Origin of the sequence: Microbacterium sp. ZW T5_45 (genome assembly GCF_044987415.1) — a bacterium.
Taxonomy (GTDB): Bacteria; Actinomycetota; Actinomycetes; order Actinomycetales; family Microbacteriaceae; genus Microbacterium.
In genome coordinates this window covers 1-56,577 of record NZ_JBJDRJ010000026.1, presented here as the reverse complement: position 1 = coordinate 56,577, position 56,577 = coordinate 1, and the positions used below count along the sequence as shown (strand labels likewise).

Annotated in this window: 50 protein-coding genes (1 of these 50 only partly in view); 25 read left to right on the top strand and 25 right to left on the bottom strand. The window is 69.5% G+C overall.

The genetic code is table 11. The features are described from left to right. Positions 1–811 carry the 5' portion of an MFS transporter gene (locus ACI3KS_RS13580; protein WP_404919074.1) on the bottom strand. Its footprint begins 590 nt before the window's first position, so only the first 811 of its 1,401 coding nucleotides appear in the window; its start codon is at positions 809–811; its stop codon lies off the left edge, out of view. A gap of 138 nt (positions 812–949) precedes the next feature. Between ACI3KS_RS13580 and ACI3KS_RS13575 the strand changes: the two genes are divergently transcribed. Further along, positions 950–2,167, top strand: a complete 1,218-nt coding sequence (locus tag ACI3KS_RS13575; protein ID WP_404919073.1) for an MFS transporter — start codon at positions 950–952, stop codon at positions 2,165–2,167. A gap of 274 nt (positions 2,168–2,441) precedes the next feature. Here ACI3KS_RS13575 and ACI3KS_RS13570 read toward each other — a convergent pair whose 3' ends face one another. Continuing rightward, on the bottom strand, positions 2,442–3,347 hold the full coding sequence (locus ACI3KS_RS13570) for a helix-turn-helix transcriptional regulator (RefSeq protein WP_404919072.1): 906 nt from the start codon (positions 3,345–3,347) through the stop codon (positions 2,442–2,444). Positions 3,348–3,420: 73 nt separating this feature from the next. Between ACI3KS_RS13570 and ACI3KS_RS13565 the strand changes: the two genes are divergently transcribed. After that, a complete protein-coding gene (locus ACI3KS_RS13565) occupies positions 3,421–3,882 on the top strand; it encodes a DUF3817 domain-containing protein (protein WP_404919071.1) in 462 nt (153 codons plus the stop codon). A gap of 9 nt (positions 3,883–3,891) precedes the next feature. Here the strand turns inward: ACI3KS_RS13565 and ACI3KS_RS13560 are convergent, their stop codons facing one another. Together ACI3KS_RS13560 and ACI3KS_RS13555 are read right to left on the bottom strand one after the other, a co-directional pair. Next, a complete protein-coding gene (locus tag ACI3KS_RS13560; RefSeq protein WP_404919070.1) occupies positions 3,892–4,575 on the bottom strand; it encodes a hypothetical protein in 684 nt (227 codons plus the stop codon). 63 nt (positions 4,576–4,638) lie between these two features. Beyond that, entirely contained in the window at positions 4,639–5,571 is a 933-nt protein-coding gene (locus ACI3KS_RS13555; protein WP_404919069.1) for an NAD(P)/FAD-dependent oxidoreductase, read from the bottom strand. Positions 5,572–5,756: 185 nt separating this feature from the next. On the opposite strand from ACI3KS_RS13555, the gene ACI3KS_RS13550 reads away from it, so the two are divergent. Further along, on the top strand, positions 5,757–7,379 hold the full coding sequence (locus ACI3KS_RS13550; protein ID WP_404919068.1) for a DHA2 family efflux MFS transporter permease subunit: 1,623 nt from the start codon (positions 5,757–5,759) through the stop codon (positions 7,377–7,379). A gap of 245 nt (positions 7,380–7,624) precedes the next feature. Here the strand turns inward: ACI3KS_RS13550 and ACI3KS_RS13545 are convergent, their stop codons facing one another. Then, on the bottom strand, positions 7,625–8,479 hold the full coding sequence (locus tag ACI3KS_RS13545; RefSeq protein WP_404919067.1) for an alpha/beta fold hydrolase: 855 nt from the start codon (positions 8,477–8,479) through the stop codon (positions 7,625–7,627). Positions 8,480–8,646: 167 nt separating this feature from the next. Here ACI3KS_RS13545 and dnaK point away from each other — a divergent pair, with 167 nt between their 5' ends. From dnaK to ACI3KS_RS13525, 4 genes are all read left to right on the top strand, one after another. After that, entirely contained in the window at positions 8,647–10,509 is a 1,863-nt protein-coding gene (gene dnaK / locus ACI3KS_RS13540; protein ID WP_404919066.1) for a molecular chaperone DnaK, read from the top strand. Between the two features lie 2 nt (positions 10,510–10,511). Then, positions 10,512–11,132 (top strand): nucleotide exchange factor GrpE, encoded by a 621-nt coding sequence (locus tag ACI3KS_RS13535; RefSeq protein WP_404919065.1) that lies wholly within the window; start codon positions 10,512–10,514, stop codon positions 11,130–11,132. Positions 11,133–11,140: 8 nt separating this feature from the next. Beyond that, complete coding sequence (locus ACI3KS_RS13530) at positions 11,141–12,127, top strand: DnaJ C-terminal domain-containing protein (protein ID WP_404919064.1); 987 nt, start codon at positions 11,141–11,143, stop codon at positions 12,125–12,127. A gap of 135 nt (positions 12,128–12,262) precedes the next feature. Next, positions 12,263–12,679, top strand: a complete 417-nt coding sequence (locus ACI3KS_RS13525) for a heat shock protein transcriptional repressor HspR (protein WP_404919063.1) — start codon at positions 12,263–12,265, stop codon at positions 12,677–12,679. A 64-nt stretch (positions 12,680–12,743) separates the two neighbouring features. Here the strand turns inward: ACI3KS_RS13525 and ACI3KS_RS13520 are convergent, their stop codons facing one another. Further along, complete coding sequence (locus ACI3KS_RS13520) at positions 12,744–15,317, bottom strand: DUF2510 domain-containing protein (protein WP_404919062.1); 2,574 nt, start codon at positions 15,315–15,317, stop codon at positions 12,744–12,746. Between the two features lie 130 nt (positions 15,318–15,447). Here ACI3KS_RS13520 and ACI3KS_RS13515 point away from each other — a divergent pair, with 130 nt between their 5' ends. Next, the gene (locus ACI3KS_RS13515; protein ID WP_404919061.1) at positions 15,448–16,833 is read left to right on the top strand and encodes an FAD-dependent oxidoreductase; all 1,386 of its coding nucleotides are present in this window, start codon (positions 15,448–15,450) and stop codon (positions 16,831–16,833) included. On the opposite strand, the gene ACI3KS_RS13510 is transcribed toward ACI3KS_RS13515, so the two are convergent. After that, positions 16,727–17,434, bottom strand: coding sequence for a Pr6Pr family membrane protein (locus ACI3KS_RS13510; protein ID WP_404919060.1), 708 nt, complete (start codon positions 17,432–17,434; stop codon positions 16,727–16,729). The genes ACI3KS_RS13515 and ACI3KS_RS13510 overlap by 107 nt on opposite strands. Positions 17,435–17,629: 195 nt before the next feature. Between ACI3KS_RS13510 and ACI3KS_RS13505 the strand changes: the two genes are divergently transcribed. Together ACI3KS_RS13505 and ACI3KS_RS13500 are read left to right on the top strand one after the other, a co-directional pair. Further along, complete coding sequence (locus ACI3KS_RS13505; RefSeq protein WP_404919059.1) at positions 17,630–18,070, top strand: DoxX family protein; 441 nt, start codon at positions 17,630–17,632, stop codon at positions 18,068–18,070. Between the two features lie 75 nt (positions 18,071–18,145). Continuing rightward, positions 18,146–18,556, top strand: a complete 411-nt coding sequence (locus tag ACI3KS_RS13500) for an MmcQ/YjbR family DNA-binding protein (protein ID WP_404919058.1) — start codon at positions 18,146–18,148, stop codon at positions 18,554–18,556. A gap of 25 nt (positions 18,557–18,581) precedes the next feature. Here the strand turns inward: ACI3KS_RS13500 and ACI3KS_RS13495 are convergent, their stop codons facing one another. Further along, a complete protein-coding gene (locus ACI3KS_RS13495) occupies positions 18,582–19,946 on the bottom strand; it encodes a DUF2252 domain-containing protein (RefSeq protein WP_404919057.1) in 1,365 nt (454 codons plus the stop codon). Positions 19,947–19,982: 36 nt separating this feature from the next. Then, positions 19,983–20,750 (bottom strand): hypothetical protein, encoded by a 768-nt coding sequence (locus tag ACI3KS_RS13490; RefSeq protein WP_404919056.1) that lies wholly within the window; start codon positions 20,748–20,750, stop codon positions 19,983–19,985. A gap of 56 nt (positions 20,751–20,806) precedes the next feature. Between ACI3KS_RS13490 and ACI3KS_RS13485 the strand changes: the two genes are divergently transcribed. Then, complete coding sequence (locus ACI3KS_RS13485; protein ID WP_404919055.1) at positions 20,807–21,280, top strand: GNAT family N-acetyltransferase; 474 nt, start codon at positions 20,807–20,809, stop codon at positions 21,278–21,280. On the opposite strand, the gene ACI3KS_RS13480 is transcribed toward ACI3KS_RS13485, so the two are convergent. Continuing rightward, a complete protein-coding gene (locus tag ACI3KS_RS13480) occupies positions 21,277–21,864 on the bottom strand; it encodes a hypothetical protein (protein ID WP_404919054.1) in 588 nt (195 codons plus the stop codon). The two genes, ACI3KS_RS13485 and ACI3KS_RS13480, sit on opposite strands and share 4 nt — an antisense overlap. 97 nt (positions 21,865–21,961) lie before the next feature. Between ACI3KS_RS13480 and ACI3KS_RS13475 the strand changes: the two genes are divergently transcribed. From ACI3KS_RS13475 to ACI3KS_RS13465, 3 genes are all read left to right on the top strand, one after another. Further along, entirely contained in the window at positions 21,962–22,993 is a 1,032-nt protein-coding gene (locus tag ACI3KS_RS13475; protein WP_404919053.1) for a hypothetical protein, read from the top strand. Positions 22,994–23,119: 126 nt separating this feature from the next. Next, positions 23,120–24,334 (top strand): glycosyltransferase, encoded by a 1,215-nt coding sequence (locus ACI3KS_RS13470; RefSeq protein ID WP_404919052.1) that lies wholly within the window; start codon positions 23,120–23,122, stop codon positions 24,332–24,334. Positions 24,335–24,345: 11 nt separating this feature from the next. Beyond that, on the top strand, positions 24,346–25,527 hold the full coding sequence (locus tag ACI3KS_RS13465; RefSeq protein WP_404919051.1) for a glycosyltransferase family 4 protein: 1,182 nt from the start codon (positions 24,346–24,348) through the stop codon (positions 25,525–25,527). On the opposite strand, the gene ACI3KS_RS13460 is transcribed toward ACI3KS_RS13465, so the two are convergent. The 3 genes from ACI3KS_RS13460 to ACI3KS_RS13450 all read right to left on the bottom strand — a co-directional run bounded on the left by ACI3KS_RS13460 (position 25,515) and on the right by ACI3KS_RS13450 (position 27,011). Continuing rightward, positions 25,515–26,165 (bottom strand): hypothetical protein, encoded by a 651-nt coding sequence (locus ACI3KS_RS13460; RefSeq protein ID WP_404919050.1) that lies wholly within the window; start codon positions 26,163–26,165, stop codon positions 25,515–25,517. The genes ACI3KS_RS13465 and ACI3KS_RS13460 overlap by 13 nt on opposite strands. 13 nt (positions 26,166–26,178) lie before the next feature. Further along, complete coding sequence (locus ACI3KS_RS13455; RefSeq protein ID WP_404919049.1) at positions 26,179–26,802, bottom strand: hypothetical protein; 624 nt, start codon at positions 26,800–26,802, stop codon at positions 26,179–26,181. A gap of 68 nt (positions 26,803–26,870) precedes the next feature. Further along, positions 26,871–27,011 carry a hypothetical protein gene (locus tag ACI3KS_RS13450; RefSeq protein ID WP_404919048.1) on the bottom strand — a complete coding sequence of 47 codons (141 nt, stop codon included), beginning with the start codon at positions 27,009–27,011 and terminating at the stop codon, positions 26,871–26,873. Positions 27,012–27,098: 87 nt separating this feature from the next. Here ACI3KS_RS13450 and ACI3KS_RS13445 point away from each other — a divergent pair, with 87 nt between their 5' ends. Next, on the top strand, positions 27,099–28,064 hold the full coding sequence (locus tag ACI3KS_RS13445) for a GlxA family transcriptional regulator (RefSeq protein ID WP_404919047.1): 966 nt from the start codon (positions 27,099–27,101) through the stop codon (positions 28,062–28,064). A 124-nt stretch (positions 28,065–28,188) separates the two neighbouring features. Here ACI3KS_RS13445 and ACI3KS_RS13440 read toward each other — a convergent pair whose 3' ends face one another. After that, positions 28,189–28,890, bottom strand: a complete 702-nt coding sequence (locus ACI3KS_RS13440) for an NRDE family protein (RefSeq protein ID WP_404919046.1) — start codon at positions 28,888–28,890, stop codon at positions 28,189–28,191. Positions 28,891–28,944: 54 nt separating this feature from the next. Between ACI3KS_RS13440 and coaBC the strand changes: the two genes are divergently transcribed. From coaBC to ACI3KS_RS13425, 3 genes are all read left to right on the top strand, one after another. Continuing rightward, positions 28,945–30,162, top strand: a complete 1,218-nt coding sequence (gene coaBC / locus ACI3KS_RS13435; RefSeq protein WP_404919045.1) for a bifunctional phosphopantothenoylcysteine decarboxylase/phosphopantothenate--cysteine ligase CoaBC — start codon at positions 28,945–28,947, stop codon at positions 30,160–30,162. An 87-nt stretch (positions 30,163–30,249) separates the two neighbouring features. Then, the gene (locus ACI3KS_RS13430; RefSeq protein ID WP_404919044.1) at positions 30,250–32,394 is read left to right on the top strand and encodes an ATP-dependent Clp protease ATP-binding subunit; all 2,145 of its coding nucleotides are present in this window, start codon (positions 30,250–30,252) and stop codon (positions 32,392–32,394) included. A gap of 148 nt (positions 32,395–32,542) precedes the next feature. Then, a complete protein-coding gene (locus tag ACI3KS_RS13425) occupies positions 32,543–33,358 on the top strand; it encodes a 3-octaprenyl-4-hydroxybenzoate carboxy-lyase (protein ID WP_404919043.1) in 816 nt (271 codons plus the stop codon). Positions 33,359–33,441: 83 nt separating this feature from the next. On the opposite strand, the gene ACI3KS_RS13420 is transcribed toward ACI3KS_RS13425, so the two are convergent. Further along, entirely contained in the window at positions 33,442–34,806 is a 1,365-nt protein-coding gene (locus ACI3KS_RS13420; protein ID WP_404919042.1) for a glucose-6-phosphate dehydrogenase, read from the bottom strand. A 183-nt stretch (positions 34,807–34,989) separates the two neighbouring features. Between ACI3KS_RS13420 and ACI3KS_RS13415 the strand changes: the two genes are divergently transcribed. Then, positions 34,990–36,786 (top strand): glycoside hydrolase family 15 protein, encoded by a 1,797-nt coding sequence (locus ACI3KS_RS13415; protein ID WP_404919041.1) that lies wholly within the window; start codon positions 34,990–34,992, stop codon positions 36,784–36,786. Between the two features lie 197 nt (positions 36,787–36,983). Here ACI3KS_RS13415 and ACI3KS_RS13410 read toward each other — a convergent pair whose 3' ends face one another. Together ACI3KS_RS13410 and ACI3KS_RS13405 are read right to left on the bottom strand one after the other, a co-directional pair. Next, positions 36,984–37,571, bottom strand: coding sequence for a nitroreductase family protein (locus tag ACI3KS_RS13410; RefSeq protein ID WP_404919040.1), 588 nt, complete (start codon positions 37,569–37,571; stop codon positions 36,984–36,986). A 149-nt stretch (positions 37,572–37,720) separates the two neighbouring features. Further along, positions 37,721–38,623: a LysR family transcriptional regulator gene (locus tag ACI3KS_RS13405; RefSeq protein WP_404919039.1), complete on the bottom strand. Its 903-nt coding sequence runs from the start codon at positions 38,621–38,623 to the stop codon at positions 37,721–37,723. A gap of 133 nt (positions 38,624–38,756) precedes the next feature. Between ACI3KS_RS13405 and ACI3KS_RS13400 the strand changes: the two genes are divergently transcribed. Next, a complete protein-coding gene (locus tag ACI3KS_RS13400) occupies positions 38,757–42,266 on the top strand; it encodes a proline dehydrogenase family protein (protein ID WP_404919038.1) in 3,510 nt (1,169 codons plus the stop codon). Positions 42,267–42,504: 238 nt separating this feature from the next. Here the strand turns inward: ACI3KS_RS13400 and ACI3KS_RS13395 are convergent, their stop codons facing one another. From ACI3KS_RS13395 to ACI3KS_RS13370, 6 genes are all read right to left on the bottom strand, one after another. Next, a complete protein-coding gene (locus ACI3KS_RS13395; RefSeq protein ID WP_404919037.1) occupies positions 42,505–43,593 on the bottom strand; it encodes an ABC transporter permease in 1,089 nt (362 codons plus the stop codon). Further along, the gene (locus ACI3KS_RS13390; RefSeq protein WP_404919036.1) at positions 43,590–44,486 is read right to left on the bottom strand and encodes an ABC transporter ATP-binding protein; all 897 of its coding nucleotides are present in this window, start codon (positions 44,484–44,486) and stop codon (positions 43,590–43,592) included. The genes ACI3KS_RS13395 and ACI3KS_RS13390 overlap by 4 nt, the downstream gene beginning before the upstream one ends. Positions 44,487–44,638: 152 nt before the next feature. Then, a complete protein-coding gene (locus ACI3KS_RS13385; protein ID WP_404919035.1) occupies positions 44,639–45,808 on the bottom strand; it encodes a hypothetical protein in 1,170 nt (389 codons plus the stop codon). Positions 45,809–45,841: 33 nt separating this feature from the next. Continuing rightward, positions 45,842–47,014 carry a benzoate/H(+) symporter BenE family transporter gene (locus ACI3KS_RS13380; protein WP_404919034.1) on the bottom strand — a complete coding sequence of 391 codons (1,173 nt, stop codon included), beginning with the start codon at positions 47,012–47,014 and terminating at the stop codon, positions 45,842–45,844. A 204-nt stretch (positions 47,015–47,218) separates the two neighbouring features. Further along, positions 47,219–47,908, bottom strand: a complete 690-nt coding sequence (locus ACI3KS_RS13375) for a response regulator (protein WP_404919033.1) — start codon at positions 47,906–47,908, stop codon at positions 47,219–47,221. Beyond that, positions 47,905–49,155, bottom strand: coding sequence for a sensor histidine kinase (locus ACI3KS_RS13370; protein WP_404919032.1), 1,251 nt, complete (start codon positions 49,153–49,155; stop codon positions 47,905–47,907). The genes ACI3KS_RS13375 and ACI3KS_RS13370 overlap by 4 nt, the downstream gene beginning before the upstream one ends. 196 nt (positions 49,156–49,351) lie before the next feature. Between ACI3KS_RS13370 and ACI3KS_RS13365 the strand changes: the two genes are divergently transcribed. The 3 genes from ACI3KS_RS13365 (at position 49,352) to ACI3KS_RS13355 (ending at position 52,619) form a co-directional block, all read left to right on the top strand. Beyond that, complete coding sequence (locus ACI3KS_RS13365) at positions 49,352–49,786, top strand: VOC family protein (RefSeq protein ID WP_404919031.1); 435 nt, start codon at positions 49,352–49,354, stop codon at positions 49,784–49,786. A gap of 9 nt (positions 49,787–49,795) precedes the next feature. Further along, entirely contained in the window at positions 49,796–50,419 is a 624-nt protein-coding gene (locus ACI3KS_RS13360) for a dihydrofolate reductase family protein (protein ID WP_404919030.1), read from the top strand. Positions 50,420–50,576: 157 nt separating this feature from the next. Beyond that, complete coding sequence (locus ACI3KS_RS13355; protein WP_404919029.1) at positions 50,577–52,619, top strand: carboxypeptidase regulatory-like domain-containing protein; 2,043 nt, start codon at positions 50,577–50,579, stop codon at positions 52,617–52,619. Between the two features lie 138 nt (positions 52,620–52,757). Here the strand turns inward: ACI3KS_RS13355 and ACI3KS_RS13350 are convergent, their stop codons facing one another. Then, entirely contained in the window at positions 52,758–53,567 is an 810-nt protein-coding gene (locus ACI3KS_RS13350; RefSeq protein ID WP_404919028.1) for a Cof-type HAD-IIB family hydrolase, read from the bottom strand. Between the two features lie 170 nt (positions 53,568–53,737). Continuing rightward, positions 53,738–54,598, bottom strand: a complete 861-nt coding sequence (locus ACI3KS_RS13345) for an exodeoxyribonuclease III (RefSeq protein WP_404919027.1) — start codon at positions 54,596–54,598, stop codon at positions 53,738–53,740. Positions 54,599–54,655: 57 nt separating this feature from the next. Between ACI3KS_RS13345 and pyrE the strand changes: the two genes are divergently transcribed. Further along, on the top strand, positions 54,656–55,243 hold the full coding sequence (pyrE, locus tag ACI3KS_RS13340) for an orotate phosphoribosyltransferase (protein WP_404919026.1): 588 nt from the start codon (positions 54,656–54,658) through the stop codon (positions 55,241–55,243). After that, positions 55,240–56,142, top strand: a complete 903-nt coding sequence (locus ACI3KS_RS13335; protein WP_404919025.1) for an ROK family protein — start codon at positions 55,240–55,242, stop codon at positions 56,140–56,142. The genes pyrE and ACI3KS_RS13335 overlap by 4 nt, the downstream gene beginning before the upstream one ends. Positions 56,143–56,577 lie beyond the last annotated feature (435 nt).

Here is a 56,577-nt window from a genome sequence, read left to right as displayed (position 1 = left end):
CCAGCAGCACGTATGACCGGAAGAAGCCGACCTTGCGCTCGGGACGACCGAGAGACGGCTCCGGCACGTTGAGGAAGATCGGGATGCTGAACACGATCGCCCACACCGCGCAGCCCACCGCGATCAGGCGGTAGACGAGGCCGTCGTCGGTCGGCATCCCGAACCACTCGACCGCGTTCAGCGCGACGACGATGACGAGGGCGATGATGCCGCCGAGGTAGCCGAACCCCCAGCCGAGGCCGGAGATGCGTCCGACGTTCTTCGGGTTCGCGACGCCGATGAGCATCGCGTTCGAGTTCACGGCCGCGATCTCCTGGAACACGGTCGCCGCCGAGATCAGCGCCACACCGAGCCAGAACATCGTCGGTGTCGGCGTCACGAACCACAGGCCGAGCATGCAGAGGATGAGCGCGCCGGTGCCGATGCCGAGCCACAGCTTCTGCCGGCCGGCGGCATCCGCGCGCTGACCGAGGACGGGAGCGAGCAGCAGGATACCGAACGCGGCGATGGTCGAGCCGAGACCGAGGCCTGAGGTGAGGTCCGCCTCGGCGGCGAGACGCACGGGATCGTTCGCGTCGAGCGCGGCGATGTCGGCGGGCAGGAACCCTTCGCCGACGAGGTAGAGCGCGGTGAACACGAAGGTGAGGATCACCGTGTTGAACGGCTGGGTGGCCCAGTCCCAGAGCGCCCACGAGAACACCTGCTTCTTCGGCGCCGGGGTCTCACCGCGCAGATCGAGGCCGATCACGCCGACGGCTCCGCTGTTCGCGGCGGCGGGCGGCTCGGGGATGCCGGCGGAGGAATCGCTCATGCTCGCAGTCTGGCGTCGGCGGGTGAACGCGCGGTGACGGCGCGCCGTCGGATCTGCCGGGCCCCCGTCCGGACGAATGGTCGGATGCCGTGGACGACAGATCGGGCGGCGGCATCCGGATGCCGGAAGAGTGGAAGCATGACGATCACCGCCCCTGTTCCCACCGCCCCCGTGCCGCGCGCCGAGCGCATGCGCTACGGCGGGCTGATCGTGATCCTGCTGATGGGATTCCTGCTGGTGACCGCCGAGTTCCTGCCGAACGGCGTGCTCACTGAGATGGCCGAGACGCTGGGCGTCACGCCGGGGCAGGCCGGGCAGACCGTCACCGTCACCGCACTCGTCGGGCTCGTCGTCGCGCCGACCGTCGGGCTCATCTTCCCGCGGCTCGATCGGCGATCGCTGCTCGTGTGGATGGCGCTCGCCGCGGCCGCATCCAACCTCATCGTGGCGATCTCGCCGAACCTCATCATCGTGCTCGTCGCGCGCTTCCTGCTCGGCGCGGCGATCAGCGCGTTCTGGGCGATGTCGATCTCGGTCGCCGCGCGGCTCACGGGCCCGGAGCGGCTCGGCCGCGGCGTGATGTTCACCTCCGCTGGTGTCTCGCTCGCGACGGTCGCCGGCGTGCCGCTCGGAGTGATGCTGTCGGAGCTCGTCAGCTGGCAGGCGGCATTCGCGATCACCGGCGGGCTGATGGTCGCGCTCGCGGTCGCGCTGCGGTTCGCGCTGCCGTCGGTTCCCGCGGCCCAGGCGTCGAGCATCCGTCTGCTCGTCGACACCCTGCGGCGCCCGGGGATCGGGCTCGGCATGGTCGGGCACGTGCTCGTCGTGCTCGGGCACTTCATCTCGTACACCTACGTGCGTCTGGCGCTGGAGCGCATCCCCGATGTCGACGCGTCGACGATCGTCGTGCTGCTCGCGCTGTTCGGCGTCGGCGGACTCGCCGGCAACATCACGATCGGGCTCGTGATCGACAAGTCGTTCGCGTTCTTCGCGGTGTTCGCCCCGCTCGTGATCGCCGGGGCCGTGGTGTCGATGATCGTGTTCTCGGGGTCGATCGTGGGTGTGGGGATCGTGATCGTGCTGTGGGGCTTCTTCTTCTCGTCGTGGCTGATCGTCGCGAACACCTGGGTCGGGCACCGGATGCCGGACCGGCTCGAGGCCGGTGGCAGCCTGGTCGTCGTCGGATTCCAGGGCGCGATCACTCTCGCGGCCGGAGTGGGCGGACTGCTCGTCGACCTGCTGGACGTCGAGCTCGTCTACGTGGTCGGCGCGGTGTCGCTGCTGCTCGGAGCGGTGCTGTTCGGGCTCTCGGGGCGCGTGTCCGCGCGGGCCGCCGGGCACCAGCTGCGGGTGTGAGACCGACGATTCTGCATGAGACGGATGCTCTCGCCGTCGCTTTCGCGCAGGACCGTCGGTCTCATCGCGCCGGGCTGTCGGCCTCGCGCCGAACCTTCGGTCTCGCGACGCACGGTCGGTCTCGGGGAAAGCGACCCCGCCCCACACTCCGAGCGCGTGCGAAAAGTCGGAGCTTCTTCAGGACACGCCGTGTGCGAAGCCCGAAGGGCGGCGTGTCGTCGCGGAACTCCGACTTGTCGCACACGCATGACCGCGCCCGACGCGCGGGAACCGCCTACGCGGGAACCGCCTCGCGCTGCGCCATCCGCCAGGCCGACGGGGTCAGGCCGGTGCGGCGGCGGAACGCGCGGCTGAAGCCCTCGTCCGAGGCGTAGCCCAACTCGCGCGACGTCTCGGATACCGAGCGCCCGGCGCTGAGCATCCGCTTCGCCGCGTCGATCCGCACCTCGGTGACGTAGTCGGCGGGCGATCGGCCGATGACCGCGCGGAACCGCTCGGCGAACGCCGAACGCGACATCGCGCCCACACTCGCGAGCCGCTCGACGGTCCACTCGCGACCAGGCTCTTCGTGAATGGCCTCCACGACGCGGTCGAGGAAGGGATCCTTCGCGATCGACGGCCAGCCCTCCGGCGCGCATCCGTTCGCCGCCCACGCACGGATCACCGAAAGAAGCACGGTCGTCGCCATCATCCGGCAGATCAGTGGATCGCCCTGGCGCACGGGCGAGACCGGCTGCGCCGACACACCCATGTTCTCGGCGAGGGCGGCCGCGGCCGGCTCGAGCAGGTCGAAGCCCGTGACGGTGATCGTGCCGGGAAGTACGGCATCCAGCAGCGACGCCTCGTCGGCGAACGCGATATCGACGACGACGAGCCGGCTGTCGGCATCCGCCTCCAGCGCGATCGCGTCGCGCCCCAGCGAGACGAACGCGTCGCCGCTGACGAGGTGAGAGCGGATGCCGTCGACCGTCACGACCTGCGAGGCACCATCGAGCACGCATCCGGCGCCGATCGGCGGATGCCCGCTCACGCTGCCTTCGGCGACGTACACGAGCACGGCCGAACCGACCGCGAGGGGAAGGATCTCGCCGGCGGAGAGCGCCCGGCCTCGTCCGATGCCGACTCGCAGATCGACGGTGCCGAGCACCTGCTCGAGCGCGTAGGGGTCGACGTTCGCCATGCCTTCGGCAACGCCGTTTCGGCATCCGCTATTCCCTTCGCATAGCGTGGAGTCATCCGACCCTAGGAGCATCGTGTTCACCCGCCCCTCCCGTCTGTTCCGCGTCCTCGCGATCGCCGAGGCGATCACCTGGACCCTGCTGATCTCCGCTATGATCGCCCGAGCGCTCGGCGTGCCCGGCATCGTCGTCACGATCGGCGGCGGCATCCACGGCTTCGTGTTCCTCGCCTACGGTGCAACCGCGATCCTCGTGGCGCTCAACAACCGCTGGCACCTCGGCACCGCGCTGGTCGCGGTCGTCAGCGCGGTGATCCCGTACGCGACGATCCCCGTCGAGATCTGGCTGCAGCGCACCGGCCGCCTCGAGGGTGAATGGCGGCTCGAGCAGAGCGACGACCCCCGCGACGCCCGCTGGTACGACCGGCTGATGCGCCGGTTCCTGCGCCGGCCGTGGATCCTCGGCGGACTCATCGCGGTCGCGGTGGTCGGGCTCTACGTCGTTCTCCTCATCGCCGGCCCTCCCGGCGGGAAGTGAGCCGCGCGCTCACGGCATGATCATGATCGAGTTGTGGGCGTTGACGTCGTCGAACGTCGCATCGACGTCTCCTCCAGTGCAGTCGATGATCACGTAGACACCTGATCCCGCCGACGCGAAGGCGCGTGCCACGATCGTCCAGGTGCGCCCATCCGGCTCCTCGCCGTAGACCTGCCGGGCATCGACGGCGGGGTTGTCGCCGAACTGGTAGCTGAGCTGCGTCGTCGATGCGAGCGGGGTGACGGTCGCTGCGGTCTCGCCGAGCACGTACCCGAGCAGGGCGTCGGAGCTCACGCTGTCGTCGCCGGGAACGGTCTCCAGGCCCGAGGTGTAGCCCTGCCAGAACTGGGCCGTGCACGTGCCGTCGACGGTTCCGTCGGTCCAGCTGCCGTTGCCGTTGTCGGGCGTCACCGACTGCCATCCGTCGGCGGCGATCAGGCCGTCGCCCCACTGGATGTACGACGTCGACGACAGGGTGGTGCCGTCGGCGAACGTCATGGTCGTCGGCAGGCCGTCGGTGGGAGTGTCGTCGGAGGGCGTGTCCTCGGACGGTGTCTCCTCCGGCGCCGCGCTCGGCTCAGCGAGCGTGCCCTGCTCGGGGATCTGCGAGTACAGGCATCCGCTCAGCGGCAGCATCGCCGTGGCGAGAACGGCGACGGCGGCGAGGCGGATCGTCCGAGGAGAGCGCGTCATGGCGGTCAGCCTAGTCGGCTCCGACGACCCCGGGAACGGTCGATGCCTTCGAAGCGGATGCCGTCAGTGCGCGGTCGACACGCCGACGGCGTCGTGCACCATCACGGCGGCGACCCGTGCTCCGGCACCGGCCGCCACGATGAGCTGCTGCGGTCCCGGTGTCGCGGCGTCGCCTGCAGCATAGAGCCCCGGCACGTCGGTGCGCCCGTCGCGGTCGGTCACGAGGTGTCCGTCGGCGTCGACCGTCGCCCTGAAGCCGTCGAGGAACGACAGATCGGTCTCCCAGTGCGGTCGCACGAACCCTCCGTCGATCGTGACGACTTCGCCGTCGGCGAGGCGCAGGGCCTCGATCCGGCCGTGATCGCCGACCAGTTCGACGATCGGATGCCGTCGCACGGCGACCCCCGCGGCGATCAACTCCGCCTCCTCGGCGGCGTCGACAGCCACGGATCCGTGAGTGAACACCGTCAGATCGTCGGTCCACCGTGCGATCAACCGGGCGCGGTCGGCGAGATCGGCGGACTCCCCGATCAGCGCGAGTCGTCGGTCGCGCAGCTCCCATGCATCGCAGGCCGCGCAGCTGAACAGGCTCATGCCGTAGAAGCCGCGCAGGTTCGGCACGTCGGGAAGCGTCTCGCGCAGACCTGTGGCCAGTAGTACGGCGCGCGCCTCGACCGTGTCGGTCGGTTCGCGGCGGCCGATCGATGCGGAGAATCCCGACTCCGTGCGCTGCAGCGAGAACACCCGCATCCGTGTGCGCACGTCGACGTCGGGATAGGCGTGGAGTTCCTCCCGGGCGAGCTTGCGGAGTTCGTGCGGAGGAACCCCGTCGCGGGTCAGGAAGCCATGCGAGTTCACGGTCGCGGCGTTGCGGGGGCGGTCGGCGTCGATCACGACGACCCGCATGAGCGAGCGTCCGAGGTTCAGTGCGGCCGACAGCCCCGCGGGGCCGCCGCCGATGACGAGCACGTCGTGGGGCACGGCATCCGCAGTCATATCGGTCCTCCTCCGGAGAAGAGCGGTGTTCCGCGGATCGAGCGATCGCCGATCCGGCGGCGCCGCCCGGCGAGTAAGGCTCGCCTCACTTCCATCCTGCCACGGTGCGGAATCGGCGGATGCGACGCGGGCGTACTCACAGCTGACTCTTCTAGTTCAGATTGTATCTAGCTAAGCTAGAAGTCATGAACCGCTACGAACGTCTTCGGTGGGTCGGTCTCGTCTTCATCAGCATCGCCGTGTCGTTGATCATCATCGACTCGACGATCGTCAACGTCGCGATCCCCGCGATCGTCGACGATCTGGGGATCTCGTCGACCGAGGTGCAATGGGTGCAAGAGGCGTACACGCTCGTCTTCGCCGCCCTCCTGCTCGTCTTCGGCAGCATCGCCGACCGCGTCGGGCGACGACGCATCATGATCATCGGCGTCGCGGTGTTCGCGGCATCGTCGGTGCTCGCCTCGCTCGCGCCCGACGGGGTGCTGCTGATCGCCGCGCGGCTCGCGCAGGGCGTCGGGGGCGCGATGATCCTGCCGACGACGCTGTCGCTCATCAACGCCACCTTCCGAGGTCGAGAGCGAGGCATCGCGTTCGCGGTGTGGGGGTCTACGATCGGCGGCATGGCCGCGGTCGGTCCGCTTCTCGGCGGCTGGCTGACGACGGAGTTCTCGTGGCGCTGGGCGTTCGGCATCAACATCCCGCTCGGGCTGCTCATCATCGTGGGCGTGCTGCTGACGGTCGGCGAGTCGCGCAGCGACCAGGTGCGCGGCATCGACGGCGTCGGAGCGGCGCTGTCGGTCGTCACGATGGGCGGCCTCGTCTTCGGCCTGATCGAGGGGCGCACCTACGGGTGGTGGGCGGTCGAGCAGAGGCTGCAGGTCGGCGAGTGGACCTGGCCGCTCGATGTCTCGCCCATCCCGTTCGCCTTCGGCTTGTTCCTCATCGGGCTCGCGGCGTTCCTCGTGTGGAGCATCCGTCGTCAGCGCGCGGGTCGGCCGACGCTCCTGGAGCTGCGCCTCTTCTCCATCGCGTCGTTCCGCAACGGCAACATCGCCGCCGCCGTCGTAGCGCTCGGCGAGTTCGGGGTGATCCTCGCGCTGCCGCTCTGGCTGCAGTTCGTCCTCGGCTTCGACGCCCTGCAGACGGGGCTGCTGCTGCTCGCGCTCGCCGGCGGTTCGTTCCTCGCCAGCGGGATCGCGGGTGCGTCGAGCGGCAAGGTCGCGCCGGTGTGGGTGGTGCGGGCGGGACTTCTCGCTGAGATCATCGGCGTCGCAGGGGTCGGATTCGCGATCGGACCGGATGCGTCGTGGGGTCCGCTGATCCCGTTCCTCTTCGTCTACGGACTCGGGGTTGGGCTCGCCACCGCGCAGCTGACCGGTGTGGTGCTCGCCGATGTGCCGGTCGCCGACAGCGGCGCGGCATCCGGCACTCAGTCGACGTCTCGCCAACTGGGGGCGGCGCTGGGCGTCGCGATCCTCGGAACGGTGCTGTTCTCGAGCACGGCGGGTCTGCTCTCGTCGGCGCTCGACGACCGCGGTGTGTCGGGCGAGCAGCGGGATCAGATCGTGTCGGCGGTCGTCGACAGTGCGGGAGGGGCGATCAGTGGCCTCGAGGCATCGCCCGACACCGCCGCGATCGCGGATGACGCGAAGGCTGCGTTCTCGGACGGCACCCGCTACGCGACCTGGACGGCCGCCGGCTTCCTCACGCTCGGACTCCTGTCGACCATCGCGCTCGGGTCGGGGCGGGCGCGGAGGAACGACGAAGCGGGGGAGTCGGCGGAGGCGGATGCCGCAGAGGCTCGGTGAGCGCGGGGCGTCGCGGCTTCTGAGGGGCTGCGGAACCGTCGGTCTCGCGGGGCTGGAGTGGGGGTCTCGCGCGGAACCGTCGGTCTCGCGAGCCCGCTGCGCTCGGCCACGGCCGCGACCCCCGCGGCATCCGCCCCCGCGCATGCGAAAAGTCGGAGTCTCGCGACGACGCGCCGCGAGCTCGCCCGGCGCAACGGCGTGTCGCGCCGAGACTCCGACTTTTGACACGCGCGCGAAACCCCGACTCACCCCGCCGCGCGACTCCGCCGCCGCAACCAGTCCGACACGACCTCGCGGAACGCCGCCGGCTGCTCGACCCACGGGTAGTGGCCGCAGTCCTTGAGCACACGCAGCTCGGCGTCGAGAGCGTCCGCGTAGTCGATCACCGGTCGCAGGCCCGTGAGAAGGTCGCGGTCGCCCGCGACCACGAGCGTCGGCACGCGCCGCGCCGCCCGTACCTGCGCGACCGCATCATCCGGGATGCCGTCGAACCACGCGTGCGCGGCGGCGAGACCCACCGCGCCGATCGGGGCGTGCTCCTGCTCGGCCTCTCCCCAGTGCGCGTAGCTCGCCGGCGCCTGCCGCAGGAACTGCGCCCGGAACTCGGCCCCGGTGCGAGCATCCGGCTCCTCCAGCGCCCTGATCGCGGCGGCGACTGCGGGGTCGTGCCGATCCGCCGGAAGCTCCTCGCCGTCGTATGCCGTGCCGCTCAGCCAGGTCGCCGGCGGCGTCACGAGCACCATCGACTCCACCCGCTCGGGGTATCGCGTCGCCACGGCGAGAGCGAGCCGGGTTCCGGCCGAGTGCGCGACGAGCCGGAGTCGGTCCACGCCGAGGGCATCGGCCGCGGCGATCACGTCGTCGGCATCGGTCCACCATCCCCGTGACAGCCCGCCGCTTCGAGGCGTGCCGCGCGGATGCAGCACCACGAACGGATGCTCGTCGCCGAGCCCCGAGAACGCCCCGAGGTACTCCGGTCCGCGGCAGGGCCCACCGGGCAGGATCAGCACCGGGTCAGACCCGGCCGACGACGCCGGCAGCATCGACGACCCGTCGAGATGCGCGAGCAGCACGGGCAGGGCAGCGGAGCGCGAAGGCATGCGACCACCCTCTCAGATGCTCTCCGCGACAAAGTTGAGCCAACTCATATCAAGTTTGTTTGACAGCATCCGCCGGGAGTCGTATCCTTGAGTCATCGCGACTCAGGTTTTCCTGATCGCCCCAGGTTTTCAGACCGATCAACGTAAGCAACAAGAAGGAGAGCAACATGGCACGTGCTGTGGGTATCGACCTCGGAACGACGAACTCCGTCGTCAGCGTCCTCGAGGGTGGCGAGCCGAAGGTCATCGCCAACGCCGAGGGCTTCCGCACGACCCCGTCGGTCGTCGCGTTCACCAAGGACGGCGAGGTGCTCGTCGGCGAGACCGCCAAGCGCCAGGCCGTCACCAACGTCGACCGCACCATCGCGTCGGTCAAGCGCCACATCGGCACGAACTGGACGTTCGACGTCGACGGCAAGAAGTGGACGCCGCAGGAGATCTCCGCGCGCATCCTCCAGAAGCTCAAGCGCGACGCCGAGTCGTACCTGGGCGACACCGTGACGGATGCCGTCATCACCGTTCCCGCGTACTTCAACGACGCCGAGCGCCAGGCCACCAAGGAGGCGGGCGAGATCGCGGGCCTCAACGTCCTGCGCATCATCAACGAGCCCACCGCAGCGGCCCTCGCGTACGGCCTCGACAAGGGCAAGGAGGACGAGCTCATCCTCGTCTTCGACCTCGGTGGTGGAACCTTCGACGTCTCGCTCCTCGAGGTGGGCAAGGACGATGACTTCTCGACCATCCAGGTGCGCGCGACCGCCGGTGACAACCGCCTCGGTGGCGACGACTGGGACCAGCGCCTCGTCGACTTCCTCATCACGCAGTTCAAGTCGACCAGCGGCGTCGACGTCTCGGGTGACAAGATCGCTCTGCAGCGTCTGAAGGAGGCCGCGGAGCAGGCCAAGAAGGAGCTGTCGTCCTCGACGAGCACCTCCATCAACCTGCCCTACCTCTCGCTCACCGAGTCGGGCCCCGTGTCCCTCTCCGAGACGATCACCCGCGCGAAGTTCGAGGACCTCACGAAGGACCTGCTCGACCGCACCAAGAAGCCGTTCGAGGACGTCATCCGCGAGGCGAACATCAAGGTCGCCGACATCGACCACATCGTCCTCGTCGGTGGATCGACCCGTATGCCCGCCGTCGCCGAGCTCGTCAAGCGCGAGACCGGCAAGGACGCGAACAAGGGCGTCAACCCGGATGAGGTCGTCGCCGTCGGCGCTGCTCTGCAGGCAGGTGTCCTAAAGGGCGAGCGCAAGGACGTCCTTCTCATCGACGTCACCCCGCTGAGCCTCGGCATCGAGACCAAGGGCGGCATGATGACCAAGCTCATCGAGCGCAACACGGCCATCCCGACCAAGCGCAGCGAGACCTTCACCACGGCGGACGACAACCAGCCGTCCGTCGCGATCCAGGTCTTCCAGGGCGAGCGCGACTTCACGCGCGACAACAAGCCGCTCGGCACCTTCGAGCTGACCGGCATCGCCCCGGCTCCCCGCGGCATCCCGCAGATCGAGGTCACGTTCGACATCGACGCCAACGGCATCGTGCACGTGTCCGCGAAGGACAAGGGAACCGGCACCGAGAAGTCGATCGTCATCTCCGGCGGCTCGTCGCTGTCGAAGGAGGACATCGAGCGCATGGTGCGCGAGGCCGAGGAGCACGCGGCCGAAGACAAGGCGCGTCGCGAGGCCGCCGAGGTCCGCAACCAGGCCGAGACCCTGTCGTACTCGATCGAGAAGCTCATCTCCGAGAACGAGGACAAGCTGCCCGAGGACGTGAAGACCGAGGTCAAGGCCGACGTCGACGCGCTCAAGACGGCGCTGGCCGGCGAGGACGACGAGGCCGTGAAGACCGCGTTCGACAAGCTGAACCAGTCGCAGTCCAAGCTCGGCGAGGCGATCTACGCCCAGTCGCAGGCGGATGCCGCGGCCGGCGCCTCGGCCGAGGGTGACGCGCCCGCCGGTGACGGCGCCTCCGAGGAGGACGTCATCGACGCCGAGGTCGTCGACGATGAGGACGAGAAGAAGTAATCATGACGGACAAGAACTTCGACAACAGCGAGGTTCCTGACAGCGAGGGGTCGGATGCTCAGGCATCCGGCCCCGCGCCGCAGAACCCCGACTCCGACGAGGCGCGCGCCGCTGAGGGTTCGGACGACGCCGACTTCACGGTCGACGACATCCTGAACGCCGACCAGACGGCGGATGCCGCCGCCGGGGACGCCGCGATCGCCGACGCCGAGAACGCGCTGCTCACCGACCTCAAGCGGCTGCAGGCCGAATACGCCAACTACCGTCGTCGCACCGAGGAGCAGCGCCAGGTCGAGATCGAGCGGGCGAAGGGTGAGGCCGCCAAGGGCCTCATCCCCGTGCTCGACGACCTCACCCGCGCCGCCCAGCACGGTGATCTCGTCGAGGGCACGCCCTTCTTCGTGATCGCCGAGAAGGTCCGCGCGGTCGTCGAGCGTCTCGGCGTCGTCTCGTACGGTGCGGCGGGCGAGGACTTCGACCCGCAGCAGCACGAGGCGATCTTCCAGCAGCCGACGCCCGGCGCTGAGAGGACCACGATCCTCGAGGTCGTCGAGGTCGGATACCGCCTCGGAGACATCGAGCTGCGTCCCGCGAAGGTCGTCGTCGCTGTTCCTGCCGAATAGGAGAGTGCATGGCTAGCCAGGACTGGTTCGACAAGGACTTCTACAAGACCCTCGGGGTCTCGAAGGACGTCAGCGACGCCGATCTCAAGAAGACGTATCGCAAGCTCGCCCGCAAGTACCACCCGGATTCCAATCAGGGCGATGCCGCGGCCGAGGCGAAGTTCAAGGAGATCAGCGAGGCGTACTCGGTGCTGTCGGATGCCGAACAGCGCAAGGAGTACGACGAGATCCGCGCCATGGGCTCGGGCGCCCGCTTCACGGCGGGCGGCCAGGGTGCCGGCGGCTTCGAGGACGTGTTCAGCCGGTTCAGCCAGCAGGGTCAGGGGCGAAGCCAGACCGCCGACTTCGAGGACATCTTCTCGATGTTCAACCAGGGCGGCGGGGGCTTCGGCTCCGGCCGGTTCGGCCAGACGTCGGGCGGTTTCCGTGGCTTCGGCGGCCCGCAGAAGGGTGCCGACGTCACGGCCCGCACGACTCTGGACTTCGCCACCGCCGTGCAGGGGGAGACCATCACCCTGCAGGGCGAGGACGGCAAGCCGTTCAAGGTGAAGATCCCGGCCGGCGTCGCCGACGGACAGAAGATCCGGCTCAAAGGACGTGGTCGCCCGTCACCCGACGGCGGCGAGAACGGCGACATCGTGGTGCAGATCACGGTGCGCCCGCACCCCGTCTTCACGCGTGACGGCCTCAACCTGCGTGTCACCGTTCCGGTGACCTTCACCGAGGCCGCGCTCGGCGCGACGATCGAGGTGCCCACTCTCGGTGGCGACACGGTCAAGCTGCGGGTGGCTCCCGGCACGCCCTCCGGACGCGTGCTGCGCGTCAAGGGGCGCGGGGTCACCACCTCGAAGGGCACGGGAGACCTGCTCGCCGAGCTGCAGATCGCGGTGCCGTCGCATCTCGACGACGACGCTCGGGAGGCGCTGGAGAAGTTCCAGTCGCTCGAGCCGAACGAGAACCCCCGCGCCGACCTCATGGCCAAGGCCCGGCGATGAGTGCGTTCCGGTCGTTGAGCGAGGAGCGCAGCGACGAGACGAAACGTCAGACGGCGGCCCTGCCCGTCTCGTCCATGCGTTTCGTCTCGCCTGCGGCTCGCTCAACGACCGGCGTCCGGGGAGGAGGGGCTCTTCATGGACAATGACACCCCGGTGTTCGCGATCGCCGTCGCGGCCGAGCTGGCGGGCATGCACCCGCAGACCCTCCGGCAGTACGACCGCATCGGACTCGTGGTGCCGGGCCGCACGTCCGGCGGATCCCGCCGGTATTCGGCGCGCAACATCGAGCAGCTCCGCGAGGTCGCCCAGCTCTCCTCCGAGGGGATGAGCCTGCCGGCGATCGCTCGGCTGCTCGACCTCGAGGACGAGAACCGGATGCTGCGACGCCGTGTCGCCGAGCTCGACGCCGCACTGCGCGCCGAGCGGGAGAACCGCCCAGGCGCTCGCGTGTTCGCGGCAGGATCGGCGGGCGTCATCCCCGTTCCCGGAGGACGGCGTCTTCGTCGCTCCACGGACATCGTGCTGTGGCACCCAGGACGCAACCGGGGCTGAGCAGACGAAAGAACGAGAGGGCTGATCCGATTCCGGATCAGCCCTCTCGTCTGTCGCAGAGAACTCAGGGCGTCGCGAAGGCGTCGACCAGGTCGTCGCGCATCCAGTACACGTCCTGCGTGCGCGTCGCATCGCCCGTGAACTGGCTGTCGCCGATCAGCAGATAGCGGTTCGGATCGGGCGAGTCGTTCCAGGTGACATCGATCGAGAGCCACGCCCCGTCGATGAGCGCCTTGTTCCACGCGTGGCGACCCCCGCTCAGCACGTCGCCGGTGACGACGACGGTCTCGATGCCGGCCGCGTTCATCAGGGCGGAGTACGTGATCGCGTAGCCGCCGCAGACCACGCTGCCTCGTTCGAACACGCCGTCGGCCCGCCACGCGTACTCGTACTCTGGCGGCACCGTCGAGCTCTGCGACACCTCTGCCGCGGGGTAGTCGTACTGGGTCGCTCCGGCGACCCAGTCGTTCAGGGCGACGGCGATGTCGCGGTCGCTCATCCCGTCGCCGACCACCTGCGACACCACCGAATCCACCGAATCCCGGATGCTCTCCTGCAGACGGCTGCGCTCGTCGGCGTCGATCGAATAGGCGACCTGGATCAGGTGCCGGTTCGTGCTGCTGCTCTCGCGGAAGTTGGCCCGATCCAGGCCCACGACGTAGGGGTTCTGGTAATACGCCTCGTTGATAGCGTCCCACAGGGGCTGGGCGCCCGGCGCCTCGGTGAACTTCGTCACATCGATGAGCTCGGTACCGGCGATGAAGTGCCCGGCGAGGAACTCGACGAAGTCGTTCGATCCGTAGACCGGATACGACACCTCCGCCGGCTCTCCGAGAGCCTCGCTCGTCGACTCGACCTCCTCCAGGGTTCCAGAGAGGACCTCGAAGTCGTTCAGTCCGGTCGTGGGAGAGTACGCCGCTTCGGCAAACGCGTTGTACGCGCTGATGAACTCCTCGGGAGAGGGGGCGGTCGCCTCGTTGCTCGAGGTGATCGACCAGTAGGCATCCGCCTTCAGGGTGGTGCCGACACCGCTGATGAGAATTTCCCAGACGCTCCCGTCGACGGTGACGTCGCCGTCGGCGATGTAGGCCTGGGTCGCGCGGGTGCGTCCGTCGAGTCCCGTGAACGCGAAGCGCGACGGCAGTCGTGTGGCATCCACTTCTCCGGTGTACATGTCGAGCTGCATCTCGAACGCCGCCACCTCGTAGGGCAGCGATCCGACCACGCCCGCGGCGTCGATCGTGCCCAGCTTCGAGAAGTCGGTGCCGTTCGTCGCGATGACGCTCCAGCGGAACTCGCCCTTCTCGTACACGAACTGGTCGGAGTCGTCGGTCTTGCCCTCGGCCATCAGCTCGTCGGCACTCTGCCCGTCGTACAGCGCCATACTGGCGTTCTGGCGGCTGTTCGGATCGTAGGGGTCGACGTCCTTCTCGGACGACCAGGTCGTGTCGGAGACCGTCTCGTACGTGAAGTACCAGCGGTAGTCGTCGTCCTCGGTCGTGACGTTGTGGCTTCCGATGACGATGTACTCGGTCGCACCCGGCACGGCCTCCCAGTTCAGCAGCACGCTGCCCGTCTCGGGCTCCTTTTCCGCCGTCAGCGTCGGTGTGTCGAGCGTCGCTTCCTCGGTGGTGATCCGCGTGACGACCGGGGTGTCGAGCTGTTCGCCGTCGGCGTCGATGTGCCGGACGAGGTAGTACTCCTCCTCGATTCCCCAGGCTCCATAGGAGCCCCATGACTCGGGCATCACCTGCACCGAGTCTCCGCCGCTGTTCGATGACATCGTCTGCGACTCGTTGGGCTGGATGGTCACCTCGCCGCCGGACTCCATCTGCTGCAGGAAGAGGCTGGAGCGCACCGTGAGGGAGGCATCGAGGAACAGTTCGAATGCCTCGCTCTGGCGCTGTTGCCCCTCGCGGAGTCCCTCCTCGCCCAGCAGGAGGCTGTCGGGGAACCGTTGCGCGAAGTCGTAATCCGCGGGGAAGGTGAACTCCGTGTCGTGGCGCACCCCGAGCCGGGGTTCGGTCATGAGGTAGTCGCGGCCATCGACGGGGGATGCCTCATCGGACAGGGCGATCACGTTCTCACCGAGCAGACCGGGCAGGAAGGTGCGCACCGCGACAACGGAGACGGTGACGACGAGCGCGACGACGGCGGCGACCGCCAGACCGACGATGAGACCGGTGCGGCGGCGCTTCGGGGGACCGGCCGGCGCGGGCTGGACGGATGCCGCGGGGAAACCCTGTGCCGCCGAGTAGCCCTGTCCCGCGGGGTAGCCCTGTCCCGCGGGGTAGCCCTGTCCCGCGGGGAAGCCCTGTGCTGCCGAGTACCCCGGTGCACCGGAGCCCCCTGGCGCGGAGGAGAACCCCGGCGCGCCGTTGTGCGCGGAAGCCGATGAGAATCCGGATGTCGGCGCGGCCGAGAAGCCCTGTGCGGATGCCGGCGCGAAGGGGAATCCGGACGTCGGTGCCGCCGAGAACCCCTGTGCGGCTTGCGGCGCCGCGGAGGATCCGGGCGAGGACGAGGGGCCCGCTCCGGGGCCCGGTTGCGTGCGATCGGTCCACTGCCGGCCGTCCCACCACCTCAGCTGGGGAGCTCCCGACGGATCGGGGTACCAGTTCGGGGGGAACGACGTCACGGTGGGCCTCCAACGGCAGAACTCGCGGAGGCGATCGCGGCCCCCCGGACACAATGCCACCATTCTACCGAGGCTGGGCGCCGTTCCCCTGGGGCGATCCGTCGAGGAGCGCCGGGTAGAGTGGCCAACCGTGAGGATCACGCGTCGCACACTCCTGATCGGCACCGGGGCCGGAGTCCTCGGAATGCTGCTCGCCTCGTGCACGCCCGAGCCCGCCCCCACGCCCGCACCCGACCGATCCCCGTCTCCCGCGCCCACCGTGCCCACGCTCGCGCCCGCGGCCTTCGCTCGCAGCAGCTGGACGACCGATCCCTTCTCCCTCGGCTCCGCGAGCTTCACACCGGCCGGCGTGCCGCAGAGCACCCGTGAGGCGCTCGCCGCGCCGATCGACGACCGCCTCTTCCTCGCCGGTGAAGCGACGGATGCCGAGGCGCCCGGCACGGTGACCGGCGCGCTGAGGTCCGGCCTCGCTGCCGCCGAGGCGTTGATCGATGTCGGCGAGTACGGCGAGCGCGTCGCGATCGTCGGCGCCGGTCTGGCAGGCGCAGCCGCCGCCCAGAGGCTCGCATCCACCGGTTTCCAGCTCACGATCTTCGAGGCCCGTGACCGTATCGGCGGTCGGCTGCAGTCGGTCGTCGACGAGAAGACGTGGCCCGTCCCCGCCCAGCTCGGAGCCTGGCTGCTCGGCGAGCAGGACGCGGACTTCCACGCGCAGCTCGAGGCCCTCGGCATCCGTCTGGCGACTCTGCAGACTCCGCTGTGGCGATCGGCTGCGGGCGAGGGTGCCGCGGCGGACGTCGAGCCGGTGGGCGATCAGGTCCTTCCGGATGCGATCGCGGCAGCACAGGCCCTCGACGCGGACGTGTCGATCAGCGAGGCGCTCACGAATGCCGGTGCCGACGTGGAGGACCCTGCACTGTCGGCCCTGCTGGCCTACCTCGAGGCGTCGACGGGTATCGCCGTCGACTCCGCATCGTCGTGGTTCGCGCCCGCGGCGCCCGCGGCGGAGCGCACGGCGGTCCTGGGTGATCTCGATGCGGTCCTCGAGTCGATGTTCGAGGGGGCCGAGGTCAGTCTGTCGTCGCCGGTCTCGCGCGTCGCCTACGACGATGCGGGAGTCAGCCTCGGCGTCGCGACGGGGGAGTCGTTGTCGTTCGACCGGGTGCTGGTGACCGTGCCGCTCGGGGTGCTCCAGAGCGACGGCATCGAGTTCGCGCCACCGCTGCCGTTCGGTCAGCGCGGTGCGATCGCGGCGCTCGACGCCGGTGCGATCGAGACCGTGTGGCTGCGGTTCGACGAGCCGATCGTCTCGACCGATGCGACCCTGCTGCACGTGGTCGGCGGTGACGTCGGCATCCGCACCTGGATCAACCTCGCACCCGTCACCGGCGACGCGATCCTCGTCGGGATCATCGGCGGGGCCGCTGCGGCCGATCTCGCCGAGCTCGACGATTCCGCCGTGCTCGCCGCGGCTGCGGCATCGCTCGCTCCGTTCCTGGACGACGTACCCGGCTGAGGCCGACGAGACCGGTCGCGATCAGGGCGAAGATCGCCAGGGCGATCGCGCTCGTGAGCAGGAACTCACCCGGCCCCGACACCTGCCGCGGGTCGAGGAAGTAGTACGGGTACCAGCCGATGAGCGGTCCGCGCCACAGCGTGACGCCACCCCACGCGAGCGGGAACGCGAGAGACGAGGGCACGATCCACCAGCTCACGCGGCTGTGCCCTGGGGTGAGCGCCCAGGCCAGAGCAGTGCAGGCGGGCAGCCAGAAGTGCAGCAGCAGGTCGGACCAGGGGACGTCGACACGGATGCCGCGCAGCCCCGCCTGCCAGACGATCAGCGCGAAGGCCAGACCCGCGGTGATGGTCCAGGTGAGCACGAGAGCCAGGGCGACACTGAACCAGCGCGGATCGACGGGCCGCCGTACGGCGAGCACGGCACCGATCGAGAGGACGACGACGAGCGCGCAGTTCGACTGCACGGTGAGATAGGCGAAGAAGTTGTCACCCGCCGTGGTGTGCGAGCTCAGCCCCCAGAACAGCCGATGCACGAGAGCGACCGTGCAGGCGATCGCCGCGGCGAGCCGAAGCCCGCCGAAGACCAGCCGCGCTCGCACCGACGTTCCGTTCCTCTCCCGGGCGCGTTCGGGTCGCGCCCCACCCGGCGAGTCTACGTAGTCGGTCCCGACGCGACGGCCGGGGCGCTCGGACACAGGAAACGGAAAGTCGCGCTTCCTAGCGTGGGAGCAGGGATCGTCCCTGCTCCGCGCCTGGCGGCGCGGTGTCCTGCCACGAAGGAACCCCCAATCCTCATGACGAACACCACCGCCTCTTCCGCCCCGACCTCGTTCGGCCTGCTCGTCCTCCGCGTCGTCGTCGGCATCGTCTTCATCGCCCACGGATCCCAGAAGATCTTCGAGTACACGCTGCCCGGCACGATCGGCAGCTTCGCGGGCATGGGCGTGCCGCTGCCCGAGATCGCCGGCCCGCTCGTCGCATTCGTCGAGCTGCTGGGCGGCATCCTGCTGCTGCTCGGACTGCTCACTCGTCCCGTCGGCATCCTGCTCGCGATCGACATGCTCGTCGCCCTCGTGCTCGTGCACCTCTCCGCGGGGATCTGGGTCGCCGACGGCGGCTGGGAGTTCGTCGCCGTGCTCGGCGCTGCCGCGCTCGCCGTCGCATTCACCGGCGCCGGCCGGTTCTCTCTCGACCGCGCCGTCCTGCGCGGACGCGCGCCCGCCTGGCTCGGCTGAGTGAGCGGGGCGCGGCGCGAGCCGCGCCCCGCGATCCCCCTTGCGCACGACGGATGTCCGGAGCACGATGTCCGCATGGCGGGCATCGACGACGTGCGAGAGATCGCGCTCTCACTGCCGGGGGTGGAGGAACGCATCGGTGGGCACACGGGTGAGGCGGTGTGGCGGGCGAAGAACGGTCAGTTCGTCTGGATCCGCGGACCGCGGCAGACCGACCTCCGCCAGCTCGCCGATCTCGACCGTGTTTGGCCCGCCGGGCCGGTGCTCGGCATCCGCGTCTTCAACCTGGCCGAGAAGGAGGCGATGCTGGCCGCCGAACCCGACGCGCTGTTCACCATCCCGCATTTCGACGGGTATCCCGCTGTGCTTCTGCGGCTCGACGCGATCGATCGCGAGAGGCTGAAGGAGCTGGTCTGCGATGCCTGGCTGCTGCGGGCACCGGTGACGGTGGCGAGAGCATGGCTCGACGAGCGGGGCTTCGCGTGACCTGCGTTCAGGAGTCGGCCAGCGCTCAGCTCCCTGCCTGTGCCCAGGAGTGCGCCGCGCGGAAGGACTCGTAGTCCGAGAGCGAGACCTCGGCGTACCGTCGCGCCCACTCGAGGATCGCCGTCGCGACCGACCTTCCTCCTCCGAGATATCCGGCGACTTCGGAAGCGGTGACCGATTGGCTGTGCGCGCGGGCGACCACTGCGGCGCACGCCTGCGCGTAGGTGATGAACGGGCCGTCGTCGAGATCCTCCACCTCGATGCTGCCCTTCATGTCATGGAACTGCCTCGCGTAGTAGTCGGCGTTCGGTGAGCGCAGGTGTCCTAGGAAAGGATCGGACAGCGCCTGCAGGATCCTCTGCATCGAGACGACTCTGGCCCCTTCTCCATGCTCGTCGATGAGGCGCTGCAGGGCCGGGGGCTGCGTGATGCCGCCGTACTCGACGAGCACGCTTCGCGAGGCCTGCTTCGGCTGCATGAGCAGCGTGCCGTCCTCCCCGTCCTGGAACAGGACGAGGTAGCAGTGCGTCCCGACGCTGCCCACGCCCACCACGCGGCGGGCGACATCGCTGACGGTGTAGTGCTCGAACAGAAGGGCCACGTCGGGGCTCGCGGTGCGCCGATACTGCTCGACCAGATCGTGCACGCCGTCGCGGAGCTCCTCATGCAGAGGAGAGGTGGTCGGAGCCTGGTGGCGGAAGCGGCGGCGGCCATCGGCATCCGCCTCGGTGAGCCTGTTCACCGCCCGCTCTCCCGTGCGACGCTGCGCCTGGGCGACCGCCCTGCGGATCGCCTTCTGCGCGGCCTTGTCGAGCAGACCGCGAGTGGACTCCACGTCGAAGTGGGCGAAGTAGCGCTTGGTCGGGCTGAGCGCGGTGGTGCGCGCGATGCCCCGTGCGTAGGCGGTCACAGCTGAGAGCGCGGCCCGATCGATCACGGCATCCGACCTGCCCGATGCGTGTCCGCCGATCACGATGCTCGCCACCAGCCGCTTCACGTCCCACTCCCATGGGGCCCAGGCGGCCTCATCGAAGTCGTTCAGGTCGAACACGAGGCTGCGCTGGGGAGAGGCGTAGAAGCCGAAGTTCGATACATGCGCGTCGCCGCACGACGCCACCAGGATGCCGCTGTGCGGAGCATCCGCGAGGTCGGCCGCCATGAGCGCGGCCGTTCCCCGGTAGAACGCGAAGGGGCTGGCTGACATCCGCTCGACGCGCAGAGGCACCAGATCGGGCTGCCGCGCGCGATTCTGGGCTTCGAGGATGCCGAGGGGGTCGCGCGCCGCTTCGGGCTGCTCTGCAAGCGATCGACGAGGGGTGCGCTTGCGAGCGGCGACGCCGCGCTCGCGGAGGGTCGTGCGCGATGCAGGAGGCGCCCAATCGGAGTCCATGGGGTCATCATGGCAGTCGCCTGGCGGGACTGGCGGTCAGTCGGTGATCTCGACCAGCTCCGTGCCGTCGACGAGGTGCACCGATCGGCCGTCCAGCGGCTCGCCGAGGTCGATGGGGATCAGGTCGACGGACCGGCCCCACGTGATCATGCAGCTCATCTGCGTGTTGAACATCACCGTGGCCGAGTACCTCAGATCGACGACCACCCGGTCGTCGTCCGATGACACCACCGAGGCCGTGCCCACCTGGCACGGCGAGAGCGTGCCGATCACGAGGTCGGTGCTCTCATGGATCTCGTCGATCTCGCTCTGGTCGGTGACCAGATCCATGACGGTGCGGAAGGCCGCGAGATCCTTGAAGTACGACGGAGACGAGCCGGCCCCGGTGACCGGGGCGAAGCCGACGACCGTGGCGGCGATCTCTTCCGATGTGAGCGGCTCGATGTCGCCTCCGGCGGGCAGCATGATTCGGAGGTCAGTGGATCCCCACAGCCCCGCCGCCGCTCGCAGCCGTTCCTCGGTCGCCTGCTGCCGCTCGGCAGCATCGACGCGGGCGATCGACTCGGCTCTGAGCCCGAGCAGCATGCCGCAGGCTACCAGCGTGGCGATGATGCCGATCACTCCGCGGATGCGGATCCAGGCGCGACCGCTGTCGCTCAACTCGGCGTCCCGGCCCCCACGGAACATCCAGCCCCAGGAGAGCCGATCCACATGCATCCACGCATCCGGGGCCAGCAACGCCCAGAGCGAGAAGCCCATGCCGACCACGAAGAGCACGATGATCCAGATGAGACCTGATTCCATGTGCTGCGCACCCCCCGGTTCGTGAATTCTATCGAGCGTGTGACAGTGTCGACGGCATGATCCGCGTCGCCGACCTCCAGGCGGCGGATGCTGCGCCCGTGGCGGCCCTCGTGAACGACTATCTCCGTCAGACAGAGGCCGAGAAGGTCGGCCACGGCATCGCGACGGCATCCGCCGACCTTCCCGAGCAGTACCGTCGCGAGGTCGCGGACCCGGCGACGGCGTACGCCGACTGCGCCGTGCTCGTCGCCGATGTCGAGGACTCCGTGGCAGGCGTCGTCGTGGTGAAGCCTCTCGCGTCGGGGGAGGCGGAGATCAAGAGGCTGTGGGCCGCGCCCGCTGTGCGCGGCCTGGGCGTCGGATCCGCCCTGCTCGATGCGGCCGTCGCCGCCGTTGACGGGCCGGTGCGGCTGTCGGTGTGGGACTGGCGGGAGCCCGTCATCCGCCTCTACGACGAGTCGCGGGGGTTCGTCGTGGCACCGGCCTGGGACGATCGGCCGCGCCTCGTGTGCCTGCGGCGCTCCGTCTAAGCGGGCGGCAACCGCAGCACGTCCGGAGACTCGCCGCCGGTGAGATCGTCGGCGATGCGGATGCTGCGCGCCAGGTCGTCGAGAGCGGTGTCGAGCGTGCCGAAGCGCTCGCGGTCGCTGCACACGGCGGTGAGCGTGATCAGGTGCGACCCGGTGTCCCACGTATAGGTGGCGAACGGCGGGGTGCTCGGAGACGGCGGCATCGCGACCACGAGCTTCTCGCCGACGCCGAGCACCGAGCGGAACGACACCGTGTCGTCGTACTCCATCGGCATCGACGCGCGGGCGATCCGCACATCGGGGGTGAGCACCTGCGCCGTCGCCATCGCGACGACCAGTTCGGGCTCGGCCTTCCACGTCCACACGAGCACACGGCCGTCGGCCTGCTTCATGATCAACGGGACCGCCTGGCTCATCGCCCAGGCACCGAAGCGGGAGCCGGGCCGAGGGGCTCCGCCGAGCGCCGCGGTCGCCTGGCTCATCAGCATCCGGATCGCCGCCTTGCGATGGCGACGCCCGCGGAAGCCGAACGAGTCGGTCACCGGCATCCAGAGGGTCGTGTCGGCGGACGCTGCGAGTCTCATGGCTCCACGCTAGAGGATCAGTCTGTACGGCCGCAGGTGCGATGATGCGACAGCGTGCGGCTAGGGTGACTGCGCGGGCAGTTCTGGAGGGGAGCGCATGACCGATCTCGAACGTCGGACGATCACGATCGGTCGCGACGACCAGCGGGCCGTGCTGAGGGGGAGGCTCAGGCAGCAACGGGTCGTCTTCGCTCTGCTCGCCGTCGTGGTCGCGCTCATGGTCATCGTCGGCGCCCTCAGCACTGTCGGGCGTCCATCCGGAGGCGGGGTGGCGCTGGTGGTCAGCGGCTGCGCGGGAGTCGCGGTCGTGCTGGCATTGCTCGTGTGGAGCCAGATCGCGCTCACCCGCAGGCAGCTTCCGCTCGGCTCGGAGTTCTCGCTGCAGGTGACGGACGACACTCTCGATCTCGACGGGCCGGGCGGCTCGGACCGCATCCGCTGGCGGCAGCTGTCGAACCTCAGACGCGTCGGTGGCGGGATCTACCTCACGATCACGCCCTCCCGTGCTCAGCTCGGGCTGCCGGGTCGGCTGCTCGGCGAGAGCGCCCTGGCACGCGCCGCCGAGCTGATCGCCGCGAGCGCCGGGACGGATACCGTCGAGCACGGGTTCCCGGCATCCGCTCCTGTTGCCGGCGCACTCGCCTCATCGATCACCTTCACCGTCGAGGACCAGCGCATCGTCCGCACCGCCCTGATCCTCGGCTCGCGGACGATCCTCGCGATCGCCGGCGGCCTCGGTCTGATCGCTGTCGGATGCGTGATCGGCGCGGCCGCAGGCCTCGGGTCGTCCAGGATGCTCGAGGTCTCGGCGATGGCGGCCGCGCTCGCGCTGCTTCTGCTGGTGGTACTCGTCGTCACGGTGCACCACAGCGTCAGGCGTAGCCTCGTGGTCGGCACCGCCCAGACCCTGGTCGTGACGACCGGGGCCCTCGAACTCACCGGCCCGGGCGGCGAGACGCGCTTCGCCTGGAATCAGCTCAGCGATCTTCGACGCCGGCGAGGAGTCGTCACCGTCAGATCCGTGTCATCGAAGACGACGCTGGCCTTCGTCGGACGTCTCGTCGGCGACGACATGTTCGCGGAGATCGCGCAGCGCATCGAGGCGGCCGGGGCGGCGCCCACCGGGTGAGCCTGTCGCGGCCACGGTGAGCCTGTCACGACCGCGGTGGGCCTCGGCCGCACGATCAGGCCCCTCGGGTAGAGTGGCGACCACCCGACCAGGGCCCTCTTCTTGGCCGCCGAACCGTAAGGCAGCATGACCCCCTCCTCCTCCGATTCGACGGGCGCTCCCGCCGCCGGCGAGCGACCCCTGCGCATCCTGATCGGGTGCGACACCTTCGCCCCCGACATCAACGGTGCCGCACGCTTCGCCGAGCGTCTCGCCGCGGGGCTCGTGCAGCGCGGGCATGACGTGCATGTGGTCGCGCCCAACCAGGCGTACCGCCGCTCCGCCGCGCGCACGGAGGTCATCGAGGGCGAGCCGATGACGCTGCACCGCCTGCCGTCGGTGCGCTGGGCGCCGCATGACTGGTTGCGTTTCGTGTGGCCATGGCGGTCGAAGCACTACGCGCGCAAGGTCCTCGACGCGGTGAAGCCCGACATCGTGCACATCCAGTCGCACATCGTCATCGGTCGCGGGCTGGCGCGCATCGCGCATCAGCGCGGGATCCCGGTCATCGCCACCAACCACGTCATGGCCGAGAACATCCTCGATCACACCACCATGCCCAAGTTCATCGACGACATGGTGCTCAAGGCGGCGTGGGCCGACGCCAAGCGCACCTTCGATCTCACCCGGGCGATCACCACGCCGACCCGTCGGGCGGCCGACTTCCTCGAGAAGACCGTCGAGGTGACGGGCGTGATCCCGGTCAGCTGCGGCATCGACCGCTCGCAGTACGCGCCGGTGATCGGCCCGCGTGAGAAGAACCGCGTCATCTTCGTCGGCCGGTTGACCGCCGAGAAGCAGGTCGAGGTCATCCTGCAGGCGATGACGAAGCTCGACCCCGCCCTGGACGCCTCCTTCGACATCGTCGGCGGCGGTGACCAGCGCAAGCAGCTCGAGAACCTGTCGGCGCAGCTCGGTCTGTCTGATCGCGTGACCTTCCACGGCCGCACGACCGATGAGCAACTGCGTGCGCTGCTGTCGCGCGCCTCGGTCTTCGCGATCGCCTCGATCGCCGAACTGCAGTCGATCGCGACGATGGAGGCGATGGCCTCGGCACTTCCCGTGGTCGGAGCGGATGCCGTCGCACTGCCGCATCTCGTGAACGACGGCGAGAACGGCTACCTGTTCCGTCCGGGCGACGCCGACGATCTCGCCGAGAAGCTCACCACGGTGCTGACGGCCGATGCGGCCGAGTACGAGCGCATGCAGCGAGCTTCGCTCGACGGTGTGGCGATCCACGACATCAACCGCACGCTCGACACCTTCGAGGCGCTGTACCGCGACGAGCCTCTGCCCGAGTGACGGGAGCGACGATGCACATCGTCTTCTTCGCCGACCAGCACCTCGACTCCCTCGGCGGAGCGCAGGTGTCGATGCGCCTGCAGCGCCGGTTCCTCGAGCGCGCCGGACATACCGTCACCGTCGTGGCGCCGCGGATGCACGGCGCTCGACCCGATGCGGCGAACCCCGCCGACCTCGACCTGCCCTCGATGCCGATCACGACCGACCGCGAGTACTCGATGAGCTGGCCGGGACGGGGCACGGACCGCGTTCTCGACCGGGCGCTCGCGTCGCGTCCGCCCGTCGACCTCGTGCACGTGCAGGCCGACTTCTGGGGTGCGTTCATCGGACACCGCTACGCCCATCGCCACGGCATCCCAGTCGTCCACACGATGCACAATCGCGTCGATGTGGGCATTCAGGCGGTCACCCCGCTGCACCGGCCGGTGCTCGCTGCGCTCAACATCTGGCGGCGCACGGTGCTGCGCGGCTCGGGCGACGGCAGCGACGGCTGGGCGTTCCTGCGCGGGCTGGCGGCCGGCGCATCCGCCGTGACCGCGCCATCGACCCACTTCGCTCGGCGGCTCGAACGGCACGGAGTCTTCGACGCCGTCGACGTGGTGTGGAACGGCATCGACGACGATCTGCGCGCGGCGACGCTCGCCGCCGCGCCCGAGGAGCGGACGCCGGGGCGTCCCCGGTTCGTCTGGCTGGGCCGGATGAGCCCCGAGAAGCGGCTGCTGCCGTTCCTCGAGGCGTTCGTCGCCTCGGGCATCGATGCCGAGCTCGAGATCATCGGCGGCGGCGGGCAGCGCAGCGCCGCCGAGAGGATCGTGGCAGGGATGCCGAACGTGCGGTTCGCCGGACGTCTGAGCTACCCCGAGACGCTCGCCCGCCTCGTCGCCGCGGACGCTCTCGTGCAGACCTCGATCGGCTTCGAGACGCAGGGGATGACGCCGTTCGAGGCGGCGACGCTCGGCACCCCGTCGATCATCAGCGACCCGGACATCGCCGCCGAGCTGGGCGGAGGGCTGTGGGCGGTCGGGGACTCCCTCGCCGAGACGCTGCGGCGGGCGGCATCCGACATCGCCGCAGGCGTCGCCCCGGTGCCGCTCTCCTCGGTCGCCGAGGATTTCCGGCAGTCGTCGCGGACGGCGGCGATGCTCGCGATCTACGAACGCGTGCTCGCGGACTCCGGCGCTCAGAACACGTAGAACAGGTTCGAGATCCAGGTCAGCGCATAACTCAGGAACGTCGACCCGGCGGCTCCGAGCGCGATCGCCGGGAAGAGTCTGGATCCGGGGCCGCGCAGCGCGATGAGTGCGAGGACCACCGCGACGACGCTGAGGAGCACGACGAGGATCGTGAGTACGCCGGACAGGGACCCCGCCACGTCGTAGTTGCCGGCGCGGAACAGGATCGGAGAGATCAGTGTCGCCAGCAGATTGAGGACCACCGCGCCCGCGGCGGCGAAGAACGCGATGCGGCCGAGCGGGTTTCCCGACGGCTGCGACGCACCGTACTGCGACGCACCGTACTGTGCGGTGCCGTACTGTGCGGTGCCGTACTGTGCGGTGCCGTACTGAGGAGCTTGGCCGGGAGCAACGGGCTGAGCCTGCGCGAACTGTTGCGACGGCGGAGCCTGCTGTGACTGCGTGGCCTGGCCGGGATACTGGGGTGCCTGACCCGGGTACTGCGGGGCCGCGGACGGCGGGGACTGCGGGGTTGCGGGTTGTGCGTGCGGGGGCTGGCCCGGATACTGCTGCGGATATCCCGCCGCCGGGGGCTGGGGCGCACCGGTCGGCTGCGCACCGGTCGGCTGCGCGCCGTATGGCTGCTGCGGATCGCTCATGATCGTCCGATCGTCAGAAGGAGTAGAGGAGGTTCGCGATGAAGCTGATCACGCTGCCGGCGACCTTGGCGGCGCCGATTCCGACCGCGATTCCGGCCAACAGCTTCGGCCCAGTGCGGCGGATCGCGATGAGCCCGGTGATGAGCGTTGCCGCGCCGAGGGCGAAGACCAGCAGGCCGGTGCCGACCGTGACCACGCCAAAGATGCTGTAGCTGGAGTAGTCGATCGCTGCCAAGAGCAGGCGATTCACGATCAATCCCACCAGGCCGGCAGCGATCGTGGCCAGGCCCAAGATGAACGCGGTCCGGCCGAGGCCGCCCGCCGTCGACGGCGCTCCGTACGGGGAAGATGCCTGCGGCGAGAATGCCTGTGCCGGAGGGTTCGGAGAGGAGGCGGACCCCTGCTGCGGATAGCTGGGAGCTTCTTGCTGTGCAAAGGCGGGAGCGGCCTGGTGCTGGGCGTAGCCGGGAGCGACCTGTTGCTGCGGGTACGCCTGGTACGGAGCCGCCGGCTGCGGCTGGCCGAGAGGCTGAGCCGTCGGCCACGCGGGCGCGGGATTCGCGGGCGCAGGAGTCGTAGGCGGATGCTGGTTCGGCTGGCCCTGCGCCGGGTAAGAGGGCTGCTGCGGCTCGCTCATGATGTCGAGCGTAGCGGCAGCATCCGCCTTCCGATCAGGTTTCAGGTCGACGTGAGCACCACGAGGGGTCAGGGGCGGCGCGACCGGACGGCGTCCGGAACGCGCGTCCAGTCGGTGGGCACCCGGCGGTAGCCGTCGCGGCGGAGCTCGATCACGGTCTGCACGATCGCCCAGACACTGAGGAGGAGAAGAACGACGATGAGGATCATGGCAGAAACGCTACGGAACGCGGGATCTTGCCACGAGTGGCAGAAGTGACTACATTCAGAGGAAAACTGCCAGAGAGGTTCGTTCGCATGAAGACGGTCGCCTGCATCATCCAAGACGGGTTCGCCCCGTTCGAGTTCGGTGTCGCCTGTGAGGCGTTCGGCCTCGACCGATCCGACGATGGCGTGCCGAACTTCGACTTCCGCGTCGTGGCTCCGCGCGTCGGCGTCGTGCGCTCGAAGATGGGGTTCTCGGTCAACGTCGAGCATGATCTGTCGTTCGCCTACGAGGCCGACCTCGTCGTCTTCTGCCCGATGCCGCGGCAGTACTGGGGCGCCATCGATCCGCTGCTGCTCGACGTCGCACGCGACGCGGTCGCGCGTGGCGCCTGGGTCATGAGCGTGTGCAGCGGGTCGTTCATCCTGGCGGCGGCCGGCGTTCTCGACGGGCGTCGGGCGACGACGCACTGGATGTACTCCGACCTCATGGCGGACATGTATCCGGAGATCGACATCGACGCCGATGTCCTGTTCGTGCAGGACGGCAGGATCATCACGAGCGCCGGTACTGCGGCCGGCATCGACGCCTGCCTGCACCTGCTGCGGCAGGAGATCGGTGCCGAGCTGACGAACCGGATCGCCCGCCGCATGGTGGTCCCGCCTCAGCGGGACGGCGGTCAGGCGCAGTTCATCGACCGCCCGATCCCGGCATCCCACGGCGACTCGCTCTCGAAGGTCGCGGACTGGGCTGTCGAGCACCTGCGCGAGGATCTGGGGATCGAACAGCTCGCCGCCCGCGCCCTCATGTCGCAGCGGACGTTCGCCCGTCGGTTCAAGGCCGAGTACGGCGTGACGCCGGCGGCCTGGCTGGGGCGCCAGCGGGTCATCCACGCGCAGCGGCTGCTGGAGCGCACGGATTTCGGTCTCGACCGCATCGCCGACGAATGCGGCTTCGGCTCGGCGGCGGTGCTGCGGCAGAACTTCACGCGCACCCTCGGGCTCGCCCCGACCGCGTACCGCGCGCGGTTCTCGTGCGCGGAGGAGTCCGCCGCCTGACGGTCGTTTTCGCCTTCGCCCCTACTCAGTTACGACGCCCCTGCTCATTCACGCAAGTCAGCGGGGGGCGTCGGCGACCAGCGGGGGCGTCGGCGTGCAGCGGGGCGTCGGTGACCGCGACGAGTCACTCGGCCCAGTGCGCGGGTCGCGGCAGCGAGTGGTCGGCGATCTCGACGCCGCCGGGTGAGACGGATGCCGTCGCATAGAGCAGCGACTGCGTGGGGTATCCGTGCGGGCGGTTGTCGCGGATGATCGCTCGGTCGTCCTCCGGGTCGAGCTGTGCCGAGGTCGCGAGCAGGCCGACCCACTCGCTGACCCAATCGGCGCTCTGAGCGGTCGGGCCGAGCGCCCGGAACTCCGGCAGCCAGGCGGCGATCCGCGGGGTGTCCTCGTCGTCGAGATCGTCGTGCGCGATCATGTGGGTGCCGGGGCCGATCGAGGTCTCGCGCAGCGAGACGCCGTCCCAGCTCAACACGCGGGCTCCCTCCGGGCGCACCTCCAGCAGATTGAAGCCGTGCATCGACAACGGTGCGACGGGCGAGCGGCCGAGCACCGACTCGAGCGCGAGCGTTCCCCGGGTGAGTGCACGCTCGTCGGGGAGATCGATGACATCGGCACGGTTGAGGAGCACGGCGAGACGCCGCTCTCGCGGGTTCACGGCGAGCCACGCGCCGCCGGCTCGACGATCCCGGATGCCGAGCACTCCCGGGTGCGTCTGCGGCCACCATTCGCCCAGCGCATCCCAGGCCCGCTGGGGATCCTCGTCGCGCACGGCGAGCAGTCGCGCCGTCGCGGCATCCGTCACATCGATCACGACCGTGCACATCCGGGCAAGTCTACGACGGCCCCCTGCGCGTCTGGCTGGGGCAGAATCGGAGGTGTGAACATCGTCGTCGGAGTCACGGGTGGCATCGCCGCATACAAATCGGTGCACCTGGTGCGGCTGCTCATCAAGGCCGGTCATGAGGTCACCGTCATCCCCACCGAAGACGCGCTGCGCTTCGTGGGGCTGCCGACATGGGAGGCCATCAGTCGGCATCCGGTCACCACGAGCGTGCACGACGACGTGGCCCGCGTGCGGCATGTCGCGCTCGGCCAGAACGCCGATCTCGTCATCGTCGCACCGGCCACCGCGAACACGATCGCCAGGATGACCGCAGGGATCGCCGACGACCTGCTCGGCACCACGCTGCTCGCGACCGAGGCGCCCGTGCTCATCGCGCCGGCGATGCACGCCGAGATGTGGCGGCATCCGGCGACCCAGGCGAACGTGGCGACGCTCCGCTCTCGCGGTGTGCACATCGTCGGTCCGGCCGTCGGAGAGCTCGCCGGCGGCGACAGCGGGCCTGGACGCATGGTCGAGCCCGACGACATCGCCGAGGCGGCCCTCGCGCTCCTCGCCGGGGGAGATCTTGCCGGCGTGCAGGTGGCGGTCTCGGCTGGAGGGACTCGAGAGCCGATCGACCCGGTGCGCTTCCTCGGCAATCGGTCGAGCGGACGGCAGGGCGTCGCCCTCGCGGCCGAGGCGGCCGCGAGGGGTGCGCAGGTGACATTGGTCGCCGCGAACATCTCGCGCGACGTGCTCGCCGCGGCTCGGCATCCGCGCGTCGAGATCGTGCCGGTCGGATCGGCTGCGGAACTCGGGGCGGCGATGGCGGATGCCGCGGCAGCGGCCGATGTGGTCGTCATGGCCGCCGCGGTCGCGGACTATCGCCCAATCGAGGTCGCGTCGCACAAGCTCACGAAGGAGGGCGAGCGTCTCTCCACGATCGAGCTCGTCGAGAACCCCGACATCGTCGCGGGGCTGGCCGCGGCCAGGCGTGCGGGGCAGACGATCGTCGCCTTCGCCGCAGAGACGCCGTCGGCCGACGGCGGCGAGGAGGAGATGCTCGCCCGAGCCCGACGCAAGCAGCGGCGCAAAGGTGTCGACGTGCTCGTCGTGAATGAGGTCGGATGGGAGCGAGGATTCGAAGTCGCCGACAACGAGGTGCGGGTGATCGGCCCCGACGGGGTCGTCGTCGCCACGGCATCCGGAAGCAAAAGCCAGGTCGCGGCCGAGATCTGGAACTCGCTCTTGGCGGTGCGCCCGTTGCTCTGAGCGGGTGGTGGTGCTAAAGTTGAGTCAACACAGCTCAACTTTGATCCCGGATGGGATCGCGCAGAAGGAGTCTCCTCAGGAGGACAGATGACCACGCCGCAGACCGACCAGCAGCAATCCGCTCTTGAGCAGTTCGGGATCAACCTCACCGACCGCGCCCGGCAGGGCAAGCTCGACCCCGTGATCGGGCGCGACAGCGAGATCCGCCGCGTCAGCCAGGTGCTCACCCGCCGCACGAAGAACAACCCGGTGCTGATCGGTGAACCAGGCGTCGGCAAGACCGCCGTCGTCGAGGGGCTCGCGCAGCGCATCGTGGCCGGTGACGTCGCCGAGTCGCTCAAGGACAAAGAGCTGATCACGCTCGACATCTCGGCTCTCGTGGCCGGTGCCATGTACCGCGGCCAGTTCGAGGAGCGGCTGAAGAGCGTCCTGCAGGAGATCACCGAGTCCGACGGTCGCATCATCACCTTCATCGACGAGTTGCACGTGCTCATGGGTGCGGGTGGCGGCGAGGGTTCGGTCGCGGCGTCCAACATGCTCAAGCCGATGCTCGCCCGCGGCGAGCTGCGCCTGATCGGTGCGACCACGCTCAACGAGTACCGCGAGTTCATCGAGAAGGATGCTGCGCTCGAGCGCCGCTTCCAACAGGTCTACGTCGGCGAGCCGTCGGTCGAGGACACGATCGCGATCCTGCGCGGACTCAAGGGTCGTTATGAGGCGCACCACGGAGTCACGATCTCCGATGGGGCGCTGGTCGCGGCGGCCGCGCTGTCGAACAGGTACCTGCCGTCGCGGCAACTGCCTGACAAGGCGATCGACCTGATCGACGAGTCGATGTCGCGGCTGAAGATGGAGATCGACTCCTCGCCCGTCGAGATCGATCAGCTCAAGCGCCAGGTCGACCGGCTCAAGCTCGAGGAGCTCGCTCTCAAGCGCGAGAAGGATGCCGCGTCGAAGGAGCGCCTCGGCGCTCTGCGCGAGCAGCTGGTCGGCATGGAGAAGGAACTCGCCGAGCTCGAGGCCCGGTGGGCGCGTGAGCGCCAAGGCCTGAACCGCGTCGGTGAGCTCAAGAAGCAGCTCGACGACGCGATCACGCAGCGCGACCTCGCGATGCGCAACGCCGACTACACGAAGGCGTCGAAGCTCGAGTACGAGACCATCAAGAAGCTCGAGCGCGAGATCGCCGAGGCCGAGCAGGCCGAGGCGGCGTCCGCCGACGAGGAGCGCATGGTCAACGAGCAGGTCACCGACGAGGACATCGCCGCCGTGATCGCCGCGTGGACCGGCATCCCCGTCGGGCGTCTGCTGCAGGGCGAGAGCGAGAAGCTGCTGCATCTCGAATCCGAGCTCGGCAAGCGTCTGATCGGCCAGAAGGAGGCCGTGAAGGCGGTGTCGGATGCTGTCCGCCGCTCGCGTGCGGGGATCAGCGACCCCGGCCGCCCGACCGGCTCGTTCCTGTTCCTCGGCCCGACCGGTGTCGGGAAGACCGAGCTGGCGAAGGCCCTCGCGGACTTCCTGTTCGACGACGAGCGCGCCATGGTGCGCATCGACATGTCGGAGTACGGCGAGAAGCACTCGGTCTCGCGGCTCGTCGGCGCCCCTCCCGGGTACGTCGGCTACGAGCAGGGCGGTCAGCTCACCGAAGCCGTGCGGCGTCGTCCGTACAGCGTGATCCTGCTCGACGAGGTCGAGAAGGCGCACCCCGAGGTGTTCGACGTGCTGCTGCAGGTGCTCGACGACGGCCGGCTGACCGACGGACAGGGTCGTACGGTCGACTTCTCGAACGTCATCCTGATCCTCACGTCGAACCTCGGGTCGCCGATCCTCATCGACCCCGTGCTGTCGATCGACGACAAGCGTGAGCAGGTGATGACGCTCGTGCGACAGGTGTTCCGGCCCGAGTTCCTCAACCGGCTCGACGACATCGTGATGTTCCAGTCGCTGAGCGAGGACGATCTCGCGCAGATCGTCGAGCTCACGATCGACGCGTTGCAGAGGCGTCTGCACGAGCGCCGGCTGACACTCGCCGTGACGCCGGATGCCCGGTCGTGGCTGGCCGAGCGCGGGTACGATCCGGTGTTCGGCGCGCGACCGCTACGACGTCTCATCCAGAGCGAGGTCCAGAACAAGCTCGCGACGGCACTGCTCTCGGGCGGTGTGCACGACGGCGACACGGTGCGCGTCGACGTGGCCGCCGACGGCACGGGGCTCGTGCTCACGGCATCCGCCTAGTGCGTTCTTCTCGGCGGGCGGTCTTCCCATCGGTTCCTGAGCGAGGAGCGCAGCGACGAGACGAAGGGCGTTGCGCCTGCTGAAGGTTCGGATGCGCTACGCCTCTGCTCCGGCATGTCGCGTCACCGCCCGTGCAAGACTGTGCGGCATGAGCCAGGGCGACGCCTTCCCCACCCATGTCTTCGATGTGCTGAACGTCGCGCCCGCGCCTTTTCCCGAGCCGATCGGGCCCGGCGTGCGCGTCGTGGAGAAGCGCCCGGCCGACGGGCCGATCACGCTCATGACGATCGGGGCATCCCGGCTGCCGATCGATTCGGGCGACCGGGTCGAGCTCGCGGTCGAGGTCATGGACGGGCAACAGGGCGCGGGGCTCATCGCCCTCGGAATCGTCGTCGACGACATGGTGAAGAACCGTCGCGTTCCGCCCATCGGTGCGCCGTGGCGCAACGGGACTCCGTTCCTGAACGGCACGCAGATCTCGGCGATCCTCGTCGCCCCCTCCCGCCGGGGCACGGTCTTCGACGAGGTGCGCGCCGCCGACGGTTCGCCGGTCGGGCACGTGCGGATGCTGCACATGCTCACCGACGCGGAGGCCTCGCACGCAGCCTCCCGCGGGTGGGACTCGCTGGTCGCCGCCGCGGGCTCGCGCGATGCACTGCTCGACGTCACCCGAACGGATGCTGCTGCTCCCGCCGGCCCCGCCGGCAACAGCCCCGTGTTCCTGTCGAAGCTGCACGCCGAGCATCCGCCGCGGTGGGTGACGTACACCGGACGCGACCTGCAGTCGGTCACGGGCCTCGAGTCGGATGCCTACATGAACGATTCCGCGAACCACGAGGTCTGGTCGGTCGACAGTTTCGTGGCCCGGTTCCCGTTCGTCGCCGAGTTCGTGCGCGTCGCGCGCCCCGGCCAGACGGCGCTGTTCACCGACGCCTCGGGGCGCTACGTGATCGAGCCCGACTGACGCGGCCGCCGACGGCCTCGGCATCCGGCGTCTTCCGTCGGAACTCCGACTTTTCGCCCGGGCGAGTACAAGCGAGGCACGCGTCACACCTCGGGCCACGCTTCCGGCCCTGCGGAGCCCGCGGCGTACTCGTCGAGCGGCACCTCGCCCTTCGCCCAGGCTTCGCGCACGGGCTGGATGATGCGCCAGCAGTCCTCGGCCTCGTCGGCCCGCACCGAGAGGGCGACCTCGCCGTCGAGCAGCTCGTCGAGCACCTCTTCGTACGACCGGCGCTGGCCCTCGCCGAGGTCGGCCAGCAGGTCCTCGTCGCGCAGCGCGAACGGATCGTCGCCACCCGTCACGTGCAGCCGCAGCGCCATCCGGTCGGGGCCGAGCGAGAACCGCAGCCGACCGCCGTCGACCGGCTCCCCGGCGAGCCCGAGCGGCAGGTGCCGCACCTGCTTGAAGGTCACGGTCACCTCCGAGCGCTTCGCCTCGAGCGCCTTGCCGGAGCGCAGGATGAACGGCACACCCTCCCAGCGATCGTTCGAGACCTCGAACGTCACCTCGGCGAGGGTCTCGGTGCCGCGCGCGGCATCCACCCCCTCCTCATCCGCGTAGGCGGGAAGCGTTCGATCGCCGACCGTGCCGGCCGTATACCGGGCCCGCTTCGACGACGCCACCGGATCTCCGCCGCGCACCCGCGTGGCTCGCAGCACCGCGGCCTTCGCGTCGCGCAGGTCGCGCTCGCCGAGCGTCGCGGGCGGATCCATCGCGACCAGTGCGAGCACCTGCAGCAGGTGGCTCTGGATCATATCGATCATCGCGCCGGCCTTGTCGTAGTAGCGGGCTCGACCCTCGAGGGCGAGCGTCTCGTCGAAGCGGATGCACACCGACTCCACGTGCTCGGCCGCCCACACCGGCTCCCAGATGCGGTTCGCGAGCCGGACGCCCAGCAGGTTCAGCAACGTCGACCGCCCGAGGAAGTGGTCGACGCGGAACACCTGCTGTTCGGCGACCAGCGCCGTCAGCTTCTCGTTCAGTTCACGGGCGCTCTGTTCGTCGTCTCCGAACGGCTTCTCCATCGCCAAGAGGATGTCGGCGGGCAGCTCCAGTCCCTGCATCGCGTCGATCGCCGCATGCGTGACCGCCGGCGGCAGCGCGAAGTAGAGCACCGTACCGGGTCCGAGCGATGAGACGAGCTGAGCCACTGCCCCACGGTCGGTGACGTCCGCCGCGACGTAGTCGCCGACCGTCACGCGATCGAGCGCGTCGGCGGAATCGGCGAAGGCCGTGGCGACGATCTGCTGCCACTTCGCGGCATCCCAGTCCTCCGTCCCTGCTCCGCGCAGGGCGATCCGCCGCTGCGGTTGCCGCGCCAGGAGCGCCGCGAGCGACGGCAGCAGCAGTCGGGAGGTGAGGTCGCCGGAGGCGCCGAGGATGAACAGGGTCGTGGGTGTGCTCGCCATGTCCGCAGGCTACCCGGCGCCTGGCTGGTTGCGACAGCATCCGCGCGGCGATGATGGATCAGAAGTGCCGCCGCCGACGCTCCCAGGGAAGCACTTCTGATCCATCATCGAGCTGGCACCGCGACCCGACCGCGACCCGGCAGGGCTGGCGCGCCGCCGCCGCGCCGTGCCAGGCTCGACCCCGTGGCTGCACGTATCGAGGACTACGCCCTGCTCAGCAACTGCCGCACGGCCGCGCTGATCTCGACAGCGGGGAGCGTCGACTGGCTCTGCCTGCCCCGCCTCGATTCCCCGTCGGTGTTCGGTGCGATCCTCGGCGACGAGGCGCACGGACGGTGGCAGGTGCGACCGCAGGATCCGGATGCCGTCGCCACCCGCCGCTACGACGGCGACACCTTCGTGCTCATCACCCGCTGGGAGACCGCGGATGCCGTCGCCGAAGTGCACGACTTCATGCCGATCGGACTCGACCCCGATGTCGCGATCCGACGGACGGACCTGCTGCGTCGCGTGATCGGCATCCAGGGGCGGATGACGTTCGAGCAGCGTCTCAGCATCCGCTTCGACTACTCGCGGGTGATGCCCTGGGTGCGGCAGACGGGAACCGATACCGAGCCGTGCCTGGTCGCGATGGGCGGGCCGGATGCCGTCGCCGTTCGCGGCGCGGCCCTCGAAGCCGTCGACCATCAGCACCGGGGTGAGCTCAAGGTGAGGGCAGGTCAGGTGCGCGACCTGCAGTTGACGTGGTTCCCTTCGCACCGTGACGTCCCCGAGCCGCTGGACGCCGAGGCGGAGATCGACCGCACGAAGGACTGGTGGCAGAGCTGGGCCGACCGCATCGCACACGACGGTCCGCGACGGGGCGACGTCGTGCGGTCGCTGCTGATCCTGCGGGCGCTGAGCAATCACGAGACCGGTGGCATCGCGGCCGCGGCCACCATGGCACTGCCGGAGGAGATCGGCGGGGAGCGCAATTGGGACTACCGGTACGTGTGGCTGCGCGATGCTGCGCTCACGCTCGAGGCGCTGCTCGATCACGGCTTCGTGCAGGTGGCGGGGGACTGGCGCGAGTGGCTGCTGCGGGCGGTCGCCGGTGATCCGGCCGACCTGCAGATCATGTACGGACTCGCGGGCGAGCGCGACCTCGTCGAGCGGGTGCTGCCCGAGCTGCCCGGGTACGAGAAATCGGCGCCGGTGCGGCTCGGCAACGGCGCCGCCGCACAGTACCAGGCGGATGTCGTCGGCGAGGTGATCGTCACGCTGTCGGCCGCACGAGCGGCGGGGCTCACCGAGTCGGAGTTCTCGTGGCCGCTGGAGCGGCAGCTCCTGCGGTTCGCCTCGGAGCAGATCGAGCGGCCCGATCAGGGGCTGTGGGAGATCCGCGGCGAGCCGCACCTGTTCACCCATTCGCGGGTCATGATGTGGGCGGCCTTCGATCGGGCGGTGCGCGCGGTCGAGGACTACGGACTCGACGGGCAGGTCGATCGGTGGCGGGGACTGCGGGATCGGCTGCGCACGGAGATCGATCGTGACGGGGTGGTCGACGGGCACTTCGTGCAGTATTACGGCACGACTGAGGTCGACGCGTCGCTGCTGCTGCTGCCTCAGGTCGGGTACTGCGCGCCGGATGATCCGCGGATGCTCGCCACGGTGGAGCATATCGAGCAGACGCTGATGCCCGATGGGCTCGTGCGCCGATACCGCACCGGAACCGGTGTCGATGGGCTGTCGGGGTCGGAGGGGGCGTTCCTCGCCTGCTCGTTCTGGCTGGTCGAGCAGTACGCGACGACGGGTCGGCATCAGGAGGCGCACGACCTCATGGACCGCCTGTGCGGGCTGGCCAACGACGTCGGGATGCTCTCGGAGGAGTACGATCCGGTCGCCGGGCGGCAGCTGGGCAACACTCCGCAGGCGTTCTCGCACCTCGCCCTGGTGCGGGCGGCGGATGCTCTGGCAGAGGCCGCGCAGCGGCCGAGGTGATCGGCAGGAGCAACCGGGCCCTTCGATGAGGCGTCAGGTCGCGTCCGAAAACAGGTCAACCGCGCGAGATCATGAGGAAATCGGCCAGAGTTTCCTTCTTCGGCGCGGTTGACCTGTTTTCGGCAGGGCGCGAGACGCAGCCCGGATGCGACGATGCCCCGCCGGCTCCGAGGAGCGGGCGGGGCAAAGCGAGGATCTCAGGCGCTGAGGATGACCGACTCGGAGATCGGACGGCGCACACGCGGGGCGGTCTCGCCCTGCTGCAGACCCTCGGGCAGCTCGGAGGCGTCACCCAGCTCGCCGAGGGCGATGACGGTGGTCGCGGTGAAGCGCGGGGCGAGATCGGCGAACTCGCGGACGACCTCGGGGTCGAAGCCGCTCATCTGGTGCACGAGCAGACCGTCGTGGTGCGCCTGCACCGAGAGGTGCGCGACGGCCTGGCCCAGGTCGTAGACGGCGTGGCTGATCGGCTTGCCGTCTTCGGACTCGGTCTCGGCGATCGCGACGATCAGGACGGATGCCTTCGAGGCCCACAGCTGGTTGAACTCGACGAGCGAGTCGACGACCTGCGAGAAGAGCGCGGTGCCGCGGTGGGCGACGATGAAGCGCCAGGGCTGCAGGTTGTAGGCGGACGGCGACCAGCGCGCAGCCTCGAGAGCGGCGTTCAGCTTGGCGTCGTCGATGGTGTTCTCCGCGTCATAGGCGCGGGTGCTCCAGCGAGCGGCGAGCACGTCGAGGACGGGGTGCTCGGTGGGGGCGGTGCGGTCGATCACGGGAGCGCTCACGGTAGTGCCTTTCGGAAGGAGCGGATCGGACTCCTTCGTCCGGCGTACGAGAGCCGAAACGCATACATGCGGATGCATATTCCCGGATATTCCGAAGATGACACAGAACGTCATCTTCGGGGCCGGCGGACGGCGTGCCGCGCGACGGCTTACTCCGGAAGCAGCGCCCCCGCGGCCTCGGCCAGCGCCGCGCGCACCGCCTTGATCGACGGCGCCTCGGCCGAGACCCGCCGGGCCGACGAGAAGATCTCGCGTCGCGGTGAACCGGGCAGGGGAGCGAGCGCGACCGTCGGTGCATCGCCGGCCCAGACGAGATCGGGCAGCAGCCCCACCGCGAGTCCGGCCCGTATCAATCGGACGTGCGTCGTGAGGTCCGCGACCTCGAAGTGCACGTCCGGCTCGAACCCCGCTCGTCGGCACAGTTGCTCGGCCCAGGCGCGCGAGGCGGTCCCCGCGGGCTCGAGCACCCAGGGCTCATCCGCCGCCGCGCGCAGCGCCGTGCCGGCATCCGTCTCGTCGTGCGCGCGGCGGCCCAGCATGATCGCGTCGTGGGTCAGCACCACCCGGTCGAGCTCCGGCTTGAGCGGCCGCTGATGATCGGGATACTGCTCGGCGAGCATGAGATCGAAGTCGCGGCTGGCCACGCCTTCGAGGCTCGTCTCGGGATCGCTCTCGGTCACGTCGACCCGCAACGCCGGATGCCGTTCGCCCAGGCTCAGCAGAGCCGGCGGCAGCAGCGCATGCGCGGCGGTCTGGAACACCGCGATGCGCACGGTGCCGGTGACCTCGGTGAGCGATTCGGCGACGGCCACCTCGGCGTGCTCCAGCCGATCCAGGATGCCGATGGCCTCGGCGACGAGGACGTTCCCCTGCGGAGTGAGTTGCACGCCGCGCCCGACGCGGCGCAGCAGCGCGACCCCGACCTCGCGTTCGAGTGCGGCGAGCTGCTGCGAGACCGTGGCCTTGCTGTACGACAGCGCATCGGCGACCGCGGACAGCGTCCCCCGGTGCGAGAGCTCGACGAGCATCCTCAGTCGATTCACGTCGAGCATCCGGCATCCCATCGTTTGATTCAACTGAACGATTATCTCTCAAAAGGGTTGATAGACGTGATGCTATCTGCGATCGGACAATGAACCAGCAGCGCATGTCCCGAGTGCGCGCCCGTCTGGAAGGCAGCCGCAGATGTCCGTCGTCGATACCGCACTCCCTCGCACCGAAGAAGTCGCCGCTCTCGTGCAGCGCTGGCTCGCCGAGAGCGAGACGCACCCGGTCGAACCCGCCGCTCAGCGTCTGTCCGAGGTGCTGAAGGATCCGAACGGTCTCGACTTCACGGTCGGCTTCGTCGACGGCGTCATGCGACCGGAAGACCTGAGCGTCGCCGGCCGCACGCTCGCCGAGCTCTCGGAGATCACCCCGACCCTGCTTCCCGGTTACCTGCGTGCCGCGATCAAGGCCGGCGGCTTCTTCGCGCCGAAGATGCCCGGCGTCGTCGTGCCGATCTCCCGCCGCGTACTGCGCGCCATGGTCGGCCACCTCGTGCTCGATGCGACCCCTGCCAAGCTGGGGCCGGCGATCGCGAAGCTGCGCAAGAGCGGCAACCGCCTGAACCTCAACCTGCTCGGCGAGGCCGTGCTCGGCGAGCGCGAGGCCGGCCGGCGCCTGCAGGGCACCTACGACTTCCTTGCGCGAGACGACGTCGACTACGTGTCGATCAAGGTGTCGAGCGTGGTCAGCCAGCTGTCGATGTGGTCGTTCGACGAGGCCGTCGCAGACGTCGTCGAGAAGCTCACCCCGCTGTACCGCCTCGCCGCCGATGCCGAAGCGTCGGGCAAGGCGAAGTTCATCAACCTCGACATGGAGGAGTACCGCGACCTCGATCTCACGATCGCCGCGTTCACGAGCATCCTCGATCAGCCCGGACTGGAGGACCTCGAAGCCGGCATCGTGCTGCAGGCGTACCTGCCGGATGCGCTCGGAGCCATGCAGCGCCTGCAGGAGTGGGCGGCCGCGCGGCGCGCGAAGGGCGGCGCGCCCATCAAGGTGCGCGTCGTCAAGGGAGCGAACCTCGCGATGGAAGAGGTCGACGCGAAGATCCATGGCTGGCCGCTCGCGACGTACAGCACCAAGCAGGACTCCGACACGAACTACAAGCGCGTGCTCGATTGGGCGCTCACTCCAGAGCGACTGGATGCCGTGCGCATCGGCGTCGCGGGGCACAACCTGTTCGACATCGCCTTCACCTGGCTGCTCGCGAAGAACCGCGGAGTGACCGATGCCGTGGAGTTCGAGATGCTCCTCGGCATGGCCACGGGGCAGGCCGAGGCGGTGCGCAAGGACGTCGGCAACCTGCTGCTGTACACGCCGGTCGTGAACCCGGCCGAGTTCGACGTCGCGATCGCGTACCTCGTGCGCCGCCTCGAAGAGAACGCCAGCTCCGAGAACTTCATGTCGGCCGTGTTCGAGCTCGCCTCGAACCCCACTCTGCTCACCCGGGAGCGTCAGCGCTTCGAGCGCTCGCTCGCGGCCCTCGAGGCCGACGGCTCCGAGCCGACCCCGAACCGCGTGCAGGACAGGGCTGCCGAGAACGCCCTTCCCCGGTCCCTGAGCGAGGAGCGCAGCGACGAGACGAAGGGCGCTTCGCTCGCTCAGGAACCGACGAAGGGCGCCGCCACGGGGTTCGCCAATCAGGCCGACACCGACCCTGCGATCGCCGCGAACCGCGCCTGGGGGCGCGCGATCCTCCGCCGCTCGACCACGAGCACGCTCGGGGTCGACGCGATCACCCGTGCCCGGATCGACACCCCCGAACAGCTCGACCGCGTCTTCGCGACGGTGGCGGATGCTGCGGCATCCTGGGCCTCCCGTCCTGCCGCCGAGCGCGCCGCCCTGCTGCATCGCGCGGGCGATGAGCTCGCCGCGCGTCGTGCCGAGCTCATCGAGATCATGGCGCACGAGGCGGGCAAGACGATCGCCGAGGCCGACCCCGAGGTCAGCGAGGCGATCGACTTCGCGCACTACTACGCCGAGCGCGCGATCGAGCTGGACGCCCTCGACGGTGCCGCCTTCGTGCCGTCGAAGGTCACGGTCGTGACTCCGCCCTGGAACTTCCCCGTCGCGATCCCGGCAGGCGGCGTGCTCGCCGGACTCGCCTCCGGCTCGGGCGTCGTCATCAAGCCCGCGGCGCTCACGCAGCGCTGCGGCGCCGTGATGATCGAGGCGCTGTGGGCCGCCGGCATCCCGCGCGATCTGCTCGCGCTGGTCGACGTCGACGAGCGCGAGCTCGGCACCCAGCTCGTGTCGAGCCCGATCGTCGACCGGGTGATCCTCACGGGTGCCTACGAGACCGCCGAACTGTTTCGCTCGTTCCGGCACGACCTGCCGCTGCTGGCCGAGACCAGCGGCAAGAACGCGATCATCGTGACGCCGTCGGCCGACCTCGATCTCGCCGCCGCCGATGTCGCCCGCAGCGCCTTCGGCCATGCGGGTCAGAAGTGCTCGGCGGCGTCGCTGGCCATCCTCGTGGGCTCGGTCGCGGACTCGAAGAGGTTCGAGCGCCAGCTCGTCGACGCGGTGCGGTCGATGCGCGTCGGTCTGCCGTCTGACCCCGCGACCCAGATGGGACCGATCATCGAGCCCGCTGCGGGCAAGCTCCTCACCGCGCTGACCACGCTAGGCAAGGGCGAGCGCTGGCTCGTCGAGCCGAAGAAGCTCGACGACGAGGGCCGCCAGTGGACGCCCGGCGTGAAGACCGGTGTCGCCCCCGGATCGACCACGCACCTGACCGAGTTCTTCGGACCGGTGCTCGGCATCATGCGCGCCAAGGACCTCGATGAGGCGATCCGCCTGCAGAACGCGGTCGACTACGGCCTCACGGCCGGCATCCACTCGCTCGACTCCGCCGAGGTCGCGACCTGGATCGACCAGGTGCAGGCCGGCAACCTCTACGTGAACCGCGGCATCACCGGTGCGATCGTGCAGCGTCAGCCGTTCGGCGGCTGGAAGCGATCGGCGGTCGGCGCGGGTGCCAAGGCCGGAGGCCCGAACTACCTGTTCGGTCTCGGCGAGTGGAAGGCGTCCGACCTGCCGGCCGTCGCTCCGGATGCTGCGCTCTCGGCCCCCGTCGCCGCACTGCTCGCCGCGGCTCGCGATCTCGACCCGGTCGAGGCCGAGTGGCTGCGCCGGGCGGCGGCATCCGACGAGCGGGCGTGGGTCGATGAGTTCGGGACGGTCTCCGACAGGTCGGGCCTCGGCGTGGAGCGCAACGTGTTCCGCTACCGGCCGACGGCGGTCGACGTGCGCATCGCCGAGCATGCGCCGCTCGCCGACGGCATCCGGGTCCTCGCGGCGGCGCTGCGCAGCGGCGGCCCGTTCACGGTCTCGGCGCCCGCCCTGCCCTCCGCGGTCGAGAAGGCGCTGCGGGCACAGGGAGTGACGATCACGCACGAGAAGGATGCCGCGTGGGCGAAGCGCTACGCGAAGTCGGCCCACGGCTGGCAGCGGGTGCGCCTCGTCGGCGGGGACGCATCGGCGCTGTTCGAGGCGCTCGGCGGCAGCCCTGACGTCGCGGTCTGGTCGCACGAGGTCACCGGCGCGGGCCGCGTCGAGATGCTCCCGTTCCTGCACGAGCAGGCCGTCTCGATCACCAACCACCGCTTCGGCAACCCGACCTCGCTGTCTGAGGGCGTGGTCTGAGGCGCGTTCGCCCGAATCCCCCCGACCCGGTGTGCTCGCGTCGACCCAGTGCTCTGATCGCGCAGGGAAGGCACCGGGTCGACGACAACGCACAGGGGGATGAGGAGGCACCGGAGCGGATGCCGCGGCCCCCGCTGAACGCCCAGGCCCCCGCTGATCCACGTGAATCAGCGGGGGCCTCGGCGACGAGCGGGGGCGTCGAGGATGCGTTGTCGGTGCCGCGGACCGGGGGTGCGCCTCAGCCGCGCAGCGCCTCCGCGAGCTTGACCTTGCCGCCCATGCGCAGCAGGGAGTTCTCGTAGATCTTCGCTCCGATCGCGATCGCCGCGACGCACGAGGCGAGCAGGATCACGAGCGAGAGCAGCGGCTCCCACCACTGCGCCTCGCCGACGAACAGTCGCATCGGCATCCCCACCGGCGCCGAGAACGGCACGTACGACATGATCGTCAGCACCAGCGAGTTGTCGTTGAAGACGATGACGAGGATGTACGGCGCCATCACGAGCATCGTGATCGGCATGGTCGTCGAGCCGACGTCCTCCTGGCGCGACACCATGGATGCCGCGGCGGCGAACAGCGAGGCCAGCAGCACGAATCCGAACAGGAAGAACACCGCGAACCAGACGATCGGAGCCCCCAGACTCGAGAGCACCTCGTTCTGCCCGGTGACGATGAGACCGATGGTCGCGACCGCGGCGATCGCGAGGATCTGCGCCATCGCGAGGATCGTGTTGCCGATCACCTTGCCGGCGAGCAGTGTGCGCGCCGAGATCGACGAGAGCAGGATCTCGACGACGCGGGTCTGCTTCTCTTCCACGACGCTCTGCGCGATCGTGCCGCCGAAGGTCGAAGCGGCCATGAGGAAGACCAGACCGAAGCCGATCGCGATGAAGTAGCGCAGCAGCGGGTTCGTCGTCGCGGGCTCGAGGATCTCGACGTCCGGCGAGACCGACAGGCCCGAGACGAGCGAGCCGGGAGCGTTCTCCAGGGCGATGATCGTGTAACCGGTGGCGCCGTCGCCCGGGAGGACTGCCGCCTCGACATCGCCCGAGCGGACGAGCTCCTCGGCCTCGCCGCGGTCGGCGACCTCGGTGACCTCGACGTCCGGCAGCGCACTCACGATCGAAGCGGTCTGCGAGGTGGCGGCGACCTTCGTCGCCTCGGGGTTCGCGCTGGTGAAGCCGCTGATGAGAATGCCGGCCAGGGCGACGAGCAGCAGGATGCCGGTCGAGATGAGGAACGACTTGCTGCGGATCTTCGACGACAGCTCGCGCTCGGCGACGAGCCAGATGCCGCTCGCGGTGCTGAGGGGGGCGGGGGTGCTCACTGGATGACCTCCTTGAAGATCTGGGCGAGAGACGGATGCTTGGGTGCGAAGCTCGCGACATCGCCGCGCTCGACGGCCGTGCGCAGCACGCGCTGCGCGGTCTCGGGGCCGTCGGCGTCGAACAGTGCGTAGCCGCCCTCGAAGTCGAGCACGGTGACGCCCGGCTCGGTGCGCAGCCAGCCCGCGTCGGATGCCGAGACCAGCTCGTAGCGATCGCCGGCGTGCTCGGCACGCAGGGCGTCGCGGGATCCGGCCGCGCGGATCGTACCGCCGGCGAGGATCACCAGGTCGTCGCACAGGCGCTCGACCACGTCGAGCTGGTGCGAGGAGAACAGGATCGCGGCGCCCTTCGCGGCACTGGTCTGCAGTACACCGGCGACCACGTCGACCGCGAGCGGGTCGAGGCCCGAGAAGGGCTCGTCGAGGATGAGGACCTCGGGGTCGTGCACGAGCGAAGCAGCGATCTGCGCGCGCTGCTGGTTGCCGAGCGACAGCGACTCGATCGTGTCGTTCAAGCGCTCTTCGAGGCCCAGCTCCGTGAGCAGCGCGGTCGCCCTCGTCGTGGCATCCGTCCTGCTGAATCCATGCAGGCGGGCGAGGTAGACGATCTGCTCGAGCACCTTCATCTTGGGGTACAGGCCGCGCTCCTCGGGCATGTAGCCGAAGTGCCGGCGGGCGGCCGCGGTCAGGGGGGTGCCGCCGAGCTCGACGCTGCCGCCGTCGGCGGAGAGCAGACCGAGCACGATCCGCATGGTCGTGGTCTTGCCGGCGCCGTTGCCGCCGACGAAGCCCGTGAGGCGCCCGGGGGCCACCTCGAACGAGACGTCGTCGAGCACGCGCCGCGAGCCGTAGCTCTTGGTGATGCCGCTCAGTACGAGCTTTCCTGTGGTCACTTCGGCTCTCTCCGTCCGCTTCGTCTGCCGTGTGATTCTCACGGTACGGAGCAGGCGGTGGCGGAGGCATCCCCCGTGCGGGTGATCGTGCGCTCTCCCCCTCACGGGGGATCGGAGGAGGTCGCGGGGGACGGTGTCGCCCAGGCGGCGACTCAGCGGGAGGTGAACACCGCGAACATCGCCATCGCGAGGGGGATCAGCGCTCCCGCGGCCACGATCCCGACTCCGAGGATGAGCACGAGCCAGGGTCCGCGACGGCGCAGCCGCCGACCAGGGGCGGCGACGCCTGGCGGTGTGAGCAGTTGCGTGGGAACGGCGAACGGCAGCGCGGGGGTTGTCGGGGGACTGGCACCGGGGTTCACCCCGACCACAGGCGCTCCGCCCGGCGCCATCTGCAGGCGCTCGTCGCGCCACCGCGCCCACTGGTCGAGCTTGACGAGCAGAGCCCCGACGGCGCCGAAGAGCCAGGCCCACGTCGCGGGGTCGAGAGTCGACACCGACCGGCGGGTGTACAGGAACAGCCAGTCGTCGACGATCTCGACGTCGAGCTCCGCCGCGTGGTGGACGAAGCGCGCCATGATGTCGGGCGTGAAGAGGTACAGAGCGTCGGCCTCGTATCCGGCCGGGCAGTACAGCGAGAAGTACCGGTCGAAGTCGCCCTCGAGCGACAGTCGCTGGTCACGCGTGAACCCGGAGGCGATGGTGTTGCCGAGTGCGTTGTTGCCGAGCGCGTCGAGCACGATGTTCGGCAGTGGCACGTCGAGCTTCACCGCGACGTAGCCCCAGCGGTGGGTCTGGGTGTTCTTGCCGTTGCTCGTCGTGTACTGATAGTTGGCGAACTCGACGAAGCGCGGCACCGTGCCACGCAGCGCGTCGGTCGCCATCCGGCTCGACCCGGTGTGGAAGATCATGCCCGGCAGCGGCGGGTCGTCCAGGCGATCGCGATACGTCATCGCGTTGGCCGTCGCGAATCGGGTCAGCCGCAGACGCGTGGTGTCGCGGAGGCGTCGGGCGCGCCTGCTCAGCAGGACGCCGCCGATGATCGCTCCACCGAGCAGGAGGATGCCGAGCATCCCGGCGACGGCCGATCCCACGCTCCCGCCGATCGCATAGCCGGCTCCCAGGACGAACAGCGAGCCGATCGGCACCACGATGAGGAACGCCATCGCGCAGATGACCCAGACGATGATCGTGACGGCTGTGGAGGTCTTCTTCTCGCTCGCCGGCCGCAGTCGCGCGAACGCCTCGACCTCGGCAGGGTCGACGGGGTCGACCAGGGGTCGGGCGTCGAAGGTGCCCGGGGGCTGTGCAGGAACCGTCACCCGACCACGGTAACCGCTGAGTGCGTCGCTCGCTCAGCGCCGTCCCGCATGCAGCGCCGTGCGGACCACGAGCCCGGCGACCAGCGCCCAGAACGCCGCGCTCACTCCGAGCAGGGAGATTCCGGATGCTGCCACGAGAAAGGTGACGACCGCGGGGATGCGCTCGCCGGGGTCGTCGATCGCCTGCTGCACAGACGAGCCGAAGGCTCCGAACAGGGCCAGGCCCGCGACGGCCGGGATGACGGCATCCGGCGCGAGCAGAACGAGGGTCACGAACGCCGCGGAGCATCCGCCCAGCACCAGGTACGAGACGCCCGTCGACACGCCGGCGACCCAGCGCCGCTTCGGGTCGGGGTCGGCGTCGGGGGCGGCGGCGAGGGCGGCGCTGATCGCGGCGAGGTTGATCGCGTGCCCGCCGGCAGGGGCCCCGATCGCGGTGCCGAGGCCGGTCACGAGCATCGCCGGACGCCACGGCACCTCGTAGCCGAAGCTGCGCATGATGGCGATGCCCGGCACGTTCTGCGACGCCATGGTGACGATGAACAGGGGCAGCGCGATGCCGATGGCGGCGCCGACCGTGAACGTGGGAGCGGTGAGCTCCACCCGCGGCAGCAGCAGCGCGGGGTCGAACGGTGCGCTCTGCTGCACCAGCGTGACGGCGACGACGATCGCGGCGGTCACGAACGCGAACGGCACCGCCCAGCGCGGGGCCAGGCGCGAGAACACGAGCCAGGTGAGCACGACGGGGACGACGCCCCACGGGTTCTCGACGAGTCCGCTGATCGGGGCGAGGCAGAGCGGCAGCAGGACTCCGGCGAGCATCGCCTGCGCGATCGAGGGCGGGATGCGCGCGATGAGGGCGCCGAGGGCGGGCCACAGCGCGGTCAACAGGATCAGTGCCGCAGCGAGCAGGAACGCTCCGACCGCGGCGGGCCAGCCGCCCTCGACCGTGCCGGTGGCGGCGAGGAGAGCTGCTCCGGGGGTCGACCAGGCCGCGGTGATCGGCATCCGGTAGCGCCAGGCGAGCACGATGCAGGCCGCGCCCATCGTGAGGCTCGCCGCGAGCAGGCCGCTCGCAACCTGGGCTGTGGTGGCGCCGACGGCGCCGAGTCCCGTGAGGACCACCGCGAACGAGCTGGTGAACCCGACGAGCGCCGTCACCACGCCGGCCAGGATCGGACGGGAGAGCGAGGTGGCGCCGGGCATAGCGACGAGGGTATCGCGGGCGTGCGCTGCCGTGAGCCTCCGGGGTGTTCGAGCCAGCCCGCCGACGCCCCCGCTGAGCGTCCACACCCCCTCTCATCTGCGTGAATCAGCGGGGCGTCGTAGCTGAGCGGGGGCGTCGGCCGGGGTGCGGGTGCGGGCGCGAGCGAGGCGCGGCCCGGACAGGCGAGCGCGCGTGAGCGCGGCTCAGGCGAGTCCGCGGCGGTGCGCGATCACGACCGCCTGCACGCGGTCGCGGGCGCCGAGCTTCTGCAGGATCCGCGAGACGTGCGTCTTGACCGTGGCCTCGCCGATGAACAGCGCCCCCGCGATCTCGGCGTTGCTCTGCGCATCGGCGAGCAGCTCGAGCACCTCCGCCTCGCGCTCGGTGAGCGGCTCCGGAAGCTCCGGCCACCCCGTGGACGCGGCTGGCGCGGTGGCGGGAGGAACAGCAGCGGGAGAAGCGGATGCCGGTGCCTGCGCGAACCGCGCGAGCACGCGGCGCGTGACCTCGGGCGACAGCATCCCGTCGCCGGCCGCCAACGCCCGCACCGCCGTGAGCAGGTCCTCGGGGCCGGCGTTCTTCAGCAGGAAGCCCGCGGCTCCGGCATCCAGCGCCTGATACAGGTAGTCGTCGCGGTCGAAGGTCGTCACGATGGCGATCGCCGCGGCCACGCCGGGGTCGGCCACGATGCGTCGGGTCGCCTCGATGCCGTCCATGTCGGGCATCTGCACGTCCATCGTGATGACGTCGGGCTGCAGAGCGGATGCCTGCGCCACGGCATCCGCTCCCGTGGCGGCCTCGCCGACGACGGTGATATCGGGCTGGCTGTCGAGGATCGTGCGGAACCCGGCCCGCAGCATCGCGTGGTCGTCGACCAGCAGCACGCGGATCATGACACCTCCTGAAGGGTGGGGGAGAACGGGACCCTGGTGCGCACGCGCAGGCCGCCGGATGAACGGGGCGTCACCTCGATCGTGCCACCGGATGCCGCCGCCCGCTCCCGCATGCCCAACTGGCCGAGGCCGGGGCGCAGCTGTGTGACGTGGCGGCCGGTGTTGACGATCTCGAGTTCGACGGCGCCGTCGTCGTAGCGCAGGCGCACATCGGCCGTGGCACCGGGACCGGCATGACGGCGGGCGTTGGTGAGCGATTCCTGGGCGATCCGGTACAGGTTCACGGCGATCAGCGACGGCACCGGCGCCGGGTCGCCGATCACGTGGAAGGCCGAGGGCAGTCCGGCATCCGTCGAGGCGTCGACGAGGGCGGGGATGTCGTCGAGGCCGAGCGTCGACGCGGCATCCGTCGTCTCCCCGCCGGGGGTGCGCAGCGTCTCGAGGAGCTGGCGGAGCTCGTGGATCGCGTCGCGGGCCGAGGACTCGATGCCGAGGAGCATCTGCTTCGACGCGGCGGGATCGCTCTCGGCGACGAGTCGCGCAGCGCCCGCCTGCACTCCCATGACCGAGACGTGGTGGGCGACGACGTCGTGCAGCTCTCGGGCGATGCGGACGCGGTCGAGGGCGACGGCCTGCGCCGCAGTGACCTCGCGTTCGCGCTCGAGTTCGGTCGTGCGTTCTTCGAGGACCGATCGCTCGGCTGCGGCGGCCCACGAGCGCTCGCCGAAGTAGTATGCCCCGCCGAAGTAGAGGGCGTTGATGAGGATCTGGATCATCATGTACGCCACGTAGGGCGAGAAGGCCCCGGCGGCGACGTCGATCTTGTCGGCCTCGGTGATCGCGTCGCGGTACATCGTGATGATCAGCCACACGAACATGCCCGTGATGATCGCGACCCGCATGAGGAACGCCCGGCGGCGGTCGCCGACCCACGCACCGACCGTGTAGAGGCCGACGAACATCGCGATGTTGCCCACGTAGATCTCGGGGATGCGCAGGCTGACCGCGGCGAAGTACGCCACCGACACGATGACCGCGACCGTGCACGGCCAGCGGCGGCGCACGGTGAGCGGGGCCGAGATGACGACGGCGTAGATCAGGGCGGTCCACAGCGGAAGCGCCTCGTCGCCGTAGACCAGCGAGATCGATGAAAGTGCCGCGCTGAGCACAGCACCGACGAACAGGACACCGCCGAGGATGACGTCGCCGCGCAGTTCGCGCTCGGTGGGCGTGCGGGTGAAGGACATGCCCTCCACGGTAGAGGGAGGCGCGCGGGCGGGCATCCCCCGCGCGGCGGATCGTGGATCGGGCGTCGCAGCCGTCGGATGCTCGCGCCGCGGCATCCGGAATACCCGATGTTCTCTTGACAGCGGAGTCGAACAGGACGAACTTGGCTCCTGGGTCGGGTTCACCGGCCCGCATCCGCTCGTTCGAGGAGTCCTCATGACCGCCGTCTTCGTCAACCTTCCGACCACCGACCTCGAGCGCAGCAAGCGGTTCTACACGGCGATCGGATGCGAGATCAATCCGCTGTTCACCGACGAGAACGCCGCGTGCGTGGTGTGGAGCGAGGACATCTACTTCATGGTGCTGAAGCGCGACTTCTTCGCCACGTTCACCGACAAGCCGATCGCCGATCCGCACCAGGTGGCCCAGGTCTCGGTGTCGTTCTCGCGCGAGTCCCGTGAGGCCGTCGATGAGATCGCCGAGAAGGCGCTCGCCGCGGGTGGCGCCGAGCCGAAGCCCGCGCAGGACTACGGCTTCATGTACTCGCGCGACATCGACGACCCCGACGGCAACTCGCTGGGCTTCCTGTACATGACGCCCGAGGCCGTGGAGAACGGTCCGGAGCACGTCGCCGACACCGCCGCCGAGTGAGGTGACCCCGTGACCGGCCGCGTCATCATCGACCTGTTCACCAGTCTCGACGGCGTCGCTCAGGCACCAGGCGGGCCCGAGGAGGACACCAGAGACGGCTTCCCCTACGGCGGCTGGCAGGCCGGATATCCGAGCGAGGCGGTCATGCGCAGTGTGACCGCGGGCATGGAGACGCTCGACGCGCTGCTGCTCGGGCGTCGCACCTACGACATCTTCGCCGGGTACTGGCCGCAGCACACCACGGGGCCGGAGGGCTTCATCGGACAGCTCTTCAACCGCGTACCGAAGTACGTCGCCTCGCGCGATGCGGGCATCCGGCTCGACTGGGAGGGCAGCTCGCGCGTCGGAGACGACCTGGCGTCGGAGATCGCGGCGCTGCGCGAGAAGCACCAGGACGTGCACGTGATCGGCAGCGTCGATTTCGTGCAGACCCTGCTCGCCGAGCGGCTCTACGACGAGCTGCAGCTGTGGGTGTATCCGGTCGTGCTCGGCCAGGGGCGCAAGGTCTTCCCCGACGGCGCCGCGCCGTCGAGCATGAGGCTGCTGCACGCGGAGTCCGGGGACGGCGGCGCCCTGCTGCTGCGCTACGCGCCGGTGTCGGGCGAGGTGCGCACCGGGAACATGGCGGCGTGACAGGGGTCAGGCGGAACTGAATGTGGGTTCAGTTTCTTCCGTCCGCCGCAGCTCTACCCCTAAGTTCAAGCTGGTGCTGCCACATCATCGGCAGCCGCTCGCTTCCGAAGATCGACGCCTGGTGCGGCCGACCGACGGCTGGTCAAGGAGGACGCCGATGGTGTCGCAGAGGAATCCACGATCGATGGTTCGTGCACTGCTCGCGGGAGGCGCCGCAATGGTGCTCGCGCTGAGCGGAGCGGCATCCGCTGTCGCGGCGGAGGCTCCGACCTCGACCGTCAGCGGAGTCGTCACCGCGGAGGACACCGGTCTGCCGCTCGCAGGCGTGTCCGTCTTCGTGAACAGCACGGATTTCTCGTCGAACGGCGCGGACTCGACTAATGCGGATGGCACGTATGCGGTCGCCGGTCTCGAACCGGGCGAGTACACGGTCCGCTTCGCCACCGACAGCACGGGGACCGACTATGTCTCCGAATACTGGAACGGCGTGCACAACTGGTCGAGTGCGACACGGATCACCGCTGTCGGCGGCGACGAGATCACCGGCGTCGACGCGTCCCTCGTGCTCGGAGGGTCCATCTCCGGCACGGTGACGCGGGCTGAGGATGCGACCCCCGTCGCGGGCGTCACCGTGTCCTTCGTGTCGGATGCCGGAGGCGAGACACGCTCGGCGACGACGGATGACGCGGGGCACTATCGCTCGGTCGGACTGCTTCCGGCGTCGTATACCGTGCGGTTCGACTCGCCGGATGAAGCACTCGCCGACGAGTACTGGAACGGTGCCAAGGATGCATGGTCGGCGACGCGCGTCGCGGTCGTCTCGGGGCAGGAGACGACGGGGGTGGATGCGTCGCTCACCGGCGTCGCGACCATCACAGGCTCGGTCACGCTGGCTGACGGCAGTCCTGCGACTGGGTTTGTCAGCGTGAGCGGGCCAGACAGCGCCGATGCGAGCGTGCCGATCTCCGCGGACGGCTCCTATCGGCTGCCGTTCTCGCCGGGATCTGTGACGGTGTACTTCCAGAGCGACGATCCCCGAGTGCTCTCCGAGTACTGGGAGAACGCCGGCTCGCCCGAGACAGCGACTCCGGTCAGTGTCTCCTCGGGCCAGACGGTCGTGCTCGATGCCCAGCTCGAAGCGGCGGGCGTGATCTCCGGCGTGGTGCGTGGCGAGGACGGCCCCCTGTACGACGCGATCGTCGCTGCCTCGAAAGATGGCCAGGTCGTGGGAATGGCGTACACGAAGGGTGACGGCAGTTACTCGATCTCCGTGCCGGCCGGCACGTACACGGTCAGGGCCGAGAGCGGCTATGGCCCTGGTGCGGTGCATGCTCCGCAATACTTCGATCACGCGGCGACCTGGGCCGACGCGACGGCGGTCACCCTCGTCTCCGGCGGTGAGGCGGCCGGGACCGATTTCGACCTGACGGTCGGCGGCGACATCGCCGGCACAGTACGGACGGATGACGGCGGAGTCGTTGCCGCGGACGTCGTGGCGTACCTGTGGAGCGGTGGGCAGTGGCGCGAGGTGGCCCGCACCGAGACGAACGGCGTCTACTCCTTCTCATGGATGGGGGCTGAGGTCGGAGGCGGTGTGCTTCCGGCCGGGACGTATCGGATCGGCGTCGAGGCCGACGGCTACTGCCCGCAGTTCTACGGAGGAGCGTTCGACATCCGCGACGGCCACTCGATCGATGTCGCTTCGGGCAGCAGGATCACCGGTGTCGACGTGGAGCTCGCTGTCGAGTGCGTCGTGCCTGAGACGGAGCCGTCAATCGCCCTCGATCGCTCGTCCGTCGAAGCGGGCGGAACGGTCGCCGTGACCGGCGAGCGGTTCCAGCCCGGCGAGGTCGTCGAGTTCGAGCTGCATTCCGACCCGATCGCGCTCGGGACGTTGACCGCGGATGCCGACGGTCGGGTCGCGGGTTCCCTGACGATCCCTGCATCCGCCCCGGTGGGCGCGCACACGCTGGTCGCGCTGCACGACGAGGGCGGCGTGCAGGCGAGTGCCGCGCTGCAGGTGACGGCGAGGTCGGGCTCAGGTGGATCGGGGTCGGGGTCAGGGTCGGGGCCGACGGGCGGAGGCGCGGTCACCGCGCTGGCGACGACCGGTGCGGAGCTTCCGATGGCTGCGGTCACGCTGGGCGCGGTTCTCGCAGTGTTCGGAGTCGCGCTCGTCCGGCGGCGCAGGATCAGCTGAGCACATCGACGAATGGGTCGTATCGCTGCGCTTCTGGTCGGAATGACCGTGATCGTTGTCGGTGCGTTGATCGTTCGCCATCGGCAGCGCCTCAACGCGTCGAATCAGCGAGTGCAGGAGAGGCTGTCCACGTAGAGATCAGCCGAGCATCCGCTCGATCACCCGGGCCACCCCATCGTCATCGTTCGACGCGGTGACCTCGTCGGCGGCATCCTTCACGACGTCATCGGCATCCGCCATCGCGACGCCATGGCCGGCCCAGCGCAGCATCTCGACGTCGTTGAGCGCGTCGCCGAAGGCGACCACGTCGGACCGGGAGATCCCGAGGTGCTCGCAGAGCCGGGCGAGGCCGGTCGCCTTCGTCACGCCCTCGGCCATCACCTCGACGAACGGCGCACCCGAGAGCGTGGCCTCGAAACCGCTGAGCCCCAGGTCGCGCAGCGTGTCGAACAGCACCGCGGGTGCGAGCTCCGGATGCCGGATCACCAGCTTCAGGCTCGGAGCAGACAGCACCTGGTCGAGCGGCACCCCGCCCATCGACTGCGGCTCGCGCTTGTGGTCGGTGAAGTCCGCGACCGCGGCGTAGCCGTCCTGTGCGACGAAGGTCTCACCGCCCTCGCGCACGCTCGCGAACAGCAGACCGGGGATGCTCTCGCGCAGAGCCTCGGCGAGCGGACGGATGACATCAGACGGCAGCTCTTCGACGAACAGCAGGCGTCCGTCGGTCAGATGCGTCGCGAACGCGCCGTTGCTGCACAGCGCCCAACCGTCGAACGCCGCGTCGGCCGCGATCGCCCGCAGGCCGATGGGCTGTCGCGCCGTCACCGGAACCACATGGATGCCTCGCGCTCGCGCCGCATCCAACGCCGCCCGCGTGCGCGGGGAGACCGCGGATGCCGAGGTCAGCAGGGTCCCGTCGAGGTCGGTCGCGATCAGGCGGAGGGGCATGAGGGCTATCTCGTCTCTTCGTTTCGTCTCGCTTCGCGGTTCCTCAACGACCTAGGAAGGGCGTTTCGTCTCGCTCCGCGGTTCCTGAGCGAGGAGCGCAGCGACGAGACGAAGGGCGCTCAACGACCGGGGCCGCTCAACGACCGGGCTCGCTCAACGACCGGGGGTGCTCAGGCGAAGATCATGGGCAGATCGTCGTCGTCTTCGGCGCCGCCCGTTCCGAGACGGCTGGCGTCGAGATCGACCACGACCGGCACGTGATCGCTGGGCTGCTCGCCCTTGCGCTCGTCGCGGTGGATCGAGGCACCGGTGACGGCATCCGCCAGCGTCTTCGATCCGAGGATGAAGTCGATCCGGATGCCCTCGTTGCGAGGGAACTTCAGCCGCTGGTAGTCCCAGTACGTGTAGCCCTCGGGCAGCAGCGGGCGCACGACATCGCTGACCCCGACATCCGTGAACGCGAAGAACGCGTCGCGCTCCTGCGGCGAGACATGCGTGGAGCGGCCGACCACGATGTCGGGGTCGCCGTTGTCGTGGTCGAAGGGGATGATGTTGAAGTCGCCGACCAGCGCGAGAGGCAGCTCGGGGTTCGCCGACAGCTCGGCCGCCGTCGACTTCTTGAGCTCCTCGAGCCAGTGCAGCTTGTACGCGTAGTGCGGGTCCTCGAGCGAGCGGCCGTTCGGCACGTACAGGCTCCATACGCGCACGCCATCGACGATCACGCCGAGCGCGCGTGCTTCGAGCGGAGCATCCGGCCCCTCGTGTCCCTTCGCGAAGCCCGGCATCCCGTCGAATGCGGTGCGCACATCGCTCATCGGCAGGCGGCTCGCGATCGCGACGCCGTTCCACTGGTTCAGGCCGTGCACCTCGACGTGGTACCCGGCCTCTTCGAACGGCCCATACGGGAACTGCTCGGGCTTGCACTTGATCTCCTGCATCGCCAGCACGTCGATGTCCTCGCGGACGGCGAAGTCGACGGTGCGGGTGACGCGGGTGCGGATGGAGTTGACGTTCCAGGTGGCCAAGCGCATGGTTCCCAGCCTAGTTGCGGGCACGGACAAGAGCCCGCCGACTCATATCGAGAGGACATGTCCGCGCCTTCTACACTGGATGCCGTGACCGCACTCGACGCAGACCGCCAGACACTCCTCGACCTCATCAAGGATGAGGCGGTGTTCCATGGCGACTTCACCCTCTCCAGCGGCAAGAAGGCGACGTACTACGTCGACATGCGCAAGCTCACGCTCGACCACCGCGCGGCTCCCGCGATCGGACGCATCATGCTCGACCTGATCGCCGATCTCGACGTCGTGTCGGTCGGTGGTCTCACGCTCGGCGCCGACCCGATCGCGAACTCGGTGCTGCACGCCTCGGTCGCGACCGAGCGTCCGCTCGACGCGTTCGTCGTGCGCAAGGAGCCGAAGGACCACGGCCGCGGTCGCCAGATCGAGGGCGCCGACGTCAAGGGCAAGCGCGTCGTCGTGCTCGAAGACACCTCGACCACGGGGCAGTCCGCGCTCAAGGCCGTCGAAGCCCTGCGCAAGGAGGGCGCTGAGGTCGTCGCCGTCGCCGTGATCGTCGACCGCAAGACCGGGGCGCAGGCCGCGATCGAAGCCGAGGGACTGGAATGGCGCGCAGCCTTCGACCTCGACGACCTCGGACTCGACCCCCAGTGACCCGCTACGCCCTCGCCGTCGACATCGGCGGCACGAAGATGGAGGCCGCCCTCGTCTCGGAGGACGGCACGCTCGTCGAGGGCAGCCGCAGTCGGCAGCCCACCGGGCGAGAAGCGACGTTCGCGTCGCTGACGGATGCCGTCGCCGCGGTCGTCGCGCACGCGCTGGGCGCTCTTCCTGCGGGTGCCGAGCTCGCCGGCGCCGGCATCGGAAGCGCCGGCCCGATCGACCGCGAAGCGGGTGCGATCGTGCCGGTGAACATGCCTCATGCTCGGGGCTTCGGGCTGGCGGATGCCGTGCGTGGCGCAGCATCCGACGTCCTGGGACGTGAAGTCCCGATCGTGTTCGGCCACGACGGTGGTGCGCTGGCTCTCGCCGAATCCTGGCTCGGCGCGACGAAGGACGCCCGGTCCTCGCTCGCGATCGTCGTCTCGACGGGTGTCGGCGGCGGGTTCGTCGTGAACGGTGCGTACGTGCCCGGAGCGACCGGCAATGCCGGGCACCTCGGCCAGGTCCGCCGCGAAGGCGGGCTCACGCTCGAGGAGATCGCCTCCGGACCGGCGAGTGCGGCGTGGGCGCAGCAGCAGGGCTGGACCGGATCGACCGGTGAGGACCTCGCCCGCGACGCGGCTGCCGGAGTCGAGATCGCCCGCGCGGCGATCGAGCGTTCGGCCCGCGCGGTCGGTGAGGCGCTCGCGGATGCCGCGACCCTCGTCGACCTCGATACCGTCGCGATCGGCGGCGGATTCTCGCGGGTGTCGGCGGACTACATCGACCTCGTGCAGCAGGCGCTCACCGCGAGCGCGGCCCACGAATACTCTCGGCGCACCCGCGTGGTGCGCTCGGGACTCGGCGACGAGGGTCCGCTGATCGGCGCTGCCGCGCTCATGCTGCGGTAGGGGCCGGGACTGGTTCCAGGGGCTGGCGCTGGTGCCGGTGAGACCAGTGTCGTGGTGTGAGACCGACGTTCCCGGCTGAGACCGACGATTCCGCGTGAGGTGGACGCCCTGCGCGTCGGTCTCGCCCAGGCTTGTCGGTCTAAGCCGAGGAGCTCTCGGTCTCACGCGAGACTGCCGGTCTCAAGCGAGGTGGTCGGTTTCAAGCGAGGTGGTCGGTTTCAAGCGAGGCTGTCGGTTTCGTGATCGAGCGTCGGTTTCAACGAGTGCACTCAGGTGAGACCGATGACTTCCCATGAGATGGATGCTGTTTGGGGTGACCCGGTTTTGGTGGAGTCTTGTTCTCGGGTGATTTTGATGAACGAACGAGATAGGCCGCGGGCGCGGCGTGCGGGTGAGCACTATTCGATGGAAGAGCGTTCCGCGGCAGTCAAGCTT

What these genes read in the sequence shown, in the direction of transcription:
- ACI3KS_RS13575 (WP_404919073.1), top strand. Translation starts at nt 950, where the DNA reads ATGACGATCACCGCCCCTGTTCCCACCGCCCCCGTGCCGCGCGCCGAG.
- ACI3KS_RS13505 (WP_404919059.1), top strand. Translation starts at nt 17,630, where the DNA reads ATGACGAACACCACCGCCTCTTCCGCCCCGACCTCGTTCGGCCTGCTC.
- ACI3KS_RS13495 (WP_404919057.1), bottom strand. Translation starts at nt 19,946, where the DNA reads ATGGACTCCGATTGGGCGCCTCCTGCATCGCGCACGACCCTCCGCGAG.
- ACI3KS_RS13355 (WP_404919029.1), top strand. Translation starts at nt 50,577, where the DNA reads ATGGTGTCGCAGAGGAATCCACGATCGATGGTTCGTGCACTGCTCGCG.
- ACI3KS_RS13425 (WP_404919043.1), top strand. Translation starts at nt 32,543, where the DNA reads ATGAGCCAGGGCGACGCCTTCCCCACCCATGTCTTCGATGTGCTGAAC.
- ACI3KS_RS13375 (WP_404919033.1), bottom strand. Translation starts at nt 47,908, where the DNA reads ATGATCCGCGTGCTGCTGGTCGACGACCACGCGATGCTGCGGGCCGGG.
- ACI3KS_RS13535 (WP_404919065.1), top strand. Translation starts at nt 10,512, where the DNA reads ATGACGGACAAGAACTTCGACAACAGCGAGGTTCCTGACAGCGAGGGG.
- ACI3KS_RS13530 (WP_404919064.1), top strand. Translation starts at nt 11,141, where the DNA reads ATGGCTAGCCAGGACTGGTTCGACAAGGACTTCTACAAGACCCTCGGG.
- ACI3KS_RS13450 (WP_404919048.1), bottom strand. Translation starts at nt 27,011, where the DNA reads ATGATCCTCATCGTCGTTCTTCTCCTCCTCAGTGTCTGGGCGATCGTG.
- ACI3KS_RS13490 (WP_404919056.1), bottom strand. Translation starts at nt 20,750, where the DNA reads ATGGAATCAGGTCTCATCTGGATCATCGTGCTCTTCGTGGTCGGCATG.
- ACI3KS_RS13525 (WP_404919063.1), top strand. Translation starts at nt 12,263, where the DNA reads ATGGACAATGACACCCCGGTGTTCGCGATCGCCGTCGCGGCCGAGCTG.
- ACI3KS_RS13370 (WP_404919032.1), bottom strand. Translation starts at nt 49,155, where the DNA reads ATGTCCTTCACCCGCACGCCCACCGAGCGCGAACTGCGCGGCGACGTC.
- ACI3KS_RS13420 (WP_404919042.1), bottom strand. Translation starts at nt 34,806, where the DNA reads ATGGCGAGCACACCCACGACCCTGTTCATCCTCGGCGCCTCCGGCGAC.
- ACI3KS_RS13560 (WP_404919070.1), bottom strand. Translation starts at nt 4,575, where the DNA reads ATGACGCGCTCTCCTCGGACGATCCGCCTCGCCGCCGTCGCCGTTCTC.
- ACI3KS_RS13480 (WP_404919054.1), bottom strand. Translation starts at nt 21,864, where the DNA reads ATGAGACTCGCAGCGTCCGCCGACACGACCCTCTGGATGCCGGTGACC.
- ACI3KS_RS13380 (WP_404919034.1), bottom strand. Translation starts at nt 47,014, where the DNA reads ATGCCCGGCGCCACCTCGCTCTCCCGTCCGATCCTGGCCGGCGTGGTG.
- ACI3KS_RS13465 (WP_404919051.1), top strand. Translation starts at nt 24,346, where the DNA reads ATGCACATCGTCTTCTTCGCCGACCAGCACCTCGACTCCCTCGGCGGA.
- ACI3KS_RS13430 (WP_404919044.1), top strand. Translation starts at nt 30,250, where the DNA reads ATGACCACGCCGCAGACCGACCAGCAGCAATCCGCTCTTGAGCAGTTC.
- ACI3KS_RS13485 (WP_404919055.1), top strand. Translation starts at nt 20,807, where the DNA reads ATGATCCGCGTCGCCGACCTCCAGGCGGCGGATGCTGCGCCCGTGGCG.
- ACI3KS_RS13500 (WP_404919058.1), top strand. Translation starts at nt 18,146, where the DNA reads ATGGCGGGCATCGACGACGTGCGAGAGATCGCGCTCTCACTGCCGGGG.
- ACI3KS_RS13365 (WP_404919031.1), top strand. Translation starts at nt 49,352, where the DNA reads ATGACCGCCGTCTTCGTCAACCTTCCGACCACCGACCTCGAGCGCAGC.
- ACI3KS_RS13350 (WP_404919028.1), bottom strand. Translation starts at nt 53,567, where the DNA reads ATGCCCCTCCGCCTGATCGCGACCGACCTCGACGGGACCCTGCTGACC.
- ACI3KS_RS13460 (WP_404919050.1), bottom strand. Translation starts at nt 26,165, where the DNA reads ATGAGCGATCCGCAGCAGCCATACGGCGCGCAGCCGACCGGTGCGCAG.
- ACI3KS_RS13405 (WP_404919039.1), bottom strand. Translation starts at nt 38,623, where the DNA reads ATGCTCGACGTGAATCGACTGAGGATGCTCGTCGAGCTCTCGCACCGG.
- ACI3KS_RS13545 (WP_404919067.1), bottom strand. Translation starts at nt 8,479, where the DNA reads ATGCCTTCGCGCTCCGCTGCCCTGCCCGTGCTGCTCGCGCATCTCGAC.
- pyrE (WP_404919026.1), top strand. Translation starts at nt 54,656, where the DNA reads ATGTCCGCGCCTTCTACACTGGATGCCGTGACCGCACTCGACGCAGAC.
- dnaK (WP_404919066.1), top strand. Translation starts at nt 8,647, where the DNA reads ATGGCACGTGCTGTGGGTATCGACCTCGGAACGACGAACTCCGTCGTC.
- ACI3KS_RS13475 (WP_404919053.1), top strand. Translation starts at nt 21,962, where the DNA reads ATGACCGATCTCGAACGTCGGACGATCACGATCGGTCGCGACGACCAG.
- ACI3KS_RS13455 (WP_404919049.1), bottom strand. Translation starts at nt 26,802, where the DNA reads ATGAGCGAGCCGCAGCAGCCCTCTTACCCGGCGCAGGGCCAGCCGAAC.
- ACI3KS_RS13445 (WP_404919047.1), top strand. Translation starts at nt 27,099, where the DNA reads ATGAAGACGGTCGCCTGCATCATCCAAGACGGGTTCGCCCCGTTCGAG.
- ACI3KS_RS13555 (WP_404919069.1), bottom strand. Translation starts at nt 5,571, where the DNA reads ATGACTGCGGATGCCGTGCCCCACGACGTGCTCGTCATCGGCGGCGGC.
- ACI3KS_RS13440 (WP_404919046.1), bottom strand. Translation starts at nt 28,890, where the DNA reads ATGTGCACGGTCGTGATCGATGTGACGGATGCCGCGACGGCGCGACTG.
- ACI3KS_RS13470 (WP_404919052.1), top strand. Translation starts at nt 23,120, where the DNA reads ATGACCCCCTCCTCCTCCGATTCGACGGGCGCTCCCGCCGCCGGCGAG.
- ACI3KS_RS13570 (WP_404919072.1), bottom strand. Translation starts at nt 3,347, where the DNA reads ATGGCGAACGTCGACCCCTACGCGCTCGAGCAGGTGCTCGGCACCGTC.
- ACI3KS_RS13400 (WP_404919038.1), top strand. Translation starts at nt 38,757, where the DNA reads ATGTCCGTCGTCGATACCGCACTCCCTCGCACCGAAGAAGTCGCCGCT.
- ACI3KS_RS13550 (WP_404919068.1), top strand. Translation starts at nt 5,757, where the DNA reads ATGAACCGCTACGAACGTCTTCGGTGGGTCGGTCTCGTCTTCATCAGC.
- ACI3KS_RS13345 (WP_404919027.1), bottom strand. Translation starts at nt 54,598, where the DNA reads ATGCGCTTGGCCACCTGGAACGTCAACTCCATCCGCACCCGCGTCACC.